This is a genomic window from Dysgonomonas sp. PF1-14 (assembly GCF_029892965.1).
Lineage (GTDB): Bacteria > Bacteroidota > Bacteroidia > Bacteroidales > Dysgonomonadaceae > Dysgonomonas.
On record NZ_JARXWN010000018.1, the window covers coordinates 1 to 57,671 of the forward strand.

Genomic DNA, 57,671 nt, shown 5'->3' on the forward strand with positions numbered 1-57,671 from the left:
TTCTGATAAGTTAAAGGGTTAAACTTTTTGTTTATTAAGCAATACAAACTTAATTGTTTGCCCTTTAACTGTCAGATCAGATCGAAACTATTTCACCTAACTTATCAATATCCTTGAAGAACAGCCCATCACGTTTATTATTTGCCACAGAAAAGCCTCTAACAAAGCCGTCTATTGCATGAGATAATTCATGTCCTATTATTAACCAAATAGGAGCAACCTGCATTCCTCCTTGTGTTGGCAATGAAGCACTAGCAATATCTATATACATACTAGGGTAGGCTTGAGCTGTTAAAGCGATTACATTACTATCATTCCTTTCATCTTTGGCTTTAGTATTTGTACTCCTATTTATCTCTACATTTCTTTTATCATTAGAGAAATAATTCAATATGGCAGTACCAGTAATTGGAGCCTCAGTTTGTAAATTATTCAAAGCCGTTACCATCGATTCAACAAAACCACCAGTAGGAGGGTTATAAACCGATTCTTCAAATCTACCTGTTGAAAAGTTTATCTTATTTTGATACACTACGCCATTTCTATAAGTATATGTATCAACACCATCATTTAAAATGATCCACTTTCCATTCGGATCATTATATAGAATAGGATTGTTAGCACAGTAAGTATAAGGTGAGACATTTGGATAATCTTCTGCTTGCGGATCAACTCCGAGCCAGATTGACACTCTCGGATCATAATACCTCGCCCCATAATAATACAACCCCGTCTCTTCATCCAACTCTTTGGCATTAAACAGATATGGAGTATTCCACGTATTATTGCGTTCTTCGATAAATACTTCTCCGAACGGCACATACTCAATATGCTGTACTACTTCGCCGTCCAAATTAGTAATTAAACTCGAACTACCCAAATGATCGGAATGATAATAATACTGATACAACTCCGGATTGTCATTTGCATTGGCGGCAAACGATTTAGTCGTCGGTGAATCATCACAACAAAAACCGCTTCCATTCACATAATCATCATTATCCTTACCATGATATGGTACTTCAAAAGCAGCGTAGCGGTCTTTGATGGTTTGTTGCAAGGCCTGGTACTTGGTCTTATAATCTACTTTGGCACCATCCACATTACTTCCCGCATATTCTACTCTGCGCGGATCGCTGCCGTAGCTGTCTAAGTCACCCAGCTTACTTACGATCCTTTGACTGCCTATATAGATATGCTTGGTGTACTGTCCGCCTTTGCTGACTACAATGTACGGATTCACATAGGCGGTAAAGTTCGCCGTCTGTGTGTTGCCGCCGCTGAACAGGGAATTGACATAAATCTCCTCGCCTTCGCCGCTGGTCTTGATAACACGCTCTTCACCTGCATCATATCAGTAACCGAATAAATTGTTAAAAGTGACATAAGTGACACCTTTTCCGTTCTTTTTTCTTGTTACTTTTTCTTTTTGCAACACGCTTGTCGCTATCTATTAGATAAATTTCCTGCCGAAAAAAGCATCGGCAGGAAATTATCTTTCTTTATAGTCAAGGTAGAGCCTTGTTTTTAGTTTCAACGTAGGCGGAGCCTACGCCGAACGAAGGTTATTCTTTAATGCGATACATTACTGAACCTATTTTAAAATAGTATATTCAATAATTTTTAAATAATTAATTTCTGAATTACCCATAGATTGCACTATAATATTTTCATTTTCAGTTGAATCTTTTTTAATCGTTAAAATTGCTTCCACTCTGATTTTTTTACCTATTATAGAATCATTCCAATAATCAAAATCTTTAATATAGTATATTTCATCTTTTTCTGTGACTAAAATAGGTCCCCTTTTGGCCATTTTTGCAAGACCCTCTACCGTAGTTATCTCAGGCCTGTTATTATCAAGGGTGTTATCTTTTGGTTGATTACAACTTACCATAAAAAAAACTAATGATATAAGTATATATTGCATATTCTTTATACTTTGCATTTATTATTTTTGCTTTATTTTTGCTTTCTCTATTTTCTGTGTTGAGATAGCTGGTATAAATACAGTATGACTAAAGTCATATAAATCCCTTTCAAAATGTTCTAATGTACTTTTATAGACTTTCATATATTTTTCAGGAGGATCATGATCATGATTCCCATGCCACCAATATTGACCATCGTAGAAGCCAAAGTCAAAATTCGTTCTACCTTCATTTCTCCATTTGTAACTATATGTGCTCATGTCTACTCTTCCATTCTCATCTGTTTTGAAATCTTTTCGATTTTTGTAAGGAACCCAGAATCTCATTGCAAATATAACAACATGCTCCCCATTATTATAAATATCTGGATTGTCCTTAATTGTTTGCATCATCTTTTTCGCCTCATTTTGGGCTAAATTCAAAGATTCAAAAGCTGGATATGTAGGAGGTGCGTGGCGGGGGGTGATAGTAAGTGTTCCTGACATACCTAAATTTAGAGCGGTAACGCCAATACAACCAGCATATAGAGTTTGATATTGACCTGTTTTAATATCTCTCCCTCCATTATAATTCTGTTTCCAATAATTAACATACTCATGGACTGTAAATGTTTGAATCGGTTTTGTTTGCTTCCCATTCGGGTCAATCAACTTAACTGGATTTTGATAACAATAAGTATAAACCCCATGATTAAATGAGTTATATATACCTCCATTATGCTGTCCTTCAATAAAGTTCTCCTGTTCAAACGGATTGTACGTCGCTAAAGCATCTACACTCAGCCATATTGAAGTACGTGGATCGTAGTATCGTGCCCCATAATAGTACAACCCCGTCTCTTCATCCAACTCTTTGGCATTAAACAGATATGGAGTATTCCAAGTATTGTTTCGTTCTTCAATAAACACTTCACCGAACGGCACATACTCGATATGCTGTACCACTTCGCCGTCCAAATTAGTAATTAAACTCGAACTACCCAAATGATCACTATGATAATAATACTGGAACAACTCCGGATTATCATTTGCACCGGCTGCAAAGGACTTGGTCTGCGGCGTATCGTCACAGCAGAAACCGCTTCCATTCACATAATCATCGTTATCCTTGCCATGATACGGTACTTCGAACTTATTGTAGCGGTCTTTGATGGTCTGCTGCAAGGCCTGGTACTTGGCCTTGTAATCCACTTTGGCTCCGTCTACATTACTTCCCGCATATTCTACTCTGCGCGGATCAGGGCCGTAGCTATCTAAGTCGCCCAGCTTACTTACGATACGCTGACTGCCGATATAGATATGCTTGGTGTACTGTCCGCCTTTTGATACAACAATATACGGATTCACATAGGCGGTAAAGTCTGCCGTCTGTGTGTTGCCTCCGCTAAACAGGGAGTTGACATAAATCTCCTCGCCTTCACCCGATGTTTTCACCGTACGTTCACCCGCTGCATCATACCAGTAGTTGCTTACAAAGCCGTTGTCGTCGATGGCTTCCAGTCGGTTCTCTTCGTCCCAAAGCAACTTGCGTTCAGTTGATTTCGGTGTCTGTGTACCGTCTTTCTTCGGACGCTCGGTATTGATATAGACAAGGTTACCGTTGGCATCGTATTCGTACTTATGTTCCTTTTTGGTCAGCTCTTTATCGTCAGTGCCTTCGGTACGGTAGTTGTCGTCCAGTATATTGGCTATCTGGTGCGGTTTTTCACTGTTGTAGTTATACGCCAGTTCATAGCCTGCCTTCAATACTCCGTCAAACTGTATGCCTTTCTGCTCCACATGCTGTTTCTTGCTTGTGATGTTGTGCAGGTTGTCGTAGGCCATTTCGAGGGTATAGGAAGCCCCCCTGCCCCCCGAAGGGGGTGTTGCTGAGTTGACCACGCTTAAAACATTATCTACCTTATCGTAGGTATAACGGTTGTCGAGGATCAGTCCTCCCCCCGCGGGGGAGCCAGAGGGGGCCGTTACCGATAAATTGTCCAGCCTTCTTCTTTCTTGATCGTAGCTATAATTGGTTTCCGCTCCGTTACAGTACTTCATATAGATGCGTTGTTCGAACTTGTCGTAACCGAGTTTGTTCACATAGTTGTACGAATAAGCCTTTTCGCCTTTCACGCTTTCAAGCAAGCCGGCGGTGTTGTATGAGTAGGTGATCTTCTCTTCATCGGGATAGACCATCTCTTCGAGGCGGTTCCAGCTGTCGTACTTCCATTGGGTAACATAGGTGGCGATCGCCTGGTTCGGGATGATCAGCGTACGGCGTACTTTGGTCAGTTCGCCCAGCCTGCCATAAAAGAACTCCTGCGCTCCCGATCCGTCTTCCTGTAGCATCAATCTGCCTACGCGGTTCTCTCTTGCGTTCTTGTTGCCATAGGTGATTTTAACTAAAACCTTACAAACCTACACACTTTTTACACTACGTTTTTCACTTTTCTCTTTTGGGCACATCCCTGCGGGTCGGGCTATTGGCGGTAGTCCTTGTGCGGCGGACGCATCGGTGATTTTAACTAAAAACTTACAACCAACGGTCACAGGAGCGCAGCGTATGTAAAGTTGTACTCATTTATTGTTGTTAACTGTTGACTGATCACTGTTGACTGTTTCCTCCCTTTCTATAGAGATAATTTTCCTGCCAACGGATAATGCTGGCAGGAAAATCTAATTTATTTTATTACCACGCGATACAATCGCGCGGGAGCAGTGGTATGTTGTGTCAGTATGGGATTGCAGAAGAAACCCGGAGGAGTTTGCTAAGCTGATTAAAGATATTATAGGGTAAAGGATTTTTATTTTTTTCAACTGAAAATATAGTATAAAAGAATCTCCCCCTGTCAATAATTCGGCAGGGGGAGATTCTTTTATAGTGGCTAATGATTTAGCTGATCAGTACCACACGATAGAAGTGCGGGAGTGAGGGCGTGCTTTGACTAGAAAGAAAGTATAAGGTCTGAACTTTTAAGCTGCAATATTTTTTTTTCCTGCTTATTTACTTCAATCTGTTTTAGAAAATCCTCTCTATTAAATATTGTTTCCTGTAGACTTTGAAGCCATTTACTTATATCTACTCCACAAGCCTTAAAGTGTTTTACATCCCAACTTCTTTTATTGATTTGTTCAAATACCCTTTGGGCTTCTTCACTACTTATGAATAAAGCTATCTTAAGCTTCGCCTCCTGAAGTGCTGCTTGCAAATAAGAGTTAGGAGCTGCACTTAATGGTGGAACTTTAGAATTATCATCTATCGCAGTTTCTACTTTTTTAAAAGAGAGACTTCCCTCAAAAGGCAATGGCGTTTGTTTTCTTATACTATCTAACACATCATCAAAAAAGACGCTGTGCTTTTCATAAGGTATATCATACTGAAACCCTTTTTTATTTTTGAAATCCTTTAAAAAAATAGGGTAATCAAAATTTGCTTTTACATTCTTCTTCCAAATAGGGTATATTACAAAATAGGGGCTGTAATTCTCCGTAAATGGGGATTTTATCAATTCTATTCCAAGAATACAAGAACCAACTACCTTATATAACTTGTTCTGAGAATACAATGTTAATTGAGGAAAGGCATTTAGCCATTCCTCAATTATTTTCTTTTTTATTGTTTTATCTATTCCCATTCTTATTTTTAGGGTTTAATTATTTGTATCCCATATCCAGGGAAACTATTTGAGTATTTTAAATATTGAGAATTACTCATAAAGGCGTTACCAAACTTGAAATCGTAAATCATCTTGGTATTATGATTAACCACATCTAAAAAACCTTTACCTGCTGGGCCATTAAAATAATTACTCCCTACGCTAAGCCCCCTATCTCCATAAATACTTTGATAACGTCCTAATAGATTTTTAGCATAAGTGTGTTTTAATGTTCCAGCAACACCCCCAGAACCTCCAATGGCTACCTCTGCTTTCTGTGCAGCCTTTGTTAGAAGCTGCAAATCGCTCATTCCACCCTTAGCTGCAGTGGCAGTACTTGATGAAGCTCCTCCTCCACAAAAGCTAAAAAGAAGAGCCATTGTTCTTGTAGCCGAATCAATTCCTTTATAGTTAGTCGTTCCATCCAAATTTACAAGAGCATGCCCTCCTGTAAATTCATTAACTCGCCCTCCACCTGTAATGAGTTCAAATGTAAGGGGTTGCAAAGTTACATAAGCATCATTTATGATACTATAAGTAATTGGCGCATTATCTCTCCACTTATCAAAGAAAGATTTTTCTCCCTGACTTAATTGTGAACCAAATCTATCGCCACCACTTGTACTTTCATCCAAGAAGTTAACACTCAATACTTGGTCCTGCATAAACGAAACAGACATATTGCCAGTTATGTCTACATAGGCTGCTCCAATATTATTATACCTCAGACCGTCTCTGTCCACATGACCCGCATTTCCTTCCTGCCAGAATGTACCTCCGCTCTCAGCATGTTGATACCAATCCATTCCATTCGGATCCACATACTTAACAGGATTCTGGATACAATACGCATATGTAGAAATATTCGGATATTTCTCCTGCAACGGATCAGTACTCAACCAAATACTTGTTCTCGGATCATAATACCTCGCCCCGTAATAATACAGCCCCGTCTCTTCATCCAACTCCTTGGCATTAAACAGATATGGCGTATTCCACGTATTGTTCCGCTCTTCGATGAACACTTCTCCGAATGGCACATACTCGATATGCTGTACCACTTCGCCGTCCAAGTTAGTAATTAAACTCGAACTACCCAAATGATCGGAGTGATAATAATACTGGAACAGCTCCGGATTGTCATTTGCACTGGCAGCGAAGGATTTTAGTGTCTTGCTGTCATCACAACAGAAACCCTGTCCATTCACATAATCATCGTTGTCCCTAGTATAATCTCCCCCTGTCGATAAAACGGCAGGGAGAGATTTAATACAGTGACTAATGGTTTAGCTTAGTATTACTACGCGATGCAATCGCATAAGAGCAGGAAACAAACAAGCTTTCACTTTTCTTTGAAATTTCTTTTTTTTCTTAAATAATCAATTAATGGAATAAAGGACAAAACAAAGAAAGTTGCAAATACTACCACTATAACATTTGTAATAAGACTCTTACAAAACACCCTGTCAAAAACAGAATCATAGTAAAAGTCAGTAGTATTTGTGCCCGTAGAATATTTTTCACATCCATTTACTAAATTAATACTGGTATAGATTTTATTATTATATCGTAATTCGCATCGATTGTTATCTCTCATACCTTTCATACAATGGATTTTCAAAATTTCACATTTAATTGGTTGAGTATTATTTTCTACATAATCACAACGTAATCTAAATCCTCCCCAAAATAAAAAATTAAGAGAAGCTAAAATCATAAGAATTATATATTGTTTCTTCATTTTTGTGTTTTCTCTTGCACAATGTCTGAAACCTTATTCCCAGTCATTTTCTGAACAGTTCCTCTACCTACATCTTGCATGAAGTCTAATGTTTGATTTAAGTTTTTGTCTAATGTAGCTTCTTTAACAACCTTAGACTGCTTATTAATAACACTTTCTGTCGCTGATGACCTGGTCATTAAATCTGTTGCTCTATTAATTTTCGATTGAGCATTATCCGCTACTTCTTTAAAGACTTTCGTTGAAGGTAAGAGATGCCCCATACCTACATCAGCAAGAACTCCTGCAAGTACTGATGTTAAATCAAAATCTGTATCAGGATCTATATATGTTTTTATTGCTTCTTCCAAAACATTTAACCCTACTTCTAATAACTTTCCAATAATTTTCTGACTCTTAGGATTTGCTATCCATTTGGTAAATTTTGCAACACCAGATACAGCTCCCATTCCTCCAGCGATTGCAATTTTACCAGCATCGTACCAAGACAAATCTTTATTAGCTTCAATAAAGCTCATGTCTTCAAATAGCATCTTTTCGCCAATAATCGAACCGTATTCAGTTACTAAGCCTATTACGACACCTGGTATTCCTTGTTTTCCATTCGGGTCTACATATTTGACAGGATTCTGATAACAATAACTATAAACCCCATGATTGAATGAGTTATAAATACCTCCGTTATGCTGTCCATTAATAAAGTTCTCTTCTTCAAACGGATTGTATGTTGCCAGAGCATCTACTGACAGCCAAATACTCGTCCTCGGATCATAATACCTCGCCCCATAATAATACAACCCCGTCTCTTCATCCAACTCTTTGGCATTAAACAGATACGGCGTATTCCAAGTATTGTTCCGCTCTTCGATGAACACTTCTCCGAATGGCACATACTCGATATGTTGCACAACTTCGCCGTCTAAGTTAGTAATTAGTGAGCTACTACCCAAATGATCGGAGTGATAATAATACTGGAACAACTCCGGATTATCATTTGCACTGGCTGCGAACGATTTTAGTGTCTTGCTGTCATCACAACAGAAACCCTGTCCATTCACATAATCATCGTTGTCCCTAGTATAATCTCCCCCTGTCGATAAAACGGCAGGAGGAGATTAATTATAGTGGCTAATGGTTTAGCTTGATATTACCACACGATGGGAATCGCCGGCAGCGGAGGATAGTAATTTTTTTAATAGGGATAACAGAAATATGTTGAAGTCGACATTATTGTATTAGAAGTTAAATTTACGAAAAATACATTTGACCGAGCTTCGAATCTTGTTTTATTTCCCATGATAACATTATCGTCGTCATAAATTATATCATCAAAGTTAAAGCTTAATTGTTTTCCTTGTTTTTCTGCATGATTGAGTGCTCTTGCTCTTAAATAGTTCACAACAATGACAGTATCGCCTTCTTGACAAATATAGCCAGTATATTGTCTATAAAAACTATAGAATTCTTTGATATATTTTCCATATTTTTTTTCTACAATTATACTTTCTGCTTTTAAAATTTGTTTATCTGTTGGCTTAAATAGAATAGATTTTTTTTCTAAAAAATCATCCATCATATTTGTACTTGATCCATCGTTATAAAATAATTTACCCTTAGAATTATATAAGCCTCTAATTCTTATTATTGTTGAATCATTCTTGTTAGGATATTCAACAGTCCATTCTTGTTTATTGTATTTAATTGTATTACAGGCTACAAACAAGAAAGAAAATATACATAGCAAAACTTTCATAACTCAATATCGCCAAGGTATATGATTAAGACTATCCCAAACAGATGTTGGTGCTGTCGATGGTATAATTTTGCCGAAAATATTTATCGTCGAACTAGTTCTACCGCTTGGAGTCAAAATAGTGCCTTGATTATGAGGAGTCCATGGCTGTGTTGTTGAATCAAAAGAATAAGCACCTCTCAACGGGAACCCATGCTCCGAACGAATCCTATTTTCCATCCATGTCGCTACTTTTTCCGATTGAAAGACAGTCTTACTACCCGTTTGTCCGTCAACTTTAGGCAAGGAATACCATTCTGTAATTAAATTTACTATTCCGTTCGTTATTCGATCATATCCATGTCCAAGTTCATGAGCTAGAGCTATAAAAGGATCTCTACCTGTGGTTCCATCTGCGTTAGGTTGACTCCCCCCTCTATCTGAAGGATTCCAAGTTATATTCCCTGATTTATAAGAGTTTTTATACCCTAATGTGATATTATATTTTCCCCGAGCAGATTCTAAAGTACCTAATAACTCTCTTCCTGAAGCTGTAGAATTAATGTTATCTAAACCTTCTTTCATCGTTATAAGTTTAGAATGCATATCTCCTGTTATTTCAGCCCCATTCTGATATACTCTTCCATTTTCATATTGGAAAGTATGTTTTGTACCTATACCAATAAATGAGAAAAATCCTGTTTTATAATTTAATGTTATAGTATCTCCTTTTAAATCAATGGCATTTATTGGGTTATTTGCACAATAATTATAAGGAGACATACTCGGGTATTTTGTCGCTCTTGGGTCCACAGACAACCAGATACTCGTTCTCGGATCATAATACCTCGCCCCATAATAGTACAGTCCTGTCTCTTCATCCAACTCTTTGGCATTAAACAAGTATGGAGTATTCCATGTGTTGTTTCTCTCTTCAATGAACACTTCTCCAAATGGAACATACTCGATATGTTGTACCATATCGCCGTCCAAATTAGTAATTAAACTTGAACTACCCAAATGATCACTATGATAATAATACTGGAATAGTTCCGGATTGTCATTTGCACTGGCTGCGAACGATTTTAGTGTCTTGCTGTCATCACAACAGAAACCTTGTCCATTCACATAATCATCATTATCCTTACCATGATACGGTACTTCGAATTTATTGTAGCGGTCTTTAATAGTCTGCTGTAGGTTTTGGTACTTGGTTTTATAATCTACTTTCGCACCATCTACATTAGCCCCTGCATATTCGATACGTCTAGGGTCGCTACCATAACTATCCAGATCACCCAGTTTACTTACTATCCTTTGTGATCCGATATAAATATGCTTCGTATACTGTCCGCCTTTGCTGACTACAATGTATGGATTCACATAAGCCGTAAAGTTCGCCGTCTGCGTACTGCCGCCACTGAACAGGGAGTTGACATAAATCTCCTCGCCTTCACCCGATGTTTTCACCGTACGTTCACCCGCAGCATCGTACCAGTAGTTGCTTACGAATCCATTGTCGTCAATGGCTTCCAGTCGGTTCTCCTCGTCCCAAAGCAGCTTGCGTTCAGTTGATTTCGGTGTCTGTGTACCGTCTTTCTTCGGACGCTCGGTATTGATATAAACAAGGTTACCATTGGCATCGTATTCGTACTTATGTTCCTTTTTGGTAGGGTCTTTTGCATCTGTACCTTCGGTACGGTAGTTCTCGTCCAGTATATTGGCTATCTGGTGGGGTTTTTCACTGTTGTAGTTATACGCCAGTTCATAGCCTGCCTTCAATACCCCGTCAAACTGTATGCCCTTCTGCTCCACATGCTGTTTCTTGCTTGTGATGTTGTGCAGGTTGTCATAAGCCATTTCGAGGGTGTAAGAAGCCCCCCTGCCCCCCGAAGGGGTGTTGCCAGCGCCTGTATACGTACCGCTTGCGGAGGTCAGGCGATACAAGCCGTCATAATTGTATGTATGGCTCATCTGTCCGCCCATAGTGAGCCCCCCAGCCCCCGTAGGGGGTGTTGCTGAGTTGACCACGCTTAAAACATTATCTACCTTATCGTAGGTATAACGGTTGTCGAGGATCAGTCCTCCCCCCGCGGGGGAGCCAGAGGGGGCCGTTACCGATAAATTGTCCAGCCTTCTTCTTTCTTGGTCGTAGCTATAATTGGTTTCCGAACCGTTACAGTACTTCATATAGATGCGTTGTTCGAACTTGTCGTAGCCCAGCTTGTTCACATAGTTGTACGAATAAGCCTTTTCGCCTTTCACGCTTTCGAGCAAGCCGGCGGTGTTGTATGAGTAGGTGATCTTCTCTTCATCGGGATAGACCATCTCTTCGAGGCGGTTCCAGCTGTCGTACTTCCATTGGGTGACATAGGTGGCGATCGCCTGATTCGGGATGATCAGCGTACGGCGTACTTTGGTCAGTTCGCCCAGCCTGCCATAAAAGAACTCCTGCGCTCCCGAGCCGTCTTCCTGTAGCATCAATCTGCCTACGCGGTTCTCTCTTGCATTCTTGTTGCCATAAATGATTTTAACTAAAACCTTACAAACCTACACACTTTTTACACTACGTTTTTCACTTTTCTCTTTTGGGCACATCCCTGCGGGTCGGGCTATTGGCTGTAGTCCTCGCTAACGCTGCGGGCTACTTGCCGCTATCCCTTGTGCGCGGACGCATCGGTGATTTTAACTAAAAACTTACAACCAACGGTCACAGGAGCGCAGCGTATGTAAAGTTGTACTCATTTATTGTTGTTAACTGTTGACTGATCTCTGTTGACTGTTTCCTCCCTTTCTATAGAGATAATTTTCCTGCCAACTGATAAGGCTGGCAGGAAAATCTAATTTATCCTATTACCACGCGATGAAATCGCGCGAAAGCGAGGGATCAAAATCCTTACTCTTTTGACTTGGGAGTTTACAACCCCGAAGGACAGGGCGTTATTTCCCATTTTTCTTTTTTTCTATATGTTTCTTCAAATAAGACCTTATTGTTATCTAACCATTGCCATTTGACATAGTAAATAAATATTCCTTGTAAAGAATACTTTTCTATGAACTTTTCGCGCTTTATTTCATTACCGCTTTTATCATATAGAATCCAATATACTTCAATGATATCTATGTCCCAATTGCACCAAAGCCCTATTTTACACCTCCTGTTTGGGGATGATTTAGGTTTGCCTATATTGAACTGATATTCTAAATCTCTTTCCAAACAATTATTATAAGCATCTTGCAAAGAGTTAGTATCCCAGCCTTCTTGTTTAGCGATGTGTACCATTCCCTCATTAATAGCCTCTAATTGCATTCGTTTCTTTTTGAATTTATCTAAAGAAAAATACATCTTAAAATCAAAATCAACAAAGGCTTCTTTAAACCCTTTAACATTCTTTGGTGTTGTCAACGAATTATTCCAATCATCAGATATAAATATAGTAATTTGTTGAACAGAAGGTGTTGAATAATTTCGCAAAAAAGACCAATATAACTCTGATACAACATGACTTTCAGGATTAAATCCTCCAGCATGAATTGATTTGTATGTTGTTCTTAAGTCTATATGATTAAGTCCCATTTTTTATTTTTTTGGTTTTGGTAATATTTGTTTTGAAGGAGCAATCCCTCCGTTTCCTGAAGCAAAGTTATCAACTTGGTTATGTTCCCAATCTAATCCTTGTTGTCTTTTACCTATATTATCATTAACAACTCTTCCTCCTACATTGGGATCATTATTATACTTCTGTTTCAACTTTTGATTTATTCTTGGCGATTCTCCATTTAAAATTTGTTTCGAAGTTCGTTTTTGGCCACTTATACCATACTCTAAAATTTCCCCCGTAGTTTTATCTAGCATTTCATAACCATGCTGCGCTTTTGTGCTTGCTTTAGAGTTTCCATGTACTATTTTCGCTGCTTTCCTAGCCTCTAAGGATTTATCTAAAGCCTTAGCTCCCTCAATTGCCTTCTCAATTGTCTTAACATGCTTCTTTACTTTTGCAACTTTACCTAAATCTCCGATATAAGGGATCACCCCAAAACCGCTTAGAAGAGCATTGCCCCAATTACCTTGTTCCGCTTCAAGTGTTGCCGCAGCTACGTCTGCAATACCTGTTGGGTCAAATATTCCAACAATATCTAAGGCGGCAATCAGAATATCTTGCCCTGCTAAATTGTAATTACCCCCAAAATCGCCAAGAAGAGAGCCTGCGTTGATATTTACATTTATTAAATCCGTTGCGATGGTAATGGAAGAATTATTCTTGCCTGCAATAACTATATCTTCTCCGTCAGGATCAATATACTTTATCGGATTATTTACGCAGTACGCATAAGCGGATATATTAGGGTAATCTTCAGCCAGTGGATCCACGCTTAACCAAATACTCGTTCTCGGATCATAATACCTCGCCCCGTAGTAGTACAGCCCCGTCTCTTCATCCAACTCTTTGGCATTAAACAGATATGGAGTATTCCATGTGTTGTTGCGTTCTTCAATAAACACCTCACCGAACGGCACATACTCGATATGCTGTACCACTTCGCCGTCCAAATTAGTAATTAAACTCGAACTACCCAAATGATCGGAATGATAATAATACTGGAACAGCTCCGGATTATCATTCGCACCGGCAGCGAAGGACTTGGTCTGCGGCGTATCATCGCAACAGAAACCGCTTCCATTCACATAATCATCATTATCCTTACCATGATACGGTACTTCAAAAGCAGCGTAGCGGTCTTTGATGGTCTGTTGTAGGTTTTGATACTTAGTCTTATAGTCAACTTTCGCACCATCCACATTAGCCCCTGCATATTCGATACGTCTAGGGTCGCTACCATAACTATCCAGATCACCCAACTTACTTACAATCCTTTGTGATCCGATATAGATATGCTTGGTGTACTGCCCGCCTCTGCTGACTACAATGTACGGATTCACATAAGCCGTAAAGTCTGCCGTCTGGGTACTGCCGCCACTGAACAGGGAGTTCACATAAATCTCCTCGCCTTCGCCCGATGTTTTCACCGTACGTTCACCCGCAGCATCGTACCAGTAGTTGCTTACAAAACCGTTGTCGTCGATTGCTTCCAATCGGTTCTCTTCGTCCCAAAGCAGCTTGCGTTCTGTACTCTTAGCATCTTGACTACCATCCTTTTTCTCTCTGGCGGTATTTACATAAACCAGATTTCCATTTGCATCATAGCTGTAAGCATGATCTTTCTTAATAGGGTCTTTTGCATCGGTTCCTTCTGTACGATAGTTATCGTCTTGTATATTGGCTATCTGGTGCGGTTTTTCACTGTTGTAGTTATACGCCAGTTCATAACCGGCTTTCAATACGCCGTCAAACTGGATGCCCTTCTGCTCTACATGCTGTTTCTTACTTGTGATGTTGTGCAGGTTGTCATAAGCCATTTCGAGGGTATAGGAGGCCCCCCTGCCCCCCGAAGGGGTGTTGCCAGCGCCTGTATACGTACCGCTTGCGGAGGTCAGGCGATACAGTCCATCGTAATTATAAGTGTGAGACATCTGTCCGCCCATAGTGAGCCCCCCAGCCCCCGTAGGGGGTGTTGCTGAGTTGACCACGCTTAAAACATTATCTACCTTATCGTAGGTATAACGGTTGTCGAGGATCAGTCCTCCCCCCGCGGGGGAACCAGAGGGGGCCGTTACCGATAAATTGTCCAGCCTTCTTCTTTCTTGATCGTAGCTATAATTGGTTTCCGCACCGTTACAGTACTTCATATAGATGCGTTGTTCGAACTTGTCGTAACCGAGTTTGTTCACATAGTTATACGAATAGGCTTTTTCGCCTTTCACGCTTTCTAGTAAGCCGGCTGTGTTGTATGAGTAGGTGATCCGCTCTTCATCCGGATAGATCATTTCTTCGAGGCGGTTCCAGCTGTCGTACTTCCATTGGGTGACATAGGTGGCGATCGCCTGATTCGGGATGATCAGCGTACGGCGTACTTTGGTCAGTTCGCCCAGCCTGCCATAAAAGAACTCCTGCGCTCCCGAGCCGTCTTCCTGAAGCATCAATCTGCCTACGCGGTTCTCTCTTGCGTTCTTGTTGCCATAGGTGTACTTCACGTTGTTCTCCGGATGGTCGGGATAAGTGATCGCCGACAGACGGCTGTAATCGTAGTCGTAGGTGATGTACTTGTCTTCCTTCTCCAGATTGGCGGTCTGCTTGCTGAGCAGGTTGCTTACGTTGTCGTACACGAAGCTTGTCTTGCCCGATGCCGGATGCACCACCTGTGTCCTTCTGCCTGCCATGTCGTAGGCCGAAACGGTCTCGTTATTGCCGTTGTCGATGGCTTTCAACAGTTGGTTGATGGCATCGAACTCAAAGCGTGTAGTGATCGTACCGTCAGGGCCGGAGTACTGTTCAGTTTTCACAGTCAGTCCCGAGCCGTTGGTAAAGGTCGATTGTTTTCCACCCATCGCATCGGTTACGGTAGTTACCAGTGTCCGGCTGCCGTTATCCTTGCCGTATTCCATCAGCGATTCGCTGCCGTCCGGCAAGGTGGTTTTTACTGCCCTGTCCATAACGTCATACTCAGTCTTAGTAGGAGTAATATTGTCAAAGGCAGGGTTAAATACTGTCTTGCTGCCCATCGCTTCCGATACCGGATAGAATGCTTCTATCACACGTCCGAACGGGTCGAACTTGGCGCGTCCGCTGACGATCATCACTTTTTTATCCACCGGATTGGTTCCGTTGGTAGTTTCGGTGATCACACCGTCTTTCTTCACCTGTACAGCTCGCCCGAACCCGTCTGTGAAGGTTACGGTTTCCAGATCATCGCCCGGATGCTGCGGATCGTAATGCTTGGTTACGGCATAGGCCGGAGCTTTGATGCCGTTGGCATCTTTCGTGACTTGCGGGTAATATTCAAACTTAATAGTATACGGCAGTCCCAACACCTGTTCGTTCGGCCCTGTTATAGTGCTTACGCGCCCCATGTGGTCGATGGTGGTTTCCAACGTGTAGCCATTCATATCGCGGCTGAGCAATGGCATACCGTAGCGGTAGTCGTAGTTCTCCATTTCGGAGCGGTAACCGAAGGCATCTTCCACACGTTCCACATACATATTATAGTCGCGGTCGTAGAGGTATTTGTACCACATGCGCTGCCCTTTGTAGTTGGCTGGCAATGTCTTTTTGGTGATATTACCGAACTTGTCGTATTCGATGTCGATAACGGCTTTGTCGCCTGCTGCATTCAGGATTTGTGTCACCTGTGTCAGGTGGTTGGCGTAGTTCACATCATAAGCCGCCTGTGTACGGCGATATACTACTCCGTCAGAGCCTGTCACCTGTACATTCACCGGCAGCCCGAAGATATGCTTGGCGGTGTTGTGGGTGTACTGTACGGCTGTCATATAGTTGTATGCGCCTGTACCGTTGTTGCCCAGTGTGCCTTTATCGCTGTACTTGTAGTTTTTCAGGTCACCGTAGTTACCATTGAGGTAATACTCATAAAAACTTTCGTTGGCTGTCATGCCGTCTGCCTGTCCTTCGTAAACTACCGATTTGGTATATTTCACAGGGGTAAAGGCAATGGCGCGGTCGGTACAGATGTTATCGTCTGCGGTGAAGCTGTAATTATCAGCCGACGGTGTCAGCTTATAGCTGTAGTATTCGTTTACGCTTTCGGTATATTTATTGCCTGCGGCGTCTTCTACTACTGCGCTGAGCTGGTTGCCTGCGGTGTAGACGCTATTTACATCGTATTGCTGTATGGCTTTACGGTAAACGGTGTTTTCTTCCTCTGCTTCGGTGTCTATATTCATAGTGGTTACTTTGCCGAATCCTAAGAACTCGCGTTCGTGACGTTCATGGCGTCCTTCTTCGTAATCGAACACAGTCTTCATATTGGCACCGTCGTCTTTCAGCCCGTCATTTACTTCTACGGAGCGCATTACCCATTTGCCGCCCGGATGGTCGTAAGTGGCCTGCGAGCGTGTGTAATCGAGGGTAAAGCTACCACCCAGCGGGTTGTTTACCGATTTCAGCTTGTTGGTACGTGCTATGGTAGAACGGTAAACGGTCAGCTTGCCTTCTTCATCGGATGAGACGATCTCAGGGTAGCCGTCGCCGTCTACATCGCGCAGGTCGTACAGAGTGCGGTTGATGCTGTGTCCTGTACTGGCACCCGGATTAAATACGATTCTTATAGGAGGGATTATCGGGATTGGAATACCTGTTGTGAACGAACCGTTAATGGATTCACCCGTAGATGAACTTTTACCCATTGTGGTCAGTCCTTTCCATTCCATTTCAGGAGTAAAGGAATTACCTATATTAAATGAAACATATACTTTGTCTCCCGAAACTCTTACCTTATCGACCAGTCCATCACTATTGACATCGGCCATCGTATAATCGGATTTTGTAAAGCTTGTATTCAGGCCGATACCTCCCGACCAACTGGATGCGGCTATGTCGAAGCCCAGACTCAGGCTCACATCGGTGTTACTGCCTTCCTGTACTTTATCTAAGTCCCAGTTTACAGCTTCTGCAAAGCCATAGCCCAGATTCAGCTGTACTTGCTTATTAGAAAGTATTTTATCCGGTAATCCGTCGCCGTTGACATCCATATATGTTTCTACAACCTTGTCTCCATTATCAGATAATTCGGCTCCCGGTACAAAGTACGCCTGATTCCTGGCTTTATCTAATGCTAACTGGTCTGCATCAGCTGCTTTTCGAGCATCGGCTGCCCCACTCTGTAGACCTGAAAATTGAGGATTGTTATCTGCCATTTTTTTTGTTATCCCAGCCCATGCCGCTGATTGCGCAGCGGCAGCAGTTTTCGCAGATATCGAAGCTGCATGTATCGGATTCCCTCCGGCTCCGACTGCTTTGACAGATGATTCACTACGGTGATAACCTCTGTATTTCAATATCTCCCCATCGAAACCGCCGGATGTATTGGTCAGCTGTGCCTGATTCTTCGATATAATATCGGGATAACCGTCACCATTCATATCGACAAATTCGGTAAGCGTTTCGTCTTCCCCGCTTGCGGTATTGAGTGTTCCTATACTGTAGCTGGTCATTACGGATATACTCGTTGATTTCGATTCTTTGCGGATACCAACAGCCCCACTACCCGGAATACAGTTCCCACTACTATTTCCTGCATTTCCTAAGCCGGATAACGGATTCTCTAGGATAACATCTTTTTGCCCCATACGTGAAGCACTGATGATTTTTCCGTTGACATATACCTGTGGGTCGCTGCCTTGCCAGTAGGTATGGCTAAGTACATCCGGGCTCATCGGCATAAAGACCATTGACTGAGGGTTGATATTCGGATCATCCTCACTTTGTGGTAATGTAAGAAGGTTTTCTTGTATAGGTTGTGTGGCTCTTCCTTCCATCGCATTGTAGGAGAATTGCCCCCAACTGCGATGTAGCGGACCGAAGCGTTGTTCTGCCCATTTGTAGTAGATTGAACTTTGCATTTCAGTACTCACATTCAGAGAATCTTTTATAATAGTCATTACGGATACTACAGGCTTAAAACCGCTCATATCGGTATCGGCGGAGAATAACTCCACCCAGACTTTTTCTGCCGGTAATGATGTAGTAAACGCAGCTCCTTCTGTGATAATACCGTTTGCGACTTTGACCTTGCCTTTATAAATAATTCCGGTCTGTTTCTTTATAGTCAGGGTGAAGTCTCCCTGCGTCTGGCTTATTTGAGCCGGTGTTGCTACTGGGTCGAAAACAAGGCGGGAGGTAACTGCTGCTTTCCCTTTATTTTTTATAGTATGAGCTGTTCCTTGTTTATATATCTGCTCATAGATACCATCGAATAAGACACTGGCTTTAGAACCGGATTCTACGGTAACCCCTCCCGCCGTAGTGGAATAATAAACAACCGGTTTCCATTCTACTTGTTCCCAAGCGATATTGGATGAAGAACTGATAATAAACTGCATTTGGTTCGCAGCTATTGTATTCTCCACAGGAATATTTATTTCACCATTGAAGGTTTCCTGATCAGCAAATACCCTTTGATATACGGTCTGATTATCTCCCAGAATCACTCTTAATGTCAGGCTATCGGAAGTTACCGGTTTTACAAAGGTACTTCTTACAGTATAGGTATCTCTCTCCGGAAGAACTGTAATACCAGAATCGGTAATGATATTGCCTGTTTCGGCCGAGAAGGTCTGAGTGTATCCGTTCGGATCTTCTGTAATAACACTACTATAGCTGACCGACGGCTCCCACTCTACCTTATCATTCTCTCCGTTGGCATCTTCTGTTGTTCCTGCCTGTACACGGAAGTAGATTTTATCATTTTTCTTTACCGTCAGACCGGATATACTTAAATCTTTTGCTGAAAAATCATCAGCAGTAATCGAAAGCGATTTGACCTCCTGCGACTTTAATTGTACGGCAAGCCTTACTCCATCCGATTTGGAGGATAGATCATAACCGCCATTGGGCTCTACCAGTTTAGCTGAGCCGGATACATTCACAACACCATCGTACGGAGCCACCCATACCCTGACAGCATCCTGTAGCGGATTATTGGCTATCAGTTCGGCTTGTTCCTGTGGATCTACTGCCGTATCGGAATCATCTATTATCCCGCCTCCTCTAATAGGACTTGGTGTATCACCACTGCTCAGAGTAAATACAGGAACAAGATTTCCCTGTTCATCTTTTTCTATATGGTTGAAATAGACACTTCCTCCTACAACCAGATCGGGCAGTCCATCCCCGTTAACATCGGTAAAATAACGGCTGACTTTTGTATTAATTGTCCGCTTATCCGTACCGATCATAGCTTTAAAGGCACTCACCTTAGCTCCGAACGAAGTAGTATTAGTATAGGAAGATGAAAACTGAGATGCTCCCCTTATCTCGATGGCTTCGCCAAATTCTCCAAGACTGCTACCCGGCCTGTAATGCATGCCGCCGTCTTGTACAAATACTTTATCGGGAATACCGTCCCCATTTATGTCGATAAGAGTGGATAGCCCGCTGCCTTCTGAATAAGAATAGCTAAAACTGGCTCCACCGGTATTTGTTGTTGATAGTATATCTTTACCCGGACCGACTCCGACATAGAGCGATCCGCCGCTATTCGTACTTTTATTCCCTCCTAATGCGCTTACTTTATCGGAAAAGTCCCCTTTTTGTAAGGAAGCTGATACCGGATTAACAAAGCCCGCATCTATACCGTCATCATGCAGATTCCACTCTTCGGCCTGTGCTTCGAACGGTTTGTAGCCTTCGGTGGACTTTACATCATCGTAATAGTCCATATCATGCGAGGCAAATACTTCACCTTTGGAATCTATATGGTTGATCTTTGTCAGGATGTTAGTATTGAAAGCACCTTGTTTATAGTCAAAAGTATAGCTTCTGAGTGTTTCACCTTCAAAGGCTATTGTTACCTTATCCAATAGTTTGTTGCTTGATGTCAAGAAGCCATATCTGGCTGAATTGGTCTTCTTGTCTTTCTGTGAGGTGCTTGTCAAAGTAACTACCGTATGGGCATTGCTGCCTTTGCTGCCGGCACGCACTTCCGTTAGGTAGATGGCTTTGGCCGTCAAGCTGCCTTTTACGGCTTCGTCTGTTGTTTCATATGCATATTCTATCCAGTCGCCGTGCAGTTCTTCTACGCGGGAAAGCTTCCATTCCACAGCTACTTCCTTGTCGCCGTTCAGTGTTTTGGCTGTGCCTTTTAGTATGGCATCATAAGTGTATTTTGTACCCGATTTGTCGGTTACTTCCCATGTATAATCGGCAGGACTGCTGCCTTTACGGATAATCTTCGAGAAAGAGCCTTCGTTTCGAGGATAGAACTGACGGTCTGCCTTACGGTCTATTTTGTCGCCACGATGGGCTACGGATGGCTGTCCGTTGTCGTCCATTGTCATCAGCATACTGCCGTTAAAGGAGTATGTCTCTGTCTCCTGCTCGTCATTATAGCGTGGTACACCCCAACGGGTATCTACACTAATGCTTGGAGTCGATAAGTCCCAGCCTTCACCTAACCAGCCACTGCCGCCATCACTATTGTACTGTATGCCCAGAGATGGCTGCATGCCGTTACGGGCAGGGGGCATTTCAAAGCTATAGCTCAGCCCTGCCGAGCCGCGATTGTTTGCTGTCGGCGGTGCGATAAGTTGTACTTTAGCCGTAGGGTCTGCCGCTTTGATGTCATTCATCATGGTAGGGGCAAAGCCTTGTGTTTCGGGTGATTCAGGTGTCTGTATCACACCGTTGATCATATCGGTAAAGTGGGTGGTGCGCGATACGATAAGCTGGTTCTTCTTGTCAATGGTATCACGTTCCAACGCTACCCAGTGTTTTGTATCCAGATCAAAGTAATAGGAACGGATATCGTCTTCGGTAAAGCCGTTAGGTATCTTGGTGCGGTCGTATTTGATCGTTACTGTCGCGCCATCGGCAAAATGCTCGCCATGCGGCAGGAAGCGGTAACCTTTATGTTCTGCCGTTACATTATTCATACCCATATCCAATGCGGCTATGTCGACTGAACGCAATGAGGTGATGGTGATATGTTTTGTATCTGACAGCAAGGCACCGGGCTCAACTGACAGCAGGGCTGTGGCTACTTGAAGTTTGTCTTCCTGTCCTTTGCGGAAAGTCTTTTCATTCTGCTCTACATAGGTATTGAGGGCATATTCGATATCGGCGGTTTGCCCTGTAGTAAAAGTGATTTCTTTTGTAATCTCTTTTCCGTTGGCTAGTACGGCTTTTACCGTTACCTTACGGCTGTCGCTTACCGGAACTAGTGCTTCAAAACTCCCGTTACGGATGTTTACTTCTTTGCCGTCTACATAGACAGTGGCTCCTGTTATATCTTTTTGCTGTATAAATCCATGCAGGTAGGCTTTGTTGTTATAACTGGCCTGTGTGGTATTGATAACCAATGCTGATGTATTGGCTGATTTTTCGATCTCGATGGACAGGTTGCTTACTTTATAGCCGTAGTCAGCTCCTTCGGGCAGGCTGAACTGTATGCGGTTAGCTCCTTTTTTCAGCCACGCCGGATCTAGCTGTTGGCGTTGCAGGGTAGTGCCTTCCGATAGTTTGACCAGATAGCCGCCTGTTGCCAGACGGTCGTTGATGCTGACCGGTATGCCTGCAAAATCGGCGACTCCGCTCAGTTCGTAGCTGAGCCAGATTTTTTCGTCGGCTGATAGCGCCTTGTCGATACTTACTGTAAAGATATTATCGGCAGGGTTATCGATCTGTTTGCCGGCATAGCTGCCGATATAGCCTTCTGTCTGTGATGACTGGTATTGCAGGGTACCCGCTGTTTCTTGTATGGGTGTTGTGCTTGCAGCATCCCCCGTATTATTGGGAACAACCTGCTTGCCCTGATCATTTGCCTCTGCAGAAGCTGTTACAGCTACAGGGCTTGCATTTGCAGCCTGGTAGTATGCAACAGCCGGTGTATTGCTATCCTCTGTCTTGTTTATCGCCCATCCGAAGGCGGCAACAACTAACAGGCAAAGCCCGCAAAAGGCGACTGTCCTTATCTGTTTTTTATATTTGGTTAACATATTTTTCTTCTTTTAGTTATTGTACAATGGCTTTCTGTGTATATTCTCCGTTAGCGGTAATGGCTTTGATAATGTAAAGACCATTTCGTCCGACATTCAGCTCGGCTTCCTGCTTAGCTTCGGCCGCTGAAAGGCTGGCTTTGGATATCGGGTTGCCCGACAGGTCGTAAGCAATGAAAGTTACGGCTTCGGCTGTATCCAGTTGCAAGCTGGTCTTGATGGTGTAGGTGCCTGTTTCGCTATGAACAGTGAGCCTGCTATTCTGGTCAGTTATTTCTGTAACCGGTGTAGTTACAGGCTGGGAATCGCAATCGGGACTCAGGGTAATGGTTTGCAGCATACTGTCACCTGATGATTTTTCCAACACCAGATTGTCTGAGGTCAGCCATGTAGCAGTAGTTGCCATGCGGTTGAATTTGAGATTATATATACCTCCGGATATGACTTCGGCCATCGCATAATTATATGCAAGACGGTCTTCTGCCGGCAGGTCTATCGAATAGACTTCCGCATCATTGAGCTTATAGTATATCTTTGTAGCTACACGTTCTACACGAAGACGGTCACCGGGTATAACCTTGCCCAGTGAAGTTTCCATAACTGTATTTTTATGAACACGATATAGTTGTCCATCCCTGACGCAAAGCCCGTAATCTACGACCGCCGCACTTGCTGTATTTATCAGGGTAGCTGATGTTTTCATACCGGCTTTGGCTTCGGTATTTTCAGAAACAGTCCATTCCAGATAGGCATTGGTTACGGAGTTAAAGTAGATGCTGCTGACGGCTTTATTGGCGTAATCCCCGCTTTGTTTCGGGTACAGGTTGAAACCGCCCATTTCGGCAAGAGACAGGTCGTAGGTGCCTGCCGCCAGATTCTTTATGCTGAGGGAGTCTTCGAAGAAGATGCCTTCTTGTTCTTCTTTGGTGTCTTTGTTTATCAGCAGGTAGCTGAAAGCTTTAAAGCCTTGCTTTATTTTCACATTTATCTGTCCGTTTTGTTGTAATACGCCGTCTACACAGCCGGGGTCTTTTTGTGTGGTAACGGCGATCAAGTTGCTCTGGCGGTAACCGAAGGTGAACATGTCTTTTCCGTTACCGTCCTTATCCCAGAAGATATTGTTGAAAATGATTTTATAGCGGGTCTCATCAACTTCATCGGCAGGGATGTATTCTGTCTGGGGTGAGGAGAAGTCACCTGTCCCGCTACGGTCGATAACAAGGTAACTTTTGCCACCCGAACGGTAAGGAAGGAACTCATCCCTTCCGGCTCCCAAGTAGCCCAGTTCGATCTGATTACCTGTATCGGCAAAACCACCGTGACGGATGTCGGTCAGAGCGATATCTTCCTGATTGTACTTATCGATCATGATGCTGCCGTAATAGATTTTTTCTGCATCGGCAGAATCTATCTCTATATCGAAAAGAGGGATCCGGTAATTGTTGAAACGCAGGTACAGGGTATTATTTTCTTTGTGTACTTCTATTTTCTGATTTATAACTACTGTGGCAATGGCGGCTGCCTGTTGTTTGCCTTGTATGATCTTATATACCAGTCCGGCCTGGTTGATGTAATAGCCATAGTCATGGCTTCCTTCTGACGCTTCGGGATTGTTTGTACCGAATTTGATGGTCAACGGACCACGACGTGTGCTACTGATAGTCCATGAGAAATAGCCGTCCTTATCGAGCAACGGTGTTTTGGTGACCAAGGATCCACTCTGATCGGTGGATGTGCCGGCTTTAGTGGCTTTGGTGGTAAAACCTTCGGTATATACTTCAAGGTTTTGTATGTTCCATTCGAGTGTTTTCTCTTGTTCTGTGGCTGGGAGCATATTCGTGTTAAGCAGCCAGTGGCGCGACATAAGTTTGATGCCGTTAACGCCGGATTCTGAAGCAGTCTTAATGGTGCCGTCGTTATCGCCAAACAGAATGTACTGCCCATCTTTGACTGGACTGGCAGGCTGACGTCCTATTACCAGATGACGGTAACGGCTCGGCAGGTTATAGGAGATGTTCAGGTCGTAGGAGTCGTGTGCGGCCAGATCACTGAAGTAGGGGCTTTCTTCGTGAGAGGTGAGTGCTTTTTTCTGATACATGCCACTCAGATCATCACGCCCGTATCCGGTGACGCGGCTATTGTAACCACTGTTTTCATCCAGATCCCAGAGAAGCTGGTTCTGGCTACCGATATAGGACAGGTCGAGGGTAAAGCCGTACTTGATGGCCAGATAGGTCTCGGCTTTGCGCCTTTCCAGCGGGGTTAGGATGCGGTTGTATATAATAAATTCAGGCGTATAGCCCCAGAAGGCGCGGTTGTTAAGGTCAGCGATGTTGTAGGTGGAGTTATTACCGGCTAAGGCTGGGTAATAGATATCGCTGATCTTGATGGTAGACTTTTCTTTTTCGCCCCACAGGGAAGTATTAGGTTGTAATGCCCTGTAATGAGAAACAACACGTAAGGCGCGTTCGCGGAATTTGGTGATATTCGGTTCTACGTCTGTCGATTGGTACAGCAGATCACTACCGGACTCTTTACCGTAGTCGAAGATGGATTTATCACTCTCCTTGGCGTTGAGGACTTTGTCTTTGGTGAAGATATAGCCTTGTCCCGGACGTGTATTCAGGGTATAGAGGTACATGTCCTGATTGAAGTCGCCGTAATCGGGTCCCCAGACTGAGATAATGGTCATCTGGGAAAGGTTCGTCTTGTTGATAAGGAATTGTTTGTTGCCGGCTATCTCACTTAAGTCGATGGCGGGGTTGAAGTTGTAATGTCGCACTGCGGCACGAGCAAGGATATATTCGGTCCCGTAAAGTGGGCCGCGCGCATCGTAGTACCGGAGCTTGGTGGAATCGCCGCTAAAGTCTTTCCAGAGGTAGTAACCGTTCAGGTCTTTACTTTGCGGGGCGGTCTTGAACCAAATCTCGGGAGAGGTTACTCCGCCCGGGGATACGGCTTGGGCTGATATCCCCGTTGTTATGCACAACAGAAATAGGAGCTGAATGAGTCGCTGTTTCATAGGGAATGGTTTTTATTGTTTAAGTTATAGGTTTATGGATATAAATACCTAAGCCATATATTAATTCAGTGATTAACATATGAAAGGAATCCGAAAAAGGATTACTGGTTGCCAGCTGTGAATAGAATAGAATAAAATAATATTTATTTTATGTAGTCGATGCGTATAATGTTATCATAGGCGATACTTTTTAGATGGATTAGATAGATAAATTGGTTTAAAGTTGTCTTTACCTTAGCTTAATTGTGTGAAATGAAAATGAAAATGTAATTTGTCTTTGTTTTATATCGAAGCAAACTTAGATGGTTTATTTACTCCCCGCAAGACTTATTTTTTTCATATGAGTTTTACTTGAAATAAAAAAAATACAATCAGATTATAATCAATCAATTAGTTTGATTCGAAAAATAAAAAATATTGATTTTTTATACATATGAGGTGAAAAACGGAGATTTACGGCGTGCTGTAAAGGTTGTATTGAGATAATAAAAAAGTCATATTCGATAATAGTTAATACAATGATATATAATACTATAAATAATTTATTACTTAAAAAAAGTAATATGAATGATTAGAGTATGGTTATATGTTAATATTTAACTAATTAGGGCACGGAGTTTGTTAGGACGGTTATGCCTGCTGTATTCTCTGTATATTATATCTATTCGTTATGGAGAAAGATTCTTTTTTGACGCCAGGGGTAAAATTCTACGCCTTGTAATCCGCAACTGACTGAATGAAAAATATGGAGTCGGGGTACCCGTTTATCATAACCAGATGGAATTTATTCTTCAAAAACAATGAATAACAAGAAGATACCCGAAATAAAAAAAGGGAGATATAGTATATATAAAAAAATCAACTAATACATTGAATATTAGCTGATTTATTTTAAAAAAGTTGTCTCACTAAGATTCGCCAAAATTTAGCGAATCCGTTCGTGAATCAACGATTCAGTGTATTTTCAAGAAGTTAGTCCCACGATTTTGCCCACTAATATTTAGCAGTATTTTGCTATAGAATACATAGGATTGATAATATTCCAAAGATACGAAAAAAATATCTTTTGCTAGTATTACTGCTTCATTTTTCATTTCAACATTGATACATTCTCTTTTCATTCAGCCTCTGAATTTATTCCTTCTGTCCAGATTTTACGCAATGGCATAAAGAAACGCCCTAACAGGGATATATCATCTGTTACAATATCTGCCTGAGCCTGTATTTCAGGCAAATAAGGAAGTTCCCTGTTATAAGTAGTTCTTAATCCATCAGGTAATTCAATTTCTACTGTATAATAATTAATTCCTTCGGCATCTTTAGTAGGAACCATTGATATACTTTTTACTTTCCCTTTAATAATACCGTATTCATTATCTGGAAAACTTGTAAATCTGATATTTACTTTTTGTCCTACTTTTACTTTTCCCGATCTAGCCAAAGGCATTTGAGCTTTCCCAATAATCTCATTATTGTCATGAGGAATAACAGTAAATACTATTTCTCCTGCTGTTATATTTTGATTCTTTACCCAATAATTAGTAAAAGTAACTTGGCCATCTATTGGTGTTATAAGTGCATAATTTAATTCCCATGCTTGGATCTCTGAAAGTAATTGTGAAATATAAGTCTTTATCTGTGTTTCTAACTGGTTCTTCTTATCCTGATATTGAAATTCAGTATCCAACAGGTTCTCTTGCATCTGGCTAACCTGAATTTCCGTATTCTGAATGGATGAATGGATATTTTCTAAAGATAGAGAGCCCTGTAAATATTGATTGAGTGAAATTTCCAAATCTTCAGAAGAGATAACACCTCGTTTATAAAGAAGAGAATCCCTTTGGTATTGATTTTTTTTGAGATAAAGTTGTTCTTTGCTGATGTTCTTTTGAACTATCATGTTTTTATAGTAGTCCTGATATTGATTGATCTTCTCTTTCATAAAATCAATCTTTTTGGGATAATATTGTAATCGTTTAAATTCGTGATAATCAAAAAGAGTAATATAAAAACTGGAATATAAAGATTGTATTGGCCCAAGTTTTAAGTCTTTAGAAGGAAGACTTATGATAGTATCTATATTTTGGTTCAGTTGTTCTATATATTGTTTTAATATTTGTATATCCTTTGTATTTGCAGAATTTTCTATTACTGCCAAAAAGTCTCCTTGTTCTACTTCTTGCATATCTATGATACTTAATTCCTGTATTTTACCAGAAGTACGGGAAACCAAAGCTGTAGCTGGCATAGAACCGGTAAGTGTCATTGAAGTGGTTATTATATCCGGATACTTAAATATAGCACTGCCTATAAGAACAATAAGAACAATTAAGGCTATAATAGTAATGCCCCTTCGTAATATCCATGAAGGGATACTTCCCATTATTTCCTGAAATTCTTCACTACGAAGTTCTATTTGCTTATCAATATCTATTTTCTCGTCTATCTTACTCATATAAATCGTCTACATTCCTAATTCCAGTTGATTCTTTACCAAAGTATAGTAGGCTCCTTTTTTATCAGTCAACTCTTTGTGCGAACCTTCTTCTATTATTTTACCCTTATCCATAACAACGATGTTATCTGCACTTTGAACCGTGCTTAAGCGATGGGCGACTATAATAACGGTTTTCCCTTTATAAAAGTTATTCAGATTATCTAATATTATCTTTTCGTTATTGGCATCCAATGCGTTTGTTGCTTCATCGAAAAATAGAAATTCAGGATTTTTATAAACTGCACGGGCAATTAGCAAGCGCTGACGTTGCCCTTGACTGATTCCATTTCCTTCCATACCTATTTTGGTGTTATATTTAAGAGGTAACAATTCAATAAACTCTTTAATATTGGCAACTTCTACCGAACGAATTAAGCGTTGTTTATCTACATAGTCTTCCCCGACAGCAATATTATTAGCAATAGTATCAGAAAAAATAAAACCATCCTGCATTACAGCTCCGGATTTCTGTCTCCATAAATGAGGGTTAATATCATCAATAGGTATATCCTTTATTTTTATATTTCCTTTGTTAGGTTCATAAAAGGCTAATAATAGCTTTATCAATGTTGTTTTTCCACTACCACTGGTTCCAACTATAGCTGTAACTTTGTTCTCTGGTATGGTTAAATTGATACCATCTAAAACATAGTTTCTATCTGCACCATCATAACTAAAATATAAATCTTCAATATGGATGGACTTATTTGAAGGAAGTTCATTAATCTTTGATTCTATTGTTTGTTCCTCATCCTCCTTATTATGGATTTCATTAAGGCGTTCAAGGCTGATTTTTGCATCTTGAGCTGCCTGAACAAACCCTATTACCTGCCCTATAGGGCCTGATAACTGTCCAATAATATAACTGACAGCCATCATCATTCCCAACGTCATATCTCCCTCAGTAACTGAACGGGCAGCGATGAATGATATAAATAGGGAAGTTGTTTGAGTAAAAAAAACAGCACCAATTTGCTGATATTGCCCTAACGCAAGCCCTTTAATACTTATTTTAAATAGTTTGACTTGTATGCGTTCCCATTTCCAACGTTGTTGTTTCTCAGAGTTGTTGAGCTTTATTTCCTGCATGCCTGTTACAATCTGGACTAAGTTACTTTGCTCAGCAGAAGCCTGAGAGAAGCGTGCCATATCCAGTTTACGCCTATAACGAAGGAATAACAATATCCAAATAATGTATAGGATATTGCCCAATAAGAATATCGCTAATATTACCAGATTATAATAGGCTAAAATAATAGCGAAAATGATAAAATTAACAAAGGAAAATAGAGTCATTAATGTAGAACCAGTTAAAAACGATTCAATTCGATTGTTATCTCCAATACGTTGCATTATATCTCCGACATTCTTTGTATCGAAGAAACGAATTGGTAGCCGCATAAGCTTGGCTAAAAAATCTGATATAAGGGATATACTTATGCGGGTATTAACATGAAGTGTTATCCAATTACGTATAAATTCTACGGATAATTGGGTAATAAACAATACCAGTTGAGCAATAAGTATTAAGGTAATAAAATTCAAATTACTATTACCAATCCCTTGGTCTACTACAGCTTGAGTCAGGAATGGCAGTATTAAAGATAAAATACTACCAACCAGCAATCCGATTACCAGCTGTATGATCTGCGATTTATACGGCTTCAAATATCGAAGAAAATAACTAAGATTCTTATCAGAATCATCAAAACCATTATCTTGTGTATAAAAATAGGGAGAAGGTTCTAATAATAAGGCTGAACCCGTATCTTCTCCGGCCAAACGTGAACTGATCCAGCACTTTAGAAATTCAGATTTATTCAATGTATACTTTTCACCAACCGGATCAGATATTTTTACTTCATATTCACCATTCTTTATTTTACGTATATTATAGCATACCACAAAATGATTTTGGTTCCAATGAAGGATACAAGGCAATGGCTTTTCAGTAACGAGTTGTTCGAATGTAATCTTAACACCATTAGTACGAAAGCCTATTGACTCTGCTGCATCACTAATACCTAACATTGAGACACCTTCGCGTGTAATAAAACTTTTTTCACGCAGGCATTGAATACTGAAGCTCCGCCCATAATACTTTGCTATCATGCGTAAGCATGTTGGACCACAGTCCATAGCATCTAATTGCTGGTATGAAGGGAAAGAAAACTTAACCATACATAATTAATTTACCTATAATCAATCTAAAAAATGGTTTTGAGATTACACAAATTATTTTTATTCATAACAAATTCATAATTTGATGGGGGAGGACATAAATATTGGAATACACAGTTGTTACATGGCTCATTATCCCTAATCTTTCGCCATGCTGTATTTTTATCTAATTCATTATATATAATTTCAAGTAATGTAATACTATTAAGGTTACCAATAGCGTCTGTATTCATATTCGATTTTACGGTTCCATCAGGAAATAAATATAACTTTCCAAAGTTGTTTGAATTTAATTTTTGATTACAAAATATAGTTCTGAAAGAAATGATATTCGCTAAAATATCTTCTTTTTCCATACATATATATTCTTGAAAAAACAATTTATTATTCCCTGTATATATAGGAACAATATCATATTGATTTAAATGAGAAAATCTTTTCTCTATTTCTCTATATTGAGATTCATTTTCTATTAAAAAGTGAAATATATTATTTGTCTCATTATTTATCAGGAAGTCCTCGAATTCTTTTTCTATAGGAAAAGAAACTATAATATCATTTATTAAATTAGTGTTATCAGATAAGAAGAATTCATTTTTACTGAAATTCTGATAATGAGCCCATATATGAAATTCAAAATCAAATTTATATTCATCTATCAACTGTAACAATCTCTTGAGATCATTGTATTTCGAAATATCTCCACCCATGATATTTATTTTTTTCAATAGAGAGTATTTCAGGTTTTCGAACAGGGCCCTTATTAAATCAATACTCAAATTATTTATTGAGGTTGTTTTATAACATGATTTGGTTTGTTTATAGTATATATCACAATTAGGACACTCTAATTCACAAGAATTATTTACATAGATATTAAGTTCATTAATGTAAGTTAGAAGATCCTCACCTATTGTGAATTTTCCTTCTACCTTTAAACGTTCAATATCCTTTTGTAAATTTAATATAGGTATAAAATTAACGAACATGGTATCAGAGCCTAGCTCATTTTGTTCTATTAGATTACCAAACTCATATTCAATGACTCTTTTAATAAAAGAGGAAAGTGATTTTTCCTGAATTTCATTGTTATTTAATTCTGCTATTCCCAAATTAGCTGGAACATACATACGTTCAATTACCTCTAGGCATACAGATGATTCTGATTCAATACATAGCCCGGTTTTAGTGTTGTAAAGTAAGAATAAATTACTCTTGCTTTTGGCATAATAGATGTGAGGAAATAAGTAAAACTTATACTTTTTATTTGAGTTTTTCATATTCATTTAACGATTACTTCAGTCATGATTTTATAATAAGCATCTGGATGATTTGCAAAAAAAGCAAGTTGATTATTCCTATATTCTTCATATACTTCTTTTGACATAAATCTATGGCATGCTACTTTATTCTGGTCTATATCAGGTATGTAAAAAATACATTGAGAACATGCCTGTTTATTGTAACATGATTTACATTGTGTATCCAATTTTTTATAATAATTATTATATTTTTTAGCGATATATTCAAAGTCAATATTTGTACTGTTATCTGATAATTGACCAAGTGCAAATTTATGATCTACACGTTCACATGGTAATATTTTTCCATTAACTGTCACATACACTTTTCTCCCAAAAGGAATACATGTACCAGTAGGAATTATATATGACCTTTTACGCCCTAGGAGTAATTCATTATAGTCTTTGTAGACAAATTCATTATATTGCTGAAGAAAAATGGACGCTGAATAATATGCTCCCGATTTCATAAACATATCTTCTTCTATTTTTTTCGAATGCTTTGATAGGCGTAGGCTTTCAGCAGAGTTATTATATATATTTAAAAATTGTACTTTCATTTCGCGACGGACCCCCATATCATTTAATTCGCTAATAATAGGATTTTTGTTATACTTATTTTTAAAAAATGTATAAATACCTTCTACAGAATTGAGGTTATGCAAAACTGAGCTGAAATTTACCTTTTGTTCAAAATATTCGGGATATTTCTCTCTTAAAAGATTCACATTATCTGTTATTTTCTTGAAAGCAGGATGGCCAGCCAAATCAATACGGTATGCAGTTCCAGCTTCATCTCCGTCTAGACTTATTAAAAGATTAAAATTTTTCTGAACCAGATAATCCATGTACTTATTAAGCAAAGTAGCATTTGTCGTTATCGAAAAAGTGAAAACTCTTGTTCTACAATTTAACTCATTGTTGATATAATCAACAATTTTTTCTATAAAGTGCATATTTAATAGAGGTTCTCCTCCATAAAAGCTAACATAAATATCTTTCTTGTAGGATTTATTAAGGGGAGACTCCCAAAGTCTTTTTAAGTAATCCAGAAAAGTAATAGCTTTTTGAGTAGACAGAACATTATTCTTTCTTTCATCATAATCAGAATAAATATCTCCATATGCACAATAAGTACATTTAAGATTACAAGCATCAGTAACTTCAAATGTTATTTGAGGTGTATTAGCTAAAGCTATTTCAACATCTCTCGCTTTCAAATATGTTATAGTTTTATTCATCTCATTCTTTAGTTTGGAACCTATAATGTTTTTCCTTAATTTGAGTTAGTTATTCTAAGATAATTAATGTACCATCTGCTTTCTTTATTGTCAAACATTGAGCCTGTTTAAATAACAATGTAATATCATCTGCATCCAACTTATAATCAATTGGCTTTCTATCAATTTCAATTACTTTATCAATAGGTCTCACATTTTTTATATATCCCTCTCGTTTTTCAATAAGTTGTTTCACATAGATATGATCGACACTATCTTTATTTTGCTTGTTTCGTTTTAGATATAGAGTTATACCCCATTTATCATATGGATTATTTTTTAAATGAGGGACAGTATCTTTTGGTAATTGATAATAATGAAAAGTTGAAGATCTTTCATCAAACGCAATATTGTATTCAGAAAAAAAATCCATCCCAAGCAACCCATCAAGATTCAAATTTTCAGAAAAATATACACTCATATTTGTAGAGTCAATATCTCCCCAGTTTACAGTTACTCCCTCTAAAGAAATTACCGAATACAACACATTTGCGTTTTCTCCATCAGTAGCAATAGTTTTATCATATGGTAAATATTTATGCTTTTCGATAAATTTACTATTAAGCATTATTCCTGCCTGAAAACCAAGATCAAAACCAAATAAGCCAGAAACATTAACAGTAGTATCCTTTGTATGTATCTTGAAAGAAATGATCGCAGATGGTATATTGTTAAATCCACCTTTTTTATACTCTAATGTATTTTGTGGATATTGTAAACTGTCTAGTAATGCAATATACTTTTCTTTATCATTTACATTTATGATCTTCTTTTTAGAAAGAAGGTTCATAGGTAAAATATTCAAACCATGAGTAAGAATACATTTTTCTATCAAGATAGTATCATTATGAATTTTCACTTTTAAAGGTTTATCCGGATCAATTATTCCTTCATACGCCTTAAGCATTCTCTCTGGTGTTTGTAATAGAATTTGTTTACCTGTTGTGATGGGTAATTGATCGTTCGCAGCCTGCAAAGAATCTATTAAAAATGTTTTTGCTCCACTATCAAGGAAAAAATCATTTTTTGATGTTCCTATAATATTATCATTCTCATCCAAATATGTCAAGGGAATATAAAAATATCCATATTCATATCTTGCAGGAATTATATAGGCATCAATATCATCACAAAATAGAGATAGATATTTTTTCTCACTTTGAGGAATATTTTCTTGTTTTGGGGAATATGAACATGAAACTAAAATAAAGAAAATGATGTAAATACTATTTTTACTCATATAATTTTGTTTTTCAAGTTTTCGGATAATTTTCTGTTAGGGAAAGAAAATCACTGTTTTTAAACGTCATCAACGCCAATGGATTTGTCTTTTGACTTTTCAACCTATGGAACCTGTTCCCTAGTATTCGAGTTTTATATAGATGTTAATGAATATAAACACAGCAAATTATTATCAATATTGTTATAATGAGGGTGTACTAAGGATTATTTCTTATCAAAGAAATACTCTCCCAGCAACACCCCCATGTCGTACAGGTTATTTATATCTACCCATCGCCGAAGCAGAAATAATTTCTATTACTCCTGGACTAACATAACGCCATTTTACGTCACTGGATATCCAATCATTATATCCACCATAACTAGTCTTTCCATAAGAACCATTGGTACACATATTAACTGCTGAGGCTGATCCCCCAGAAGAGGAATAATGACACCCACACCCACAAATACTATAACCGCCTTTGAGCTCATTCATCTCAATGTCAGTTAAACTTTTTAACGCTAAAGAATTCAGTTTTAGCTTTTTTAGTTTTTTCATAACAATTAGTTTTAATTATTGCCTACTCTATGTAAATCGCTTTTTCGGCATCCAGCATTTTTTAGTTCTGTATCAGACAATGCCTTTATACTATTTAATATAGAATAATGTACCAAATCCAGCTAATCCTTTATGTAAGCCTAATGCTTGATAGTGAATATTTTTTATTATTTCATTTGTTTCCAAACAAATAATTTCCTCTTCGCCATCTGTAATAGTTTGTCTTTTTTTACAATAAATTAAATTCTCCCAATTTAGATATGTATTCTTATGATTTGGAAATTTCTTTAATAACAACCGGCATCTCTCTTGATCATCCACATGTCCAATCTTGATTAACTGTGTGAGAAAAAAAACAATAGAATTTTTATAAATATGAGGCAGTGTTTCTATAGGAACAGATGGAAGAAACGTTTCCAATTCATATAAAGTATTTGATAAATCTTCCTTCAAGCCTCTAGCTGTAAAATAAAGTCCTTTTGAAAACAATGGGATTTTTTCGTCCAAATCTTCTAAAAACTGTTTTGTTGTTATTTCGCGTACCGCATCATCTATATCGTCGAATAAATCACTTTCTGCAACTACATACTGTTCCTGTACCAAATAATTTAATCCCCATCCAATACCAGGTAATCCTTCAGCAAAAAACATTGATGCATCATCATTTACCTGGCTGTAAATCTTATCCAATAGCGATTCAGCTAATGCCTCATATTGAGAGTTGTTTGAATATCGAGCATACTGATATAAAAATATAGTTACTCCCATTCTCCCTGTTAATAAACTATTGGATGGTATGCATTGAACCGTGATACTAATAGTATTTGCTATTTCTTGTAAAATTCTGGTGTTACTCATATTACTCATTTTTGTGTGATTGCTTAAAAGCGATAACTCTACGGAAAAAATCAATTAAATCTTTTACATGGAAATCGAAACTGAAAGAAAGCCTATTAGATAATATATTATTCTGTAATTTTTCCATTTGTATTTTATCATATAACTGACCAGCTAGGTCCTCATAATGCTTAAAAAATATTCCAACATTCATTTTCTGAAGGTAAGATTGAGTTGCAACTATATGCCCATCATTATTCTTTTGTATCATAGGTATGCCCCCTGCAGCCAGTACACTCATCCGGGCAGGCATATTTAGATCATCCCATGTTAAAAGAGCAAATTCGCCGTTGTTCCTACTTTCAAAACAATGTAACCAGCCTGCGTCATACTGTGAGAATTCTTTAGTCCAATGCTCTTATGAGCAATGATTATGATGATGTACAAATTTGGGAGCTATTTTTAAAGCATTGTATGCAAATGATCTTTGGCTAGGATTCGATTCGTAAATATGAAGATGAATTCTTTGTTTGGCTAGATATTCTACTCCATCTAACCCCAAACCGATATTCCGACCAGGTAAGACAGTGTGAATATCTCCATCTATTGCGGATAATTTAGGATAAAAATCATTTGTAAAACAATCTCCTTTAGGCAAATCTCCATCCAATATATATGTTAATCCTGTTGTTGTGGGTATAAATTGGTTATACCAAGTTTCGCACTCAGGATTGAGATAAATTTTCCCATCAGCTAAACGGTATAATTCAATAAGCTTATTCCAGGTACCATTTGCTTGAGTAATAAATGGACTTTCCTTATAATGCCAAATGAATGGTATATCCGGAAATTTTCTTATTACATCATAAGCTATAGGAATAGCTCCAAAATTTAACAAACCATAAATAATATCAGGTTTTATTTTTTGAATTTCATTTTCCCAATTTTCTAAAGAAATGTCTTCAACATGCCCAAAAGGAAGGTGTCCTACGTTATTTATAAAAAATGTAGGCCGCTCCATCCACAAACCAAATAGACGATGCCCTTCTTTTTCCAAAGAATATATTCGTTCGGGATGGTAGGACAGTTCTCCAACTAAAAGAATTTTCAAACCATCTTTTTGATAGACAGGTGGTTTTCGAAAATCCTTATACGATTCAACCTCATCAATAAATTTAGAATCAGAAACTCGGACTCTCAAAGGTTCTTCAACATTGTAATACTGCCTGTAATAGTTGAAATGTCCTCCATATTCTTCATTCAATATAACATGATGTTGATATGAATGGATAGTCCAGTTTGAAGTTATTTTATCGATATGATAAAATATACCTTTAGAAACTAATTTATGCCAAAACAACAGAAATAAGTCATCAGTGACTAATTCTGAACGTGTAATCCATCTATCTTCTGTTTTTTTATGAGCCGTTTGCACCAGCTGTAAACAACGCATATCAAAAAGACCTTGTGTTGTTGTGCGTTTTATACTCTGAATTGAGTTTTCCACTTCTGAATCTGCTGCTGCATAAACCAATATTCTATCATTGGATTCATCTAATGCTTTCTTTACGATATCTAAATGATCTTTATAATAAAAATCGTCTGAGGGTAGATAAGCAATGTATTCATATTTAGCCATATCCAACCCTTGATTCAAAGCAAACCCTAATCCTTTATTTCGTTCATTCTTTATATAGCTAATACGATTGTCTGATAAATAATCTTGTATATAAATTTCTGTATTATCTGTACATCCGTCATTAATAATAATCAATTCCCATTGCTGATATGTTTGAGAGAATAAACTTTGTATAGCGCGCCGTATATAAGCAGATTGATTATACGTTGGCATGATGACTGAAAAACCATTCATAAGCTTAGATGTTTAATGTGATTGTATAATATAATTGCCTCTTGGATAATTTCATCCATATTATAATATTTATAAGCACCCAAACGACCCGCAAAATAGACATCTTTACTTTGTTCTGCCTTTTTTTTATATTGCTCGTACCGTTTATTATTTTCAGTCGTATTGACAGGATAAAATGGTTCTCCATCATCTTTCCAAGGGGCAGGAAATTCTTTTGTGATAACTGTATTTGGCTGTTTACCAAATTCAAAGTGCTTAGATTCTATAATTCTGGTGTATGGAGTTTCCCTGTCAGTATAATTAACCGCAGCATTACCCTGATAATTCTCTATCTCTAAAGTTTCCATCTCAAAACGTAAAGAGCGGTATTCCAACTGTCCAAAACAATAATCGAAATACCGGTCTATTGCTCCTGTATAAATAGTAACCTTAGCTTTATTTGTTAATTCTCTATGCGATAAAAAATCTGTATTTATTAATACATCAGCTTTTGCAAAGCATTTTTCGAAAATAGGATTATAACCTCCTATTGGTATACCCTGATATATGTCATTGTAATAATTATTGTTATATGTAAACCGAAAAGGTAATCTTCTGATAATAAATGCAGGAAGGTCTTTGGAGTCTTTACCCCATTGCTTTTCCGTATAGCCTTTTATTAGTTTATGATAGATATCTGTACCAACCAAAGATAAGGCCTGTTCTTCTAAATTCTCCGGATAAGATACTTGTAGTTGTTGAGATTCTATTTTAGATAAGGCTTCTTTAGGGGTTTTAGTCCCCCATAATTGATAAAATGTATTCATGTTAAAAGGGAGATTATATATTTCTCCTTTGTAGTTAGCGATTGGGGTATAAACAAAATGATTGAAATTACATAAGGAACGCATATATTCCCAGACAGACTCGTTAGATGTATGAAAAATATGAGGTCCATATACATGGACGTTAATACCTTCTATATTCTCACAATATAGATTTCCCCCAATATGAGATCGTTTTTCTACAACCAGACAGCGTTTTCCATCCAAAGAAGCTTCTCTTGCAAAAATTGCATTAAAGAGTCCTGCCCCAACCAGAAGGTAATCATATTTATTTTTCATGCTTTTATGTAGATTCGTGGTTTGTAAACTTAGGTCTTTATTTAACATTTAAGGAGGACATTTGAACAATAAAGGAGGACATTTAAACACTTTTTGTCATTCAGACACTAGAGGCAAATTGAGTTTCATGGGGAAAAAGTTATATCCGTTATTTGTTAACGCTAACAAAATCATCGACTTAACATTTTTATTAATATAAAAAAAGTCATATCTTCTAGTTTATAGCTATATTTGACATATTTAGGCATAGTTATTGTACCTAAAAAAAGTATATATTTTTTATTATCTTTTTAATCCTCTTTTTCGTTTTTGTTCCTGCCGTTTCATTCGTTTTGAGAATACATCTTCTTCCATATCTGTTCCATGCTGCTCAAACAAAGAGAGGAATGAAGAAGATATGTCTATATTCTGCCTGTTTGGATTATCATAGTTTTGTAGGTCGGCATTAAAACTTTGAGGAACAGGATTCTTGAATCTCTCCTCAAACATATTTGCTGAAAACTCTTTTCCCAAGCGAGAGCCATTCAGCACAGCTTTATTCTGATAATCAATAAAAGTGACCCCATAAATCCGGTTCTGATCGTTTCTTCTGAATATAGGCTCTATATTTTTTTCTTTCAGCAGCAGAGAAAATTCATCTATGGATTGAGCTTGTTGCATGGCTTTAGTGATAATCGGCTTCAAGTATTCTCTGGTCTTATTGTCCGCTATCTGCTGTTTTGATTTCTCAAAATGCTGATTGAGTATCTGCAAATTGATATCCTTGCCGAATAAGGATGATTTAAACGGTGTGCCGACTTTCTGTTTATTATCATCCAAAGCCGAATATACCAGTCCTTGATACGGGATATTATTTTGAGTGCCTTTTACTTCTTCAACTGTTACATTCATCTTTTCCAATAAAGTATTGTATTCCCCAATAGTTTGGAAGCTGAAATTCCGAAGTATGACTTTAGCGATATTTCCTACCTGCCGTTTTACATCTCCCTCTTTGTAATTCAATGGTTTTGTCGGGATAGTATATACCTGTTTTTCTTGCTTGGTAGCCGGATGCAGATTGTAGTCTTTCTCAATCTGACGACATATCTTCATTGAGCGTACTTTCTCAAAATTGGAATCGATTTTCTTGTCCGTTTCATCTACCCGAATTGATACAACATGAAGATGAATGCGGTCTATGTCCGTATGCTTAAATACTACATAGGGTTGGTTTCCATAGCCCATATCCAACATATACCTATCAGCTATATCCTTGTAATCTTCATCGGATAGTTTGTCTTTCGGACTGGGATTAATTGATACATGGAATATCGGGTTTTCGGTTCTTCTATTAGCTGTCAAATAAGGCTCGAATGATTTTAATGTAGTCTGCATAGCAAATAAACCATCCGTCCTCTCATATACATTGTTGGATGATAGAAGCTCTGCTTCGTCTTTATCTATCTTATTTTTATTGTACAAAAGCGTACCGAAAAGGGAGGTATTGGAACTTATTTTTGCAACCATTCTTTTTCTAATTGTTGAAGCTGGATTTCTATTTCCTTATAAGTAGTAACCAATCCGATAGTCGCTTTCTCCAATTTGTAGAGATAAGCCAATGCCTTTTTCTCGCCTAATTGCTCTTTCAGTAAGCGTAGAAGCTGGTTATAATTATTCCCAATCTTTCTCATTTGACCTCTGAACTGGGATAGTTTTATGATATAATCCATCCTTGCTTTATCAATTATCTTGACTTTCAGGGAACTGTTCAGCACCTTATCCCGGATAAAATGAGCCGGATATTTATATCCCGACAGATGGAACATCGTTTCAAAACGGATGTTGTCAGCTTCATTGAGCCGCACATAATGCCTATGGATAGCCGGATCGGCTTTAGGCTTACGTCCGGAATTGGATTTTCTTGAATTACTATTTGTATGCATCTGTTTAGTCTTTAGTTCTTCTTCATTTATAATTGACTTCGTCGATTACTTTGCAGTTCCCCCTTTGGGGATTAAGGGGCTGGTCTTTTATCTTTTTTCTCCTGAACTCCGACTTTGGAGGCGTTCCTCCCCCGACTTTCAAAGGAGTGGGGCGAGTTATTTTGAAGCATCTGAAATTATTTTCAGGGGCTCAAAATACAACTCGCCTTAGACCTATGTCTAAGAAAATCCGCTTGTAGGCGGATTCATTGGTAATCTCTGAATAAGATTCATGCTTTATCGAGAGTAGGAAGAAAATATCAGAGTCAGTCTGATTCATTATCTTCTTCATTGTCGGATCTTCTTGAACCGATAGAATCAATATCTTTTACGAATTGTTCCCCGGCTTCCTGCCATAGAGCATTCAGCAAATCTTTATTTGTCTGGAAGTGCTCATTTAATATAGCATCTGCCAGTGACGATGTAGTGGTGTAATTATCGAACTTAAATAAAAAGGCAGTGTCTTTCAGCTTTTGATAAGCTTCTTCACTGACATATATTACCCTGCGGTTGCGTATGCGCTTCTCCAGACAGAACAATTCCGTATATTGTTCTTTGGTTAATGTGTTAGATTTTCTTTGTCTCATAACCGGATAAATTAATGGATTAATAATTTGTTTGAATACAGATTCCCGTGTCGATTACTGCTACAAATAAAATCATAAATATCAATGAATTAAAACAAAGCAGCCCGATTGGAGCATTATACTTTCAATCGCTGTATATTGCTTTATAAGCCGGGGAGAGAAGACATATATCCTGCTCTATTCTGCTTTCCGGATGAAATAATAACTTATGGCTGTAATGATTCAATAATAGATAGTATCATTGATAGATAGGCAAAAAGACTTATTGATATAGAATTATCTATAAATACATATACAAAAACTGATGTCCTTATTTGAATAAGAACCGAAATCCTTCCTTATATAAGGATTAGTATATGAATTGAAAGAAATATTGAATGAAGGACTGTTCTATGTATTGATTCTGGTATTGATGTCAATCTTGATGCAAATACAAGTGTCAATACTAAAATACTAAAATCCTACTATATACCAATATTGAAACACTTACTGAAAAAAATCTGGCTTTCTTCTTATCCTATTGATTATATCGAAGCCCGGCCAACCACTGCCAACGACTACCACCCCGCTGTGGATTTACCTACTCTTTCAAAAGAACTCCCGAAATTTATATTGATTTTGCTATTCCATCTGGAATTTGTAAAAAAAACGACACTGTCGGACAAGGGCTGCCAGTGAATTGAAATGTGATGTTAGTATCAATAATTCGGGTTTACTTTACCGGAAATTTTGGATTAACATTCTTTATGGCATCTATCCGGTGTCAATCAGCGCCAAATGATGCCAACAGGCAGAGGACTATTGATATAGCCAAATATTGTGCCTTTATTTGCCAGAACGAACGATTATTGAGAAGTATAATATAAACCTAAAACAAGATTAGCCTATGGGATTAAAAATTATTGACGAAAAAGTTTTTGAGAGAATGAAGCAACTGATAAGGATGCTTCATGAAAGAAGTAAAAATATGGTGCCGAAATCGGCTAAAGGAGAATGGGTGGATAATCAGGATGTACTCCTGCTGTTGGGGATTTCACTTCGTACCCTCCAGTCGTACCGGGATAGGGGCGTATTACCTTATTCGCAGATCGGGCATAAGTGTTATTACAAGCTATCGGATGTGCAGTTGTTATTGGAAAAATCAAGAATTGATAAATCGCTAAAGAATAAAAGATAATGGAAGATGAAGATGTATTGGGGAAGAACTCTCCTGAAATCAAGGAGCTGCTGGCTCTGGTACAGGAGACGGAGGATAATATCGAGCTAAGCCTCAAAGCAAACAAACCCGGACTATATGGCGAACATTACCTGAATAACAAGCAGGTATGCGATCTGCTACATATATCCATGCGCAGCTTGCAGGATTACCGGGACAAGGGAAGGATAGCATTCTACAAATTGGAGGGCAAGATACTCTATGCCGAATCGGATATCTATAAGATGCTGGAAGATAATTATTATAAGGCTTGGCAGTAATATAAATCAAGCAAAGTTTAACTAAAAAAGCCAAGCCGGATAGTAGCACTATTACCTCCCTAACTAACAACAATTATTTTTTCTTTTTCCGACTGGTAACCATTTTTTACAGGAAGCAGAATAAATGAGACAAATCTTTTCCTAAAGGGAAAACCTGTCAGGGCTTGGATTTGGCGTTTTATTCGCTTCCTGTTCTTTTGTGGGCGGAGGAATAAAAAGAAAATCTTTAAAAATGAGAAGTTTACCTAGAAGTGTACATTATTGTACGCTTCACTTCTTGCCGGAGAGTTTTTTTGTTATGCAGGGAAACGGAATAACGAAAAGTCTCGCACGGCTTATAAAAATAAAAAGCGGATTGATTAGTTTTAATTCGCTTTCGGTTTTATCTGTTTTTTCCAAAGTGAAAAATTATCTGTTATTGAAATGAGCCTCTACATTTGCCATATCCCGCAAGATTGAATTATCCAACACTTTCGCATAATGCTGCGTCATCAATGTATTGGAGTGACCGAGTATTTTAGCGACATTTTCCATCGATACATTATTGGCTAAAAATACAACTGTTGCCGCCGTATGACGGGCTACGTGTGTGGTTAGTTTCTTAGTAATACCGCATATATCGGCCAGTTCTTTCAGGTATCCGTTCATACGTTGGTTACTGGATACGGGGAATACACGGTTGCGTTCAATACATTCAGGATGAGAAGAGTATTTATCAATAAGTTTTTCAGCTATACTGAGTACTGGAATGTTGCACATATTATTAGTCTTCTGCCTGTTTTTGCGAATCCATAAAGCTCCGCTATTATCTCTGACAAGGTGTTCGGGGGAAAGGGCATGTATATCCGTGAAAGCAAGTGCTGTAAAACAGCAAAATACGAATATATCCCGTACTGTTTCAAGTCTCGGAATAGAAAACTCCTTATTCATCAGTGTTTCTAATTCTTCCTGTGTCAGAAAATCTATATGGGTTTCTTCAAGCCGGAATTTATACCCTAGGAAAGGGTCTTGCTTCAGAACTCCATTTACCAAAGCTATACCGATTATCTTCTTAATATTTTTCAAACGGTTTACGACTGAGTTGTGCGCATTATTACGATGTACTTTCAGATAAGTTTCAAATTTTCGAATGAAGTTAAGGTCTATTTCACGAAGGGGTATGTCTGATAGTCTGTATTCCTTTTTCAGGAAATCTTTCAGATATTCTGCGGTGGATTCATAACGCATAACGGTCTTTTCTGTAAAATCCTTACCTATTAAAGCACGGACTTCTTTATTATGTTCGTCAAATGCTTCTAATAAAGTTTTGTTCTCTAGTCCTAAACCTTGATACCTGTTACGAATAGTTTCTACGGTTATAGCTTTGCCATCAATTTCCAGTTCACGATGGATTTTCAGGACTTTTGCCCTGACAGATTCAATGTAAAGGTTTAACTCGTCAGCTATGCGGCTTTTACCTTTAGCACATTCTTTAGTTTGGTTCCATTGGTCGATAGGGATACTGCGACGTATAAGGATATCACAGCTTTTCTTATCCACAGTGATACGCATACAAATAGGTGCTTGTCCGTTCTTTAATAATTTGCCCTTTCTGAGAAAGAACAAAATACTGAATGATTTTCTTCTCATTTTAAATACAATTTTAATGATACAAAGTTATTAACTCATCATCAAGCTATATCTACGCAAAATACAGTGTATCAATGAATAAAATCATAATAATGGGACATTTTATGTGGAATCCGAAGTCCCACTCATAAGCCACTAAAGTGTTGCTTTAAACCACTGTTTTCAGCATAACGGACTAAAATAAAAATCCCTAATAATTATTCATTATCAGGGATTTACTTCTTTCTTCGTATCTACTCCGTTGTCTCACTAAGATTCGAACTTAGACAGGCAGAACCAAAATCTGCAGTGCTACCATTACACCATGAGACAAGCCTATTGCTTAAAAGCAGTGCAAAAGTATAAGTTTTTTGTGAATAAACAAAAAAATACCCTACTTTTTCCCATATTATAGTCAAATATGCGCTATTTTAGCCGTTTATATCATAAAATGAAGGCGGTTCTGGAGGTTTACCTCAGCTATACCACCATCTATATCGAGATACAGAATATTCATATTCGGGTAAATCTCCTTGATGCGCTTCTCTACTCCTTTGGCCACAATATGATTGGCTATACACCCGAACGGCTGCAAACAAACTACCTTATTCACTCCCTTGCGGGCATAGTGGGCAATCTCACCCGGAATAAGCCAACCCTCACCAAACTGATTCGATAAGTTCAATACCTCTGATGCAGCTTCGGCTTTAGCATAGATAGATTCGGATGCTTCGTAGAACTTAAACTTGCTCAGAATCTTTTCTGCTTTCTTCACTTTGCCATTTATATACCACCAAATCAATGGCTTCAACGTTTTAGAGAAGATAGTTTCTTCGTCCAGTCCGTTTTCCACATTTACTTTACTATTAACAAAGAACTGCATAAGGAAATCCAGAAGCGGAGGTGTAGACACTTCCACATTCTTAGAACGAAGCCACTCTGAAATATTTGCCTGCGCATAGTTGTTATACTTCACAAATATCTCACCGATAAGACCGACTTTAGAATATTCCTTATCATAAATAGGCACATTATTAAAGTCCTCAACGGCTTCTTTCAGCAAACGGAAAAGCGTTTTCACATCTTTTGCCCTCACAGCATCTATCCCACGCTCGATATAGAAATCGAAAACGTTCTGAGAAGCCCCTTCTTTCTTTTCTCTGACAGATATAGCGCTGTGCATTTGTTGTAGCCCATCACCATAGAGCACAAGAGGGATAGCTATTTTTGCTACCTTTTTCCATTCCAATGTGAACTCACTTTCATCGTTCTGATAAGTCTCACCCGAAGTGAGTGCTATAACAGGAATATCGTTAAATCCTGCATTCTGAAGTCCCGTTTTGATCTGGGCAATATAATTCGTAGCACGGCATTGTCCTCCCGTCTGAGTAATAGCCAGCACAATATCTTTCACATCGTAATTACCGGACTGAAGGGCGTTTATAATATCCCCAAGAACCAATGTTGACGGATAACACACTTCATTATTTCCATACATCAGTCCCAGATCGGCAGATATTTTATTCGACTTCGGAAGATTCTCAACTTTCAGGCCTAACAACTCACCCAATGCCGGAGCAAAAGGTGATATGAAATCGCATAGCCAAGGCAGAAGGATTGTTTTATTCTTGTCTTTCTCTTTCTTGTAAGGAACTGAATAGCCTTTGTAGAACTGAGAAGCAGTGACATCTAAAGATTTTACAGCCTTCAAAGATTCTACCAACGAACGAAGACGCAAACGGATAGATCCCGGACTGGCAATTTCGTCAATTCTCAAAACGGTGATATTTTTACCTACAGCCTTTAATATATCGCGTGTTTCATCCATAAAGAACGAATCGGGACCACATCCGAATGAGTTGAGTTGTATCAACTGTATATTCTGCGGAAGTTTAGCTACTTCCATAGCCGCCTGTACCACACGGTTAGGATACGACCATTGTGAAACAATATTCAATTTGCCGAAGCCTTGACTTTCGGGCTTACGGAAAACATCATCAGTGAGTACCGTTACTCCCAGATCGGAAAGAATCTGCCCTACCTTCTGATGTATCAGCGGATCGGTATGATAAGGACGACCGGCAACAACAAAGGTGAGTTCACCCGATTCGATACCTTTATCCAACAATTCTTTCTGATAGTCATATAATTCTTTTTTCAGACCGTTCTTTACGGTCAGTGCACTTTGGAATGCTTTCTCAAAGACTGATTTGGAAACTCCCAATCCCGACAGGTAACCGAAACATCCTTTATACAGTGCTTTATCGCTACTGAATGTTATGACAGGTTCATCAAAAGGTATTCCATGACGACCGGACGGGTCTATCGAGCTTTGTATAACATCTGGATAACCACTGACAACCGGACAATTGAACGAATTGGATGCCTGACCGAATTCTTTTTCTTCTTTCGGCACAATCGGATAAAATATCCTGTCCACTTTCTGTTCTATCAATGCCAGAATATGACCATGCACAAGTTTAGCAGGGAAACAGATATTATCTGACATCACCCCTCCTACTCCTTTCTGATAAAGCGGAAATGTAGATTCAGGCGACAAGCGCACATTAAAGCCGCATTCGGTAAGCAGTGTGTGCCAGAATGGATAATTGTCGAACATATTGAGTACGCGGGGAATACCGATCGTTTTTCCTTTTTCGATATTCTCAGCATTTACCGGACGGTTAAATAATATCTCATTCTTCCTATCGAAAGCATTGTACCCCTCTTTACGATCATTATTCTTATTATAAAATACCTTCTCGCACTTATTACCTGCAAAGCTAATATTACCATTGTTAAATTTAAAGCGGAGTACCGAGCACAGGTTTGTACAACCTTTACATGTCAACTCTTTGGAGTCTATCGTACTAAGATCAAACAGAGCTTCCTGACCTGCAAAACTAGTTTCGCCCTGTCCCTTTTCCCAAAGTTTGTGAGCATAAAGAGCCGCACCCAAAGCACCCATCAGTTCGGGATGATCGGTAGAACTCACCGTTTTACCGGAAAGCATCTCCAACGCACGATAAACAGCATCGTTGCGGAATGTTCCGCCCTGAACAACGATATGGTCGCCCAACATGTTCAGGTTGGATATTTTAAGTACTTTGAAAAGGCAATTCTTTACAACGGAATACGCCAGTCCGGCAGCAATATCGTCATTCCCCGCATTTTCGCGCAAAGACTGTTTTACTTTTGAGTTCATAAACACTGTACAGCGTGAACCGAGATCGCTCGGGTATTTCGCCAGACAAGCGGCGCGTGTAAAATCTGCCAGTTCCATATTCATGGTGGTAGCAAAATTTTGCAGGAATGAGCCGCAACCTGCCGAACAGGCTTCGTTCAACTCTATATTTGAGATCACGCCATTGCTGATAAAGATAGACTTGATATCCTGTCCGCCTATATCCAATACGAACGAAACATCAGGATCAACATATTGTGCTCCCGAAAGATGCGCTATTGTTTCCACAATGCCGTAATCGAGACCTAAAGCCGATTTCATCAGATCTTCGCCATATCCTGTGGCTGCCGAAGAAAGGAATTTTACAGTTACTCCCTTTTCTTCTGCCTCTTTGTAGAACAGTGACAATCCCTCCATGACTTTCTTTAACGGATTGCCTTCATTGTTGCCATAAAACTTGTAGACGATGTTTGCTTCCGAGTCCATTACCACCACTTTAGAGGTCGTAGAACCCGAGTCTATACCTAAGAAGCATTCTACATATTTATTTTCGCCCAGAGGCTTAAACCGCAATTCTTTTACATTTCGGTTGGCATCCCATTCTATATATTCGAGTTCATCTTTGAACAAGGGTTCCAAAGCATCGGTATGGTTTGACGATGTAGACTCCGATAGCTTCTCTATCAATTCCTTCAGACCACCTACTTTTGCATTTTCTTCTTCATAAAGAGCCGATCCCCAAGCCGGAAAGTATTCTCCGTTGTCGGGAACGATTATATCCGAGTCCTGAATCTTAAGAACTTCGCGGAAAGCATTGCGAAGGGCAGGGATAAAAGTCAACGGCCCACCGATACAGATTACTTTCGGTATTACATCGCAACCGCGCGCTAATGTGGTCACAGACTGTAAAGCTACGGCATGCAGTATGGATGCTGAAATATCCGACACAGGAATATTACGGCTGATAAGGTTCTGCACATCTGTTTTAGCAAATACTCCGCAACGTGAAGCGATAGGATATATTTTATCGAAGTGCAGGGCTTTTTCTCCCAACTCTTCCACAGATATATTCATCAGGCTGGCCATCTGGTCGATAAATGCACCTGTACCTCCTGCACAACTTCCGTTCATACGGATATCGGGATGACGTCCTTCGTTGAAGAAAACCATCTTGGCATCTTCGCCACCTAAGTCTATCAGCGTATGTGCTGCCGGATATACATTCTTTACTACTTCTACGGCAGCGACTACTTCCTGCACAAAGGAGATACCGACACGCTCGCCGATCCCCATACCGGCCGAACCCGATATATTTATAGTAAAGCTTGCCTCAGGGAATAATTCTGCGACTGTGCGTAATTCGCCAATCAATGTTTCCTGTATATTCGCCTGATGGCGGCAATATGATTTATGTATGATCTGTAATTCATCATTAAGAACGACAATTTTTACTGTGGTAGATCCCACATCAATCCCCATTCTATATTGTTGTTTCTTATTCATCACTATGTAGGATTTATTTTATTCGTTATTGCAAGGTTTAAGGGCATTAATAGTAAACTCTATCACATATTTTTCATGGTTAGCTATCAACTCATCATAGATGTTGCGTGGAATTTCCATGAGCGTCATTGCCAGATTGCCAAACATGAACGGGAACATACACAGAGACAATATATTGAGTAGAAAATCTGCCACAGGTGTCTCTCTGATTGTTCCTTTCCTTATTTCTTCCTCTATACGCGCTTCTATCTTAGTGAAAGAACTGAGCGGATTTCTGTTTTTTATACGGTGAGTCAGTCCTTCCGGATTGAGGCTAACTTCATTGAGTATAAACGCGGCTATCTGAGGGTATTCGAACAGTATCTCATAATAGGTATGTATCCATGTCTCGATAAGCTCGAAAATAGGAAGATCTGAGGTAATAGTCTCAAATATCCTTTTGGTAAGTACATCCAGTGCATCCTCAAATATGATCTCAAATAAATTATACTTCGACTTGAAGTAGTAATTTACCATTGCCACATTTGTGCCCGACGCTTTAGCTATATCCCTTACACTCGTGCCTTTAAAGCCGTTTTTTATAAAAAGTTTTTGCGCTTCTTTGAGTATCCGGTCTTTTACTTCCGAAGAATCTTCTGAGTTAAACATATGTTCTAAACGATTGTTTAATTACAAATTTAAACAAGACCATCTAACTAAACAAGTGTTTAACTATATTTTTAAAGATAATTATCAAAAAAGTAAGTAACTGTTTAAATTTGATTGGCAATCTTATTTTGTATTATTTCAAATATATTTTTTTCTTTTTATTCTCAGGTTTAGCGGGCTAAACCAAGAATAGAAAGTAGAAAATAGAGAAGAAAGAAGAATATGAATATTATCGAATTGCGGGAGTCTTGTTTTTAAATCATTAGGGACTACTGTAAGAATTTTAAAGCCCTTTCCATATCCTCCGGCGTATCAATACCGATAGTCTCTGCATCGGTATAACCTACGCGTATGCGGTAACCGTTCTCTATCCAGCGAAGTTGCTCCAAAGATTCGGCCTTCTCTAATGAAGACGGTGGCAGTTGAGTTATCTCTGCCAGAACATCGACGCAGTAGGCATACATACCTACATGTTTGTAGAAAGTGTGTTTATCGAGCCACTCGGCATGATGCACATCGCGGATATAAGGAACAATGGAACGGCTGAAATAGATCGCCTCGTCATTTTTATTGATAACTACTTTGGGCGAATTGGCATTAAACAGCGCATCAAACCCATCCTCTTTCTTAAAAGGCTTCACAAGGGTTGCCAATTCTACAGTGCTGCTATCAAAGCAGTTTTTCAAAGCCTCGATTTGTTCCGGTTGAATAAAAGGTTCATCGCCCTGTACATTGATGATCACATCGAAAGGCTGACCTATTTTAGTGTATGCTTCCTGTATGCGGTCTGTTCCGCTACGGTGCCCGCTCGATGTCATTACAGCTTTACCACCGAAGCTCTCTACCGCATCAAAGATACGTGAATCGTCTGTTGCAACCCACACTTCCTCTACTGCTTTTTTCACTTGTTCATATACCCGTTGTATCATCGGCTTTCCGCCCATATCGGCCAGTGGTTTTCCGGGAAAACGGGTTGAAGCATAACGTGCAGGAATGATAGCGATAAATTTCATGACCAATTATATTAAGATGGTATAAAGATAAGGCATATTTTAGAAATGAGTGTATATTTGCAGTTGTTATGAATAAGGCTTTATTAAGTATAGGAACGAACGAAGACAGAGAAACTAATCTGATTCTTTGTCATCAGATGTTGAATGATTTATTTGAAGAAATACATTATTCAGAGACATCTATAACCACACCCTATGGCTCTGCCTACAAGAACGATTTTCTGAACCAACTGGCTATCGGCTATACATCGAAAAATAAAGAAGAAGTAACTCCCTTATTAAAATCTATAGAGAAACAAATAGGGCGAAAGGCATCTGATAAGGCAAAGGGCATTGTAAAAATAGATATTGACCTCGTTATCTGGAATGAAGAAGTATTGAAACCTGGCGAAATAAGCAGAGATTATATAGCAGACCTGCTGCCTACACTGGAAAGCTGACTACTACCAGAGTTCTTCCTGTATCCGCCTCAGCACATCTCCACTATCATTATTAAACTTTCTGGCAAAATAAGGAAAGCGCGTACCATACTCATCATTAAATTCAATATGCGTTTTCAGAAAATCCACATGGCGGTTTTCCATTGTCGCAGGAGGGCTGGGTACTTCCCAATCGGTGTACGTAAGGCTCGAACGGGTTTGCGACATGAAAGGAGAGTTTCCTATTATAGTCTGAAAAAAGGCCTCGTCGGGAACCAGCGTATGGCGAAAGAATTTTATGTATCTTTTATCTTCAGCTATAGTTTTTAATATATAATGTACACAGTCGGCAGTAAGAGCAAACCACTGAGTTCCGGCATAAATTTTAAATGGGGCTTTCCGTTTCACCTTCAGCTTTTTCAATAAAATCTCGGTAAGTAAAAACGGATTGTAGAGTTTTGCATTTCGACGCTTGAAATCAAAGTAATAATATTCGTACCGCTCTATTGGTTTAAACGGTACAGGTACAGGGGCTATATCTATATATTCTTTTCCCTCTTTCAGCAGATCGAACAGAAATTGTTTTGGACGTATAGGATAGTCTACCCCACTTATCAGTATATAGTAATCTGCATCAATCATGTAACCGACACCATACTCCATCAGAGCCAGAGTGGCTTCGATCATGGTAAATCCACCCCAGTTAATATCAATGTGTTCAGATATTACACTTACATTAGGTAAAGACGGGCTGTATGTTTCACTTACCTTTTTATCGATATGAATGCAGAATGAAACATCTTTTCCATTCAGCACCTCTATCAAACGATCGAGATGCTTGAAATTGTTGTGAGCTAATATGAGGTAACATATTTTCATTTCTCAATAGTATTTTTCTGCCCCGCCATATCCTTTTATCTGCTTATTAGCCCTTGTTTTTTCAAGAAAATGCGTCAGTCGTTTCTGTAAATCATTCGGATTATCGCGAGCCATATCTATATATGCAATTCTTATCCGCTTATAAGAATCGGAGAAAGACGAGAAGTTCTTCCAAGCCAACTCATCCTTTTTTATTTCATCGATAATGTAGTCGGGAAACACATATTCTTCTTCCAGAATAAAGCGTATGGAATCAACTACCGACGGATGGATCATGTTATTTTTGTGTAGCCAGACGATTCTTTCCTTATTCAGTTGCGAATAAGTACTCTTGGTATTACGAACGGAATAACGCTGGATGGTATGGTGTTCATCCAGCGTTTTCAATATACTGTCGATCCATCCGAAGCATAGCGCTTCTTCTACGGCATCGTTATATAATATTACCTCTTCTCCTGAAGACTTTTTAGGGCAGACAAGCCATATTTCATTTTCTGTCTGAAAATTAGCTTCCAGCCATTTACGCCATTCTTCCCTGTTTTTCACATATAATGTATTCATCACAGAAAGAGGTTTGGTAAAGTAAAAGAAGTCCTATCTTTTACGTTTTGTACTATTGGTCTTATTCTTTTCTTTCAGTTGCTGTTGCTGTAAGCGTTGAGCTTCTTCAAGGCGAGCCATAAATCCTGATTTCTTCTTCGGCTTGGCTTTATTCGCTTCCAGTTTTGCCAATACCTTTTCTTCATCTATCATATAGCGGAACCCTATAGTCAACAGTATTGTTATCAACAGAGACAGGAAGTAATAATATGTAAGCCCCGAAGGGAAATCGTTCAATACAAACAAGAATATCAGCGGCATCAGGTACATCATCCACTTCATACCCGGCATTTGTTGTTGTCCGGTATTGGTCATTTCCATATTGAATTTAGTATAAATAATATTCGTTATGGTCATCAGAATACAGAATAAACTGATATGAGATCCAATCAGTGGAATAGAGCTTCCCCATTCTATAATAGCATCATAAGTAGAGAGGTCATTTGCCCAAAGGAAACTTTGCTGACGCAGTTCTATCGCATTCGGGAAGAACTGGAACAAGGCTATGAGTATAGGCATCTGTAAAAGTAGCGGTATACACCCACTCATCGGGTTTACCCCGGCCTTATTATAGAGCGCCATAGTAGCCTGCTGCTTTTCCATTGCCTGCTCCTGTTTAGGGAACTTGGCATTCAGCTCCTCTACCTGAGGGCGTAATACACGCATCTTGGCAGACGACATGAAAGATTTATAAGTCAATGGCGAGATTACCAGCTTAACGATTATCGTCAACAACAGAATAACAATACCCATCGACAAGCCTGTACCTCTAAGGAAATTAAAGATAGGAATTACAAAATACTGGTTTACCCAACGGAATAAAGTCCAGCCTAGTGGAACTAGTTTATCCAGATCGAGTTGTTTATCCACATCTTTTATATGGCTATCATAATTTTTCAGCGCAGTGTACGACATCGGTCCCATGTAATATGTAAACCCGGCACGCATCGTTCCGTCATTCATATCTACCTTGCCCGGCGTGTATATGTGTGCCGAACATGCTTTCAGATACTCACTATCTTCGTTTTCCTTAGCTAGTATTTTAGACTCAAGCAAAACGGTTTCTATTTTTTCGTCAGCAATAAGTATTGGCGCAAAGAACTGGTTTTTGAATGCAATCCACTTAGCCGGTTCTTTTACTTCTACTTCATCGTTCTTATCGGCGCTCAGTTCTTTGACATCACCACCCACATATTTATAGTAAACATGAGAATAACGTTGCTCGTTCTTTAGGCTCTTCTCCTGTCTGCGCATTTTATGCGACCAGGTCATTTCGATAAGGTCTGCCTTATCTCTGTCGAGCATCGGTTGCAAGCCTACCAGATTGATGTCATATTTCATCATATAATTATCATCCGACAGCTTGTACACAAAGTCGATATGTTGATTTGCCGAATACGAATAGCGCATGATCAGCGAATTAGCACTATCTGTCTGTATGGGGGTAAAGTTCAGATCACTGGTGCGCAATACCTTACGTTGTCTGTTGGTTAACAGTAATGAAAATTCGGCGTCATTGTTATTAAAGAGATATAAAGAATCCGTATTATCCTTAGTATGCACATTATAGCCCATATAATCTTTCAGGCGGGCACTCACCATTTGTCCTCCTTTGGTAGAGAAAACGATTTTGAGTTTATCATTCTCTAGGGTAACAAATTGTTCTGCCTGTTGAGCCGCGTTTTGTAAAGAGTCTACCGCTATACTTACAGAGTCTTCCTGAGCCGAAGCTGCAAAAAAGTCGTCGGCAGCATTTTCCTTTTTCACACCCGACGTATCAGGTATAAGTTTCTCTTGTTCTTTTAGCAGGGTTTGAGCGTATTCTATCGAATCTTTCCTGAACTGTTCCTTCTGCCGGGCAATATCTTCTGCCGAAGGCTGGTTCAGCAGGGTAAAGCCAATAATTACAGCAGCAATAAGTACAAATCCGATAATCGTATTCTTATCCATCTATAATTTTGTATAAATTTATTATTCTATTTCACAAGTCGTTTTCTCGCAACAACATAACTCAAGTAAACTTGGTTCTGCCCTCATTGCTTAACGAAAACATTCCTTCCTTTTATAATTTATTTTTTCTTATTCTCTACAACGGCTTTGATAAAGCTTATAAATAAAGGATTAGGCGATACTACCGTACTATTGTATTCGGGATGGAACTGTACTCCTAAAAACCATTTTTTATCCGGCACTTCTACTACTTCGACTAATCCCATTTCAGGATTGATTCCTGTGCATTTCATACCATGCTTTTCAAAATCCTCTTTATAGTCACCATTAAATTCGAAACGGTGACGGTGACGTTCTTCGATCAGTTTCTTGCCATAAGCTTTATAGACAAGTGAGCCTTTCTCTAGTTCGCACTTATATGCACCCAGACGCATGGTGCCGCCCATGTTGGTTATATTCTTCTGCTCTTCCATCAGGTCGATAACCTTGAATGGCGTATGAGGATTCATCTCGGTCGAATTTGCATCTTCGAGTCCCAATACGTTACGCGCATATTCTACAACCATGCACTGCATTCCCAGACAAATACCGAATGTAGGCATATCATGCTCTCTAGCATATTTCAGGGCATGAAGCTTACCTTCTACCCCGCGTTGTCCAAAACCCGGAGCAATAACTATGCCATCGAATGAAGATAATGCTTTTTCGACATTCTCTGCGGTCAATTTGTCAGACAGCACAAATTGCAGGTCGAGCTTACGATCATTATATATAGCTGCTTGCAGAAGCGATTCGTTAATCGATTTGTAAGCGTCCGGCAGTTCTACATATTTGCCGACCAATCCGATACGGACTGTATCTTTGGCATTTTTCTTCTTGTCAAGGAAATCGCGCCAAGGCTGCATAAGAGGTTTCTCTCCTATCGGCATGCCTAGTTTGCGCAGGACAGTTTCATCCATCTTTTGTTCCTGCATCATCAAAGGCACTTCGTAGATAGTTGATACATCTACCGACTGCACCACCGCATCAACCTCAACGTTACAGAACAGAGCCACTTTACGCAGAATATCTTTGTTCAGCACATGTTCGGTACGCAGTACAAGCAAATCGGGCTGTACCCCCTCCGATTGCAGCTGTTTTACGGAATGTTGTGTCGGTTTGGTCTTCACCTCTTTAGCCGCAGCAATATACGGCACATAGGTAAGATGTACGCACAGGCAGTTATTACCAAGTTCCCAACGCAACTGACGTATGCTTTCGATGAAAGGCAGGGACTCTATATCGCCTACTGTCCCTCCGATTTCGGTGATTACAAAATCATAGTTATATTTCGAGCCCAACATTTTGATGTTGCGCTTTATTTCGTCTGTTATATGTGGTACGATCTGAACCGTCTTTCCCAGATAATCACCCTTGCGTTCTTTGTTGATCACGCTCTGGTAGATACGCCCTGTAGTGATATTATTATCTTTATGGGTAGGCTGGTTGAGAAAACGCTCATAGTGCCCCAAATCAAGATCGGCCTCGTGACCGTCGACAGTCACATAGCACTCTCCGTGTTCGTAAGGATTAAGTGTACCGGGATCGATGTTGATATAAGGGTCCAGTTTCTGAATTGTCACTTTATAACCTCTGGCCTGCAAGAGTTTGCCAAGTGAAGAGGCTATAATACCTTTACCTAAGGAAGATATAACTCCTCCTGTAACAAATATATACTTCGTATTAGCCACGACTTTTCGTTTTTTATTTTTATAGACTCGAAAAAGAAAGCACAAAAGTACAAAAAATATTTAGCTTTCCACATTTGTGGCTCTTAGTAGTTAGGTTAAAATCTCTCTGATTTGTTAATTATGCGAATCAGTATTTGATGTTATATTAAATAAACCTTCTATTATTTTCTACTGCGCGCAATCACAGATTGCTTGCATTCCTTTTGGCCTAAGCCCCAAAAGGAATCAAAAAGTCTTTTGCGCCCCGCTTCATAGGACGACCCGTTATAGGGCTCAAAGGCTAAACAAAAAAACTCGCTCACAACTTTGTATTGTTCCAATCAACGGTTAAGCTCAAACACGTTTTTGTTTTACGCCTTTCTCTCCCTACGGGTGCCCCGTCCATAAAGCTAATGGCGCGTGCTGACGCTCGATCTGGAGACAATAAATAAAGGATTTACTTATAACTTGTAACTGCCCAAAGGGCGAAGTAACTAGTAGCTAATAAACAAACATATAATTTCAACTACTGAAATTCGCATTAATAATAAACGTCCTATTATTTGCTGCGCACAATTAAAAATATCCAAACCAACATGTCAAAAAACATAAAATTATCATCTTTACCGAATGTTTTATCCATATCTTGCTGACTATTAAAGAACAAATAACTATCTTTGCACTTCGAGACATCTTAGTGTCGGTCTTACCTCAATAGTTTTTCCCTCACAATTTGTATTTATAAACTAAAACAAGACTGCTAACATAGCGGCCGGACTTCTATTTAATGACATTTAAAGAACTAAAGATTATAGAGCCCATACTGAAGGCACTAGAAGAAAAAGGATATGAGAATCCTACCCCCATACAAGCACAGGCTATTCCTCCTGTATTGAACAATAATGATTTATTAGGCCTGGCACAGACGGGAACAGGAAAAACCGCAGCATTTGCCATACCTATCATTCAACAATTATATCAAAATAAGACAGTTGGGAAGAAACGCGAAATAAAGGCACTGGTACTTACCCCCACGCGGGAACTGGCAATACAGATCGATGAATGTTTCAGCGATTATGCCAAATATACAAACCTACGCCATGCGGTAATATTCGGAGGTGTGAATCAGAAGCCTCAGGTAGACAAACTAAAGCAAGGAGTCGATATCCTGATAGCGACACCGGGGCGCCTGCTAGACCTGATTGCCCAAAAGCATATTCAGCTCAGCCAGATACAGCATTTTGTGCTCGATGAAGCCGACCGTATGCTCGATATGGGTTTTATACATGATATTAAACGCTTGTTGCCATTGTTGCCTAAAAGGAAACAAACATTGTTTTTCTCGGCTACCATGCCTGATACAATATCAAAGCTGTCGAAAACAATTTTGTACAAACCCGTAAGAGTGGAAGTTGCTCCTGTATCGTCTGTTGTGGACATTATAGAACAGCGCTTGTACTTTGTAGAGAAACCGCAAAAGAGCGAACTACTTATTGACATCTTAGGAAGAGAAAAAGAAAAAGCTGTTCTTGTTTTCTCACGCACAAAACATGGGGCGGACAAGATAGCACGCGTATTGAACAAAAAGGGTATCGGGTGCGAAGCCATTCATGGCAATAAAAGCCAGAATGCAAGACAACGGGCGC

General features: G+C 39.1%; 37 protein-coding genes (1 of these 37 running past the window's edge). 4 read left to right on the forward strand and 33 right to left on the reverse strand.

The annotated features are described in order from the left end of the window. Positions 1 to 76: 76 nt before the first annotated feature. The 25 genes from M2448_RS17145 to M2448_RS17265 form a co-directional block, all read right to left on the reverse strand. Entirely contained in the window at positions 77 to 1,243 is a 1,167-nt protein-coding gene (locus M2448_RS17145) for an RHS repeat-associated core domain-containing protein (RefSeq protein WP_280647370.1), read from the reverse strand. A 351-nt stretch (positions 1,244 to 1,594) separates the two neighbouring features. Beyond that, entirely contained in the window at positions 1,595 to 1,930 is a 336-nt protein-coding gene (locus M2448_RS17150; protein ID WP_280648039.1) for a hypothetical protein, read from the reverse strand. A gap of 21 nt (positions 1,931 to 1,951) precedes the next feature. After that, the gene (locus M2448_RS17155) at positions 1,952 to 3,970 is read right to left on the reverse strand and encodes an RHS repeat-associated core domain-containing protein (RefSeq protein ID WP_280647428.1); all 2,019 of its coding nucleotides are present in this window, start codon (positions 3,968 to 3,970) and stop codon (positions 1,952 to 1,954) included. An 887-nt stretch (positions 3,971 to 4,857) separates the two neighbouring features. Beyond that, positions 4,858 to 5,547 (reverse strand): hypothetical protein, encoded by a 690-nt coding sequence (locus M2448_RS17160; RefSeq protein ID WP_280647372.1) that lies wholly within the window; start codon positions 5,545 to 5,547, stop codon positions 4,858 to 4,860. Positions 5,548 to 5,555: 8 nt separating this feature from the next. Beyond that, complete coding sequence (locus M2448_RS17165; protein ID WP_280647373.1) at positions 5,556 to 6,776, reverse strand: RHS repeat-associated core domain-containing protein; 1,221 nt, start codon at positions 6,774 to 6,776, stop codon at positions 5,556 to 5,558. Between the two features lie 134 nt (positions 6,777 to 6,910). Further along, positions 6,911 to 7,309 carry a hypothetical protein gene (locus M2448_RS17170; protein ID WP_280647374.1) on the reverse strand — a complete coding sequence of 133 codons (399 nt, stop codon included), beginning with the start codon at positions 7,307 to 7,309 and terminating at the stop codon, positions 6,911 to 6,913. Next, on the reverse strand, positions 7,306 to 8,367 hold the full coding sequence (locus tag M2448_RS17175; RefSeq protein WP_280647375.1) for an RHS repeat-associated core domain-containing protein: 1,062 nt from the start codon (positions 8,365 to 8,367) through the stop codon (positions 7,306 to 7,308). Before M2448_RS17175 ends, M2448_RS17170 begins: the two co-directional genes overlap by 4 nt. A gap of 134 nt (positions 8,368 to 8,501) precedes the next feature. Continuing rightward, positions 8,502 to 9,062, reverse strand: a complete 561-nt coding sequence (locus tag M2448_RS17180; protein ID WP_280647376.1) for a hypothetical protein — start codon at positions 9,060 to 9,062, stop codon at positions 8,502 to 8,504. A gap of 3 nt (positions 9,063 to 9,065) precedes the next feature. Next, on the reverse strand, positions 9,066 to 11,231 hold the full coding sequence (locus M2448_RS17185) for an RHS repeat-associated core domain-containing protein (protein WP_280647429.1): 2,166 nt from the start codon (positions 11,229 to 11,231) through the stop codon (positions 9,066 to 9,068). Positions 11,232 to 11,958: 727 nt separating this feature from the next. Beyond that, a complete protein-coding gene (locus tag M2448_RS17190) occupies positions 11,959 to 12,618 on the reverse strand; it encodes a hypothetical protein (protein ID WP_280647377.1) in 660 nt (219 codons plus the stop codon). A 3-nt stretch (positions 12,619 to 12,621) separates the two neighbouring features. Continuing rightward, positions 12,622 to 22,611 carry an RHS repeat-associated core domain-containing protein gene (locus M2448_RS17195; protein WP_280647378.1) on the reverse strand — a complete coding sequence of 3,330 codons (9,990 nt, stop codon included), beginning with the start codon at positions 22,609 to 22,611 and terminating at the stop codon, positions 12,622 to 12,624. Positions 22,612 to 22,627: 16 nt separating this feature from the next. Continuing rightward, the gene (locus tag M2448_RS17200) at positions 22,628 to 25,633 is read right to left on the reverse strand and encodes a T9SS type A sorting domain-containing protein (RefSeq protein WP_280647379.1); all 3,006 of its coding nucleotides are present in this window, start codon (positions 25,631 to 25,633) and stop codon (positions 22,628 to 22,630) included. Positions 25,634 to 26,750: 1,117 nt separating this feature from the next. Continuing rightward, a complete protein-coding gene (locus M2448_RS17205) occupies positions 26,751 to 28,088 on the reverse strand; it encodes an HlyD family efflux transporter periplasmic adaptor subunit (protein ID WP_280647380.1) in 1,338 nt (445 codons plus the stop codon). A 9-nt stretch (positions 28,089 to 28,097) separates the two neighbouring features. Beyond that, complete coding sequence (locus tag M2448_RS17210) at positions 28,098 to 30,311, reverse strand: peptidase domain-containing ABC transporter (RefSeq protein ID WP_280647381.1); 2,214 nt, start codon at positions 30,309 to 30,311, stop codon at positions 28,098 to 28,100. 26 nt (positions 30,312 to 30,337) lie between these two features. Beyond that, entirely contained in the window at positions 30,338 to 31,591 is a 1,254-nt protein-coding gene (locus M2448_RS17215) for a TIGR04150 pseudo-rSAM protein (RefSeq protein WP_280647382.1), read from the reverse strand. A gap of 2 nt (positions 31,592 to 31,593) precedes the next feature. Continuing rightward, positions 31,594 to 32,853 (reverse strand): radical SAM peptide maturase, encoded by a 1,260-nt coding sequence (locus M2448_RS17220; protein ID WP_280647383.1) that lies wholly within the window; start codon positions 32,851 to 32,853, stop codon positions 31,594 to 31,596. Between the two features lie 49 nt (positions 32,854 to 32,902). Beyond that, on the reverse strand, positions 32,903 to 34,132 hold the full coding sequence (locus M2448_RS17225; RefSeq protein ID WP_280647384.1) for a hypothetical protein: 1,230 nt from the start codon (positions 34,130 to 34,132) through the stop codon (positions 32,903 to 32,905). A 258-nt stretch (positions 34,133 to 34,390) separates the two neighbouring features. Continuing rightward, positions 34,391 to 34,675, reverse strand: a complete 285-nt coding sequence (locus M2448_RS17230) for a TIGR04149 family rSAM-modified RiPP (protein WP_280647385.1) — start codon at positions 34,673 to 34,675, stop codon at positions 34,391 to 34,393. A gap of 90 nt (positions 34,676 to 34,765) precedes the next feature. Beyond that, positions 34,766 to 35,533 (reverse strand): lanthionine synthetase LanC family protein, encoded by a 768-nt coding sequence (locus M2448_RS17235; RefSeq protein WP_280647386.1) that lies wholly within the window; start codon positions 35,531 to 35,533, stop codon positions 34,766 to 34,768. A 1-nt stretch (position 35,534) separates the two neighbouring features. Then, entirely contained in the window at positions 35,535 to 35,813 is a 279-nt protein-coding gene (locus M2448_RS17240; RefSeq protein WP_280647387.1) for a hypothetical protein, read from the reverse strand. A gap of 117 nt (positions 35,814 to 35,930) precedes the next feature. Then, the gene (locus tag M2448_RS17245) at positions 35,931 to 37,385 is read right to left on the reverse strand and encodes a glycosyltransferase family A protein (protein WP_280647388.1); all 1,455 of its coding nucleotides are present in this window, start codon (positions 37,383 to 37,385) and stop codon (positions 35,931 to 35,933) included. Continuing rightward, positions 37,382 to 38,488 (reverse strand): UDP-galactopyranose mutase, encoded by a 1,107-nt coding sequence (gene glf, locus M2448_RS17250; RefSeq protein ID WP_280647389.1) that lies wholly within the window; start codon positions 38,486 to 38,488, stop codon positions 37,382 to 37,384. The genes M2448_RS17245 and glf overlap by 4 nt, the downstream gene beginning before the upstream one ends. Before the next feature lie 282 nt (positions 38,489 to 38,770). After that, positions 38,771 to 39,994, reverse strand: coding sequence for a conjugal transfer protein MobB (mobB, locus tag M2448_RS17255; RefSeq protein WP_280647390.1), 1,224 nt, complete (start codon positions 39,992 to 39,994; stop codon positions 38,771 to 38,773). Beyond that, complete coding sequence (locus tag M2448_RS17260; RefSeq protein ID WP_280647391.1) at positions 39,979 to 40,410, reverse strand: hypothetical protein; 432 nt, start codon at positions 40,408 to 40,410, stop codon at positions 39,979 to 39,981. Before M2448_RS17260 ends, mobB begins: the two co-directional genes overlap by 16 nt. A 305-nt stretch (positions 40,411 to 40,715) precedes the next feature. Continuing rightward, entirely contained in the window at positions 40,716 to 41,036 is a 321-nt protein-coding gene (locus M2448_RS17265; protein ID WP_280647392.1) for a DUF3408 domain-containing protein, read from the reverse strand. A 943-nt stretch (positions 41,037 to 41,979) separates the two neighbouring features. Between M2448_RS17265 and M2448_RS17270 the strand changes: the two genes are divergently transcribed. Together M2448_RS17270 and M2448_RS17275 are read left to right on the forward strand one after the other, a co-directional pair. Next, the gene (locus tag M2448_RS17270; protein ID WP_280647430.1) at positions 41,980 to 42,213 is read left to right on the forward strand and encodes a helix-turn-helix domain-containing protein; all 234 of its coding nucleotides are present in this window, start codon (positions 41,980 to 41,982) and stop codon (positions 42,211 to 42,213) included. Continuing rightward, positions 42,213 to 42,512 (forward strand): helix-turn-helix domain-containing protein, encoded by a 300-nt coding sequence (locus M2448_RS17275; protein WP_280647393.1) that lies wholly within the window; start codon positions 42,213 to 42,215, stop codon positions 42,510 to 42,512. Before M2448_RS17270 ends, M2448_RS17275 begins: the two co-directional genes overlap by 1 nt. 408 nt (positions 42,513 to 42,920) lie before the next feature. Here the strand turns inward: M2448_RS17275 and M2448_RS17280 are convergent, their stop codons facing one another. From M2448_RS17280 to kdsB, 4 genes are all read right to left on the reverse strand, one after another. Next, positions 42,921 to 44,141 carry a site-specific integrase gene (locus M2448_RS17280; protein WP_280647394.1) on the reverse strand — a complete coding sequence of 407 codons (1,221 nt, stop codon included), beginning with the start codon at positions 44,139 to 44,141 and terminating at the stop codon, positions 42,921 to 42,923. A gap of 418 nt (positions 44,142 to 44,559) precedes the next feature. Further along, positions 44,560 to 48,807, reverse strand: coding sequence for an acyl-CoA dehydratase activase (locus M2448_RS17285; RefSeq protein WP_280647395.1), 4,248 nt, complete (start codon positions 48,805 to 48,807; stop codon positions 44,560 to 44,562). A gap of 18 nt (positions 48,808 to 48,825) precedes the next feature. Beyond that, positions 48,826 to 49,455, reverse strand: a complete 630-nt coding sequence (locus M2448_RS17290) for a TetR family transcriptional regulator (protein WP_280647396.1) — start codon at positions 49,453 to 49,455, stop codon at positions 48,826 to 48,828. Between the two features lie 269 nt (positions 49,456 to 49,724). Next, on the reverse strand, positions 49,725 to 50,468 hold the full coding sequence (gene kdsB / locus M2448_RS17295) for a 3-deoxy-manno-octulosonate cytidylyltransferase (protein ID WP_280647397.1): 744 nt from the start codon (positions 50,466 to 50,468) through the stop codon (positions 49,725 to 49,727). A gap of 68 nt (positions 50,469 to 50,536) precedes the next feature. Between kdsB and M2448_RS17300 the strand changes: the two genes are divergently transcribed. Then, entirely contained in the window at positions 50,537 to 50,908 is a 372-nt protein-coding gene (locus M2448_RS17300; RefSeq protein WP_280647398.1) for a 2-amino-4-hydroxy-6-hydroxymethyldihydropteridine diphosphokinase, read from the forward strand. 3 nt (positions 50,909 to 50,911) lie between these two features. On the opposite strand, the gene M2448_RS17305 is transcribed toward M2448_RS17300, so the two are convergent. From M2448_RS17305 to M2448_RS17320, 4 genes are all read right to left on the reverse strand, one after another. Continuing rightward, positions 50,912 to 51,766 (reverse strand): beta-1,6-N-acetylglucosaminyltransferase, encoded by an 855-nt coding sequence (locus M2448_RS17305; RefSeq protein WP_280647399.1) that lies wholly within the window; start codon positions 51,764 to 51,766, stop codon positions 50,912 to 50,914. 3 nt (positions 51,767 to 51,769) lie between these two features. After that, a complete protein-coding gene (locus M2448_RS17310; RefSeq protein ID WP_280647400.1) occupies positions 51,770 to 52,327 on the reverse strand; it encodes a YdeI/OmpD-associated family protein in 558 nt (185 codons plus the stop codon). Between the two features lie 33 nt (positions 52,328 to 52,360). Further along, positions 52,361 to 54,316 carry a membrane protein insertase YidC gene (gene yidC, locus M2448_RS17315; RefSeq protein WP_280647401.1) on the reverse strand — a complete coding sequence of 652 codons (1,956 nt, stop codon included), beginning with the start codon at positions 54,314 to 54,316 and terminating at the stop codon, positions 52,361 to 52,363. Between the two features lie 119 nt (positions 54,317 to 54,435). Continuing rightward, a complete protein-coding gene (locus M2448_RS17320; RefSeq protein ID WP_280647402.1) occupies positions 54,436 to 56,046 on the reverse strand; it encodes a CTP synthase in 1,611 nt (536 codons plus the stop codon). A gap of 766 nt (positions 56,047 to 56,812) precedes the next feature. Here M2448_RS17320 and M2448_RS17325 point away from each other — a divergent pair. Continuing rightward, a protein-coding gene (locus M2448_RS17325) for a DEAD/DEAH box helicase (protein ID WP_280647403.1) crosses the window boundary here: on the forward strand, positions 56,813 to 57,671 show its 5' portion. 260 nt of this gene lie beyond the right edge of the window; 859 of the gene's 1,119 nt are visible here — the first part of the coding sequence; the start codon lies at positions 56,813 to 56,815; its stop codon lies off the right edge, out of view.

Bases quoted from the DNA above. Each gene is read 5' to 3' on its own strand.
- M2448_RS17150 (WP_280648039.1), bottom strand. From the start codon at position 1,930: ATGCAATATATACTTATATCATTAGTTTTTTTTATGGTAAGTTGTAAT.
- M2448_RS17155 (WP_280647428.1), bottom strand. From the start codon at position 3,970: ATGAAGTACTGTAACGGAGCGGAAACCAATTATAGCTACGATCAAGAA.
- M2448_RS17160 (WP_280647372.1), bottom strand. From the start codon at position 5,547: ATGGGAATAGATAAAACAATAAAAAAGAAAATAATTGAGGAATGGCTA.
- M2448_RS17170 (WP_280647374.1), bottom strand. From the start codon at position 7,309: ATGAAGAAACAATATATAATTCTTATGATTTTAGCTTCTCTTAATTTT.
- M2448_RS17180 (WP_280647376.1), bottom strand. From the start codon at position 9,062: ATGAAAGTTTTGCTATGTATATTTTCTTTCTTGTTTGTAGCCTGTAAT.
- M2448_RS17185 (WP_280647429.1), bottom strand. From the start codon at position 11,231: ATGAAGTACTGTAACGGTTCGGAAACCAATTATAGCTACGACCAAGAA.
- M2448_RS17190 (WP_280647377.1), bottom strand. From the start codon at position 12,618: ATGGGACTTAATCATATAGACTTAAGAACAACATACAAATCAATTCAT.
- M2448_RS17195 (WP_280647378.1), bottom strand. From the start codon at position 22,611: ATGTTAACCAAATATAAAAAACAGATAAGGACAGTCGCCTTTTGCGGG.
- M2448_RS17200 (WP_280647379.1), bottom strand. From the start codon at position 25,633: ATGAAACAGCGACTCATTCAGCTCCTATTTCTGTTGTGCATAACAACG.
- M2448_RS17205 (WP_280647380.1), bottom strand. From the start codon at position 28,088: ATGAGTAAGATAGACGAGAAAATAGATATTGATAAGCAAATAGAACTT.
- M2448_RS17210 (WP_280647381.1), bottom strand. From the start codon at position 30,311: ATGGTTAAGTTTTCTTTCCCTTCATACCAGCAATTAGATGCTATGGAC.
- M2448_RS17215 (WP_280647382.1), bottom strand. From the start codon at position 31,591: ATGAAAAACTCAAATAAAAAGTATAAGTTTTACTTATTTCCTCACATC.
- M2448_RS17220 (WP_280647383.1), bottom strand. From the start codon at position 32,853: ATGAATAAAACTATAACATATTTGAAAGCGAGAGATGTTGAAATAGCT.
- M2448_RS17225 (WP_280647384.1), bottom strand. From the start codon at position 34,132: ATGAGTAAAAATAGTATTTACATCATTTTCTTTATTTTAGTTTCATGT.
- M2448_RS17230 (WP_280647385.1), bottom strand. From the start codon at position 34,675: ATGAAAAAACTAAAAAAGCTAAAACTGAATTCTTTAGCGTTAAAAAGT.
- M2448_RS17235 (WP_280647386.1), bottom strand. From the start codon at position 35,533: ATGAGTAACACCAGAATTTTACAAGAAATAGCAAATACTATTAGTATC.
- M2448_RS17240 (WP_280647387.1), bottom strand. From the start codon at position 35,813: ATGAGTGTACTGGCTGCAGGGGGCATACCTATGATACAAAAGAATAAT.
- M2448_RS17245 (WP_280647388.1), bottom strand. From the start codon at position 37,385: ATGAATGGTTTTTCAGTCATCATGCCAACGTATAATCAATCTGCTTAT.
- glf (WP_280647389.1), bottom strand. From the start codon at position 38,488: ATGAAAAATAAATATGATTACCTTCTGGTTGGGGCAGGACTCTTTAAT.
- mobB (WP_280647390.1), bottom strand. From the start codon at position 39,994: ATGGTTGCAAAAATAAGTTCCAATACCTCCCTTTTCGGTACGCTTTTG.
- M2448_RS17260 (WP_280647391.1), bottom strand. From the start codon at position 40,410: ATGCATACAAATAGTAATTCAAGAAAATCCAATTCCGGACGTAAGCCT.
- M2448_RS17265 (WP_280647392.1), bottom strand. From the start codon at position 41,036: ATGAGACAAAGAAAATCTAACACATTAACCAAAGAACAATATACGGAA.
- M2448_RS17270 (WP_280647430.1), top strand. From the start codon at position 41,980: ATGCTTCATGAAAGAAGTAAAAATATGGTGCCGAAATCGGCTAAAGGA.
- M2448_RS17275 (WP_280647393.1), top strand. From the start codon at position 42,213: ATGGAAGATGAAGATGTATTGGGGAAGAACTCTCCTGAAATCAAGGAG.
- M2448_RS17280 (WP_280647394.1), bottom strand. From the start codon at position 44,141: ATGAGAAGAAAATCATTCAGTATTTTGTTCTTTCTCAGAAAGGGCAAA.
- M2448_RS17285 (WP_280647395.1), bottom strand. From the start codon at position 48,807: ATGAATAAGAAACAACAATATAGAATGGGGATTGATGTGGGATCTACC.
- M2448_RS17290 (WP_280647396.1), bottom strand. From the start codon at position 49,455: ATGTTTAACTCAGAAGATTCTTCGGAAGTAAAAGACCGGATACTCAAA.
- kdsB (WP_280647397.1), bottom strand. From the start codon at position 50,468: ATGAAATTTATCGCTATCATTCCTGCACGTTATGCTTCAACCCGTTTT.
- M2448_RS17300 (WP_280647398.1), top strand. From the start codon at position 50,537: ATGAATAAGGCTTTATTAAGTATAGGAACGAACGAAGACAGAGAAACT.
- M2448_RS17305 (WP_280647399.1), bottom strand. From the start codon at position 51,766: ATGAAAATATGTTACCTCATATTAGCTCACAACAATTTCAAGCATCTC.
- M2448_RS17310 (WP_280647400.1), bottom strand. From the start codon at position 52,327: ATGAATACATTATATGTGAAAAACAGGGAAGAATGGCGTAAATGGCTG.
- yidC (WP_280647401.1), bottom strand. From the start codon at position 54,316: ATGGATAAGAATACGATTATCGGATTTGTACTTATTGCTGCTGTAATT.